Below are 57,671 nucleotides of genomic sequence, written 5' to 3'. Positions count from 1 at the left end.
CCGCCCATCCAACGTCCTAACGCGCTGCCGGCATCCATGGCCGGACCTTCGGGCCCAAGTGGCGAACCCGTGCCCATTGCTATGATAGAAGGAAAATGTTTCAACACCTGCAGAAAACGCTGGCTGTTACTTTGCTGCAGCGGACTACCCGTAACAGTATGTCTTGTTAAGGCTAGTGATAAACGTTCCATTGCAAGTATGATTAATGCACCTGCAACTGGTACACCTATTACCCAAACGCCCAGTTCATGTTTATCCGGCCTTACAGTATCAAATGAAAATTGTCCAGTAAACGCAACGCTGCTTATCAGGCGCAATAGCCACAACATTGCCCATGCTACCCCACTGGTACACATAGCCGCAATAAGCGCCAGCACAGCAACATACAGCACTCTGTCGAGGCGGTAGCCTGTTAACGCGCGTGGTGGCGCAGTGTTTTTACCCGCTGCACCTGTGGATAATGGAATGCCGCAGTTACGCGACTTTGAAAAAAAATACTTCAAGTTTTAGTTATGCTGTGTTGTTAACCTGGGCGATTATAGCGGGCAACAACTGTTTATCATTCAAGCTTTTGTAAATATAACAAACAACGGCAACAGTGGCAAATACAGGACGGCAGCAGATTACGGCGGGGTCGTATTTATTCCGGACTAATAATTGTAACCAAAAAGTTTTGTACTTTTAGCCGTTTTTCAGACTATCTTAGCCGGTAACGTTACCCGCACGCGGCATGTATGGCCCATAAAAATTACTATTAAACAGACATCGACAAAACAACGAAACCTACTTTACTATCATGGTAAAAGAATCCATCTTTAACCCGGATCACCAAGCTGGCAGTATGCCCAGTAAGGTAGTGGCGGCAATGGAACGACTGTCGCAGGCATTCAGGGTTTTGCTATGGAATGAGGCCAAGCATCATGGAATAAGCAGCACTATTCAAATTCAGCTGCTTACCTTTCTATTGTATTACCCGGAGTCGCAACGCACCGTGACTTACCTGGCCAGTTATTTCAACATGACGAAGGCCACGATAAGCGATGCATTGAAAGCGCTTGAAAGCAAAGGACTTATACAACGCAAAGCAAGTACTACGGACACTCGCAGCCATTACCTGAGCCTCACCCGCCAGGGAAAATCTGTAGCACGAAAAGCAGAGAAATTTGCGCATCCGATGCAACAGGCAGTAATGACTATCGCTGCCACTAAACAGGTTGCATTGCTCGACCAACTCTTAAAAGTTCTTGAGGACTTAAATGACCAGGGAATTATTACGCCACAAAGTATCAGCAACAATGGCGGCTACGATGCAGTAAAGGGAAAAAACGGCAACCACCGCAACCTGGGAAAACAATCTTTGAAACACAAAGATCTGAAACTGGATTACCCTGCACTTGAGGGAAAATCGTCCGGTAAAAAGCGTTAGGCCTGCTGGCTTTTACGCTCCTGCTGGTAACTACGGTACCAACGTAAACCCAGTACAGCGATAATGGCCAGCGGCATAAATGCCAGCATCAGAATACCATTATTTAAACCTTTTGCAGGACCTTCACCAAGCTGCTGCGCCGTTTTGGTGCAGAGGGAACATTGCGCTGCCAGTTCGTTGCCAGTGGCAAGCAAAACCGTTAACGCTATCACAGCTACTCTTTTCATGCTTACAAAGTTACGCTATTAATAGTAAGGAGAAATCATGATGTATACGATTACGCCGGTTACTGCCACGTAAAACCACATGGGCCAGGTAATGCGCGAAATTCTGCGGTGCCTTGCATCATCGCCCTGAAACGCGCGAAGCAGGGAGAATAATACGAAGGGGATAATGATAGCCGCCAGGAATATGTGCGTGAGCAGTACGAAGTAATAGAAGTAACGGGTGCCTCCGACTGCAGCCTTCTCTGCCGCATCTACCACACCATTGTGGTCCATATCACCAAACAGCGTGCTGGATGCCAGAAAGTGGTAGGTGACGTACGACAACAGGAATACTGCAGATAAACCTACCGCAGAAAGATTGGCTACTTTATGCGCCTTTTTATGCCCGTTTTTGATAAAGTACAGGCTGGCCGCCAGCAGCACCGCAGTAGCAGAGTTAAGGATGGCATGGAACAAGGGAAGTATTCTTACATCGAAGCCCGGCTGGTAATTCGGGTGCGGCATCAGGAACAGTATTGCCACCAATACGGGCACGGCAATAGAAACGATGGCAATAGGAACGTTCAGATTCTTGTTCTGCATAAAAATATCTTGTGTTGCGGGATGAAAGCCTGTGGGGTATTTTAATATCGCTTAATGGTCCTGGCCGGAAAAAAGACGTTTTAACAAGCCTGGTTTCTTATGGTCTTTGGCAATATTGATGGTGGCTATATCGCCCGCCAGTTTGCCAATAGCGGTTGTATCCAAACCATTGTAGTAACCGCGGATATGCCTGTCCTTATCAAGCAGCACTAATTTTTCGGTATGCACAAAATCGTCCGGACCGCCATCGCCCTGTGTTACACTAACATAAAACTCGTTACGCGCCAGGTCATAGATCTCCTTTTTGTCGCCGGTAAGTATAAACCAGTTGTCCGGATTAATCTGGAACTTGTCTGCATATTGTTTGATAGCTGCAACCGTGTCGCGGGTAGGATCTACAGTGAGGGAGAGTATCTGTATAAGCGTATCGTTTTTAAGGAACGCGTTCTGCAGCAATTTAAGATTGGTGGTAAGTTTTGGACAAATGGTAGGGCAACTGGTGAAGAAGAAATCCACCACCACGATCTTGCCTTCCAGGTCGCTCAATTTCACTTTCTGACCAAACTGGTTGGTAAGTTCGAAATCGCGCACCTTGTGAAATACCGTATCGTAAGTAGCCTTACCGCCCTTAAAAACAGTATCCACACGCTCTGGTATGTAATACCGAGGTATGGATACTATATTTTTACTGTAATGATCTACTATCAAGTACCCTGCTAGCGGAACGAGTATGGCTAGCGCAACTCCTAATAATGCCTTTCTGCTAATGACTGAGTAGTTTATAATTACAAGAATAATCGTTTCTTAGTGGTGGCCACCATGTTGTGCAGGAGCAGCCTTCTGTTCTACTCTTGGTTTACCTGGTGAAAGGTCCTTACGCATGTTTTTCCATGAATCACCATCAGCAAGGAATGCGATGATGAACCAAACGAAAAACACCAGAGGAACCAGTACGCTCAGGATGAGGTTTTTGATCTCATGACCAAGGTGCATAAACTCGGCAACAATGTAAAATGCTTTCACGAGGGTAAGACCGATGAAGATAGAGTTCAACAACAGTTTACCAGGGAAACCTGTGCTCAGGTGAATAAAGGCCAGAACGATTTCCACAACCGTGATACCCAGCAAGATCCAGAATGTTTTCCAGATGTGAGCAGTGCCGGTGTTTTTATGTTCTGCAGTGTTATCTACGTGTGCCATGATCGAATATTTCTAAAATCTCTTATCTAAATTAATTTATCAATTTCCAGTTAAGATGCCGGTTACAGCAGGTAGAAACAGGTGAATACGAATACCCAAACCAGGTCTACAAAGTGCCAGTAAAGGCCTACTTTTTCCACCATTTCGTAGTGGCCGCGTTTTTCGTAAGTACCGCCCAGTACGTTTAAGAGGATGATGATATTCAGCACCACGCCTGAAGTTACGTGCAAACCATGGAAGCCTGTGATGGTAAAGAAGAAATCTGTAAAGTTAGAGTTCATGGCCGCAGTACCGTCTGCATTGGCGAAAGGGTTGGAACCCCACCATGCGTTGTTATGGTAAAGATGCGTCCATTCCCATGCCTGGCAACCGAGGAAAGCAGCACCACCAATGATCGTCCAGATGAGCCATTTAACAACAGCTTTCTTGTCCCTGTTATGACCGGCATGTACAGCCAGTACCATGGTTACAGAACTCATGATCAGGATGAAGGTCATCAAGCTCACGAATACCAGCGGCAGGTTCATATCGCCCATGAAAGGGAATGAATGGAACACGTGGTTCGGGTCAGGCCATGAAGTGCTGCTGAAACGAACGGTACCGTATGATATCAGTAATGCGCCGAAGGTAAAGGCATCTGATAACAGGAAGTACCACATCATCAACTTGCCATAGCTCACATTGAAGGGAGAATATCCTCCAGCCCACCATTTTTTCTTCGCTGTAACTGTTGTATCCATCTGTATTTTTTGTAGAATTTTAAACGCTTTTAATTGAATAAGTTTTATCTCGCCAGGCTCAGGAATACCAACAGGTAAATCCATAACAGGTCCACAAAATGCCAGTAAGTTGCCGCTACTTCCACCGGTACGCTGCTATAGGTGCGTATACGGGTGCGGTAAGCGCGAACGAACATTACCATTAAGGTCACCACACCACCCAGTACGTGAAGGATGTGAACGCCTACGATTACGTAGATAAAGGATGCAGAAACCGGGCCATCGAGTGGCAGGTTATGCTTCATCATATCGGCGAAACCGAGTATCTGGCAAACTGTAAAAAGAACTCCTAAAATTGCTGTTAAGGTAATAAGCTGTTTGTAACGGCTCATGTTCCTCTGTTTAAACTGACGCACCGCCAAATGAATGGTAAGGCTGCTCGCCAGTATAACCGCGGTAGAGATCCAGAAGATAGAAGGCAATTCGAATGACTGCCAGTTCGCCTGCGACCTTTTTACCACGTAAGCACTTGTAAAACCGATGAACATCATCGTAATACTACCCATGGCTATCCATAGGGAGAATTTATGCGGATGAATTTTATTTTTTTGTGCGCTCATTGTAGCCATTGTCCTCACGTTTTAACTTTTGTCCGCCAACAGCGCCAGCATTACAATGGTCAGGTAAATATAAGAACTGAACATAAGTTGCCGTGCAGAAGGCACATCACATTTTCTATACAACACGATCGCTTTATAAAGGTAGAATATGCCTGCCCCTACTACGATAATGGCCGAAACCACACCGGTAAGCTGAAGAATGAACGGCGCCAGTCCCGCAGGGATCAGCAGCAGTGCATACATGGCAGCCTGTAAAGCGGTCATCTTACTTGGTCCTTTATCGGAAGGCAACAGTTTGAAACCGGCCCGGGCGTAATCCGTATGCGCTATCCAGGCGATGGCCCAGAAGTGCGGGAACTGCCACAGGAACTGTATCGCAAACAATGCCAAGCCGCCTTCACTCAGTTCGTTAGCACCAGCAGCCCAGCCAATTAACGGTGGTAATGCTCCGGGAATAGCGCCCACCAGCACTGCCAGTGAATTCCATTTTTTCCAGGGCGTATACACAAACCCGTATAACAGCAGGGAGGCAAAGCTTAACGATGCACTTAACCAGTTAAAATTGTAGGCCATAATAAACAGCCCGAGTCCACCGGAAATAACGGCCACCGCTATCGCTTCTCCCACCGTGATCCTGCCGGCTGGCAGGGGGCGGGTAGCCGTACGGGCCATCAGTTTATCTGTGTCTCTTTCCAATATCTGGTTAATGGTGCTTGCAGCACCCGAAACCAATACTCCACCTGTAAATAATAAAAGAACTTTAACCCAGCCTACTTCATTAAACGTTATGCCAGGCACTAACAGATAACCTACTACGCTGGAGAAAACTACCATAAACGTAAGGGTAAACTTCATTAGCTGGAAGTAATCCCTCACCCTGCTTGCTAATGCATATGAAGTCGACAACTTTATGGAATTTTCTTGAACCATTGATTTTGCTATCCTCGAACCGCAACTGTTTTAAACTGCGGCCCCACTTTCTGTACGTCACCCCGGAATGATCAATGGCTCCGGGAAACCAATATGTTTAGTGTGCAGACTCGTCGGCAGAAACAGGAACTGTTTGCGGGATGAAGTCTTTTCCGTCTTTGCTATAATCATATGGCCACCTGTGAACTTCAGGAATTTCGCCAGGCCAGTTACCGTGGCCAGGATTGATTGGTGTAGTCCATTCCAGGGTAGTTGCCTGCCAAGGGTTAGTTGTTGTAACTTTTCTGCCTTTGAATATGCTGTAGAAGAAGTTGAACACGAATAACAACTGAGTAGCAAATACGATGATTACCACGAAGCTGATGAACTGGTTCAATTCGGTGAACATCTTAAATGATTCCCAGCCTGAGTAGTCGAAGTACCTTCTAGGCATACCCGCCATACCTTCGTAGTGCATTGGCCAGAAGATCAGGTAAGCACCTGCCATGGTAATCCAGAAGTGGATGAAGCCGATAGTCTGGTTCAGGTAACGGCCATACATTTTAGGGAACCAGTGGTAGATAGCCGCGAACATACCGAAGAATGCAGACACACCCATTACAATGTGGAAGTGCGCAATTACGAAGTAAGTATCGTGCAGGTGAATGTCGATAGAAGAGTTACCCAGCCAGATACCTGTAAGACCACCGGAGATGAACGTGCTAACGAAACCGATAGAGAACAGTGAACCTGGAGTGAAACGGATATTACCTTTCCAGATAGTGGTGATCCAGTTGAACACCTTGATAGCAGATGGAACCGCGATCAGCAATGTTAACAGTACGAAGAACGCACCAAGGAACGGATTAAGACCTGTTACGAACATGTGGTGAGCCCATACCAGGAACGCCAGGATAGCGATCGCGAACATGGAACCAACCATCGCCAGGTAACCGAAAATCGGTTTGCGGCTGTTAATGGCCAGTACTTCAGACACCATACCCATCGCAGGCAGGATAATGATATATACTTCCGGGTGACCAAGGAACCAGAACAAGTGCTGGTACAGGATCGCGCTACCACCTTCGTTTGGCAATACTTTACCTTTTACGAACAGTTCGCTCAGGTAGAAGCTTGTACCACCGTGACGGTCGAACAGCAGCAGGATGAAACCGGATAATAATACAGGGAAAGAAAGTACACCCAGTACAGCAGTGAAGAAGAATGACCAGATAGTCAAAGGCATCTTCGTCATGCTCATACCTTTTGTACGTAAGTTCAGAATGGTAGAGATGTAGTTAAGACCACCCAGCAACTGCGACACTACGAACAGTGCCATGCTCACCAGCCAGAGGTCCATACCGATTTTAGAACCGATAGACGCGTCACCCAGTGCGCTCAGCGGAGGATAAGCCGTCCAGCCACCAGAAGCGGGGCCGGTTTGTACGAAGAAGGAAGCCATCATTACCATGCTCGCCATAAAGAAGAACCAATAGCTAAGCATGTTCATGAAAGGCGAAGCCATATCTCGGGCGCCTACCTGCAAAGGAATAAGGAAGTTAGAGAAAGTACCGCTCAAACCGGCTGTTAACACGAAGAATACCAGGATGGTACCGTGCATGGTAACCAGTGCATAATAGGCTTGCGGTGTAATACGGCCACCTTCTGCCCAATGTCCCAAAATGCTTTCCAGCCAGGGGAAAGTAGCATCGGGATAACCGAGTTGCAAACGGAACAGTACAGAGAATAAAGCACCAATGATCGCCCAGATAATACCTGTAATCAGGAACTGTTTCGCAATCATTTTATGGTCCATACTGAACACATACTTCGAAATGAAGCTCTGTTCATGATGGTGGTCATGATCGTGCCCATTCCCATGGTGATCATCCCCGTGATGAATTACCTCATGTTGACCGTGCAAAGTTGCTTCGTTACTCATAATCAGTTCTGTTTATTATTAGCCAGCAGCGCGGTAATATTCGTTGTTGGCAATTTGTCTTTTTAAATTTTTCTTTCCGTGATTTGTTTTTACAACAGATTAGTGTGCAGCAGCTACAGTTTTAGCGGCAGTGCTGTCTGCTTTTGCAGGCTCGGCAGCCGGCGCAGGTGTTTCTGAAGCGTGCGCCAGTGAATACTGAGTTACCTGTTTAGCTAACCATGCATCATACTCTTCCTGTGTTTCCACCACGATCACACCCCTCATGGAGTAGTGACCTTCGCCACACATCTGATCGCAGGAAATTTCATATACGAAATCAGGATTGTTTGTTTTCTTCTTCATTTCCGCAGTCGTGAACTTCGGTGTGAACCAAAGCGTGGTAGGGATACCAGGCACTGCGTCCATTTTCAGGCGGAAGTGAGACAGACCAACGTCATGTACCACATCTTTAGAACCGATGATCAGTTTTACAGGTTTACCAACAACCAGGTGCATTTCGCTGGCCATGAAGTCGTCTTTGTTAAGATCGTCTGTCCAGTCCTGACCAACAGGGTTGGTAGCGTTGTTGATGTTTTTGAAGTATTTGCTGCCGAGCTGACCGTCTTTACCTGGGTAACGAACGAGCCAGTTAAACTGCTGGCCGGTAATTTCTACCACCATAGATTCTTTCGGCGCTTCTGAAGTTAAACGGAACCAGTGTTTCAAACCAAAGGCCACCAGGATGGTAAGCGCAATGGCAGGAATAACTGTCCAGATCACTTCCAGCTTGTTATTGTGCGGGAAATAAAATGCCTTACGGCCGTCCTTCTCCTGGTATTTGAACGCGAACCAGAACAGTAAGATCTGGGTGATAACGAATACGATACCGGTCAGGATCAGGGTAATCTTGATCATCTGATCAATACCCTCACCATGGTCGGACGCCGATTCGCCAAGTATCCTGTCTTTCAGGATATCGTTGCAATACCATACACCAATCAGCCCCAGGATCAGGAAGGCAACCAACAGGAAACCATTGATCCGGTTAGTTTGCTGGCGCGATTTCTTTTCCCCCTTCAAGATGGACACATATTCGCTTGCCTTCGCAATCTGAAAAATGACCACGAATATGAGGACAACAACTAAAACTGCTAAAAATCCTGACATTGCTATTTGAAATAATTAAGTTATCTAATGCTATTCGTTGTTATTATCTGTTTTCACGCTACACGCATCAGGTGTGGTGTATAATACTTTCTTTCAAATATGGATGCGTTTTCGGCGTCAGCGGAGCTTTTGCAAGCTGTGTAGCTGTTATGAATATAATTATACCCACAAAACCGAGACCAATACCTGCTTCGAACCAGGGGAATACCGGGTGACCAACGGTGGCCACAGCAACCATCTGGTAAAAATCAACCCAGTGACCTGAGATAATAATTACTGCCAGGATCGCTACCCATGTATAGTTACGCTTAGCGTCGCGTTTCATGAGAAGCAGCAAAGGCAGAATAAAGTTTACAATAAGGTTCAGGAAGAATACGAACCTGAACGGACCCTGCATACGGGGAATGAAGTAGATCGTTTCTTCAGGAATATTGGCGTACCAGATCAGCATGAACTGGGAGAACCAGAGGTAAGTCCAGAAAATGCTGAACGCAAACATGAATTTGCCAAGATCGTGCAGATGCTCTTTAGTCACATACTCAAGGTAACCATGTTTCTTCAGGTAAATCACGAACAAAGCGATCAGCGACATACCAGATACAAATGAGCTAATGAAAGTATACCAGCTATACATGGTAGAGAACCAGTGTGCATCGATGCTCATCAACCACAACCATGGAGTGGTAGAACCTACGGTGAGGGAGTACACTACGATAAAACCAGCACACCAAACAGTATTTCTCCAGATCAGGCGACGACCGGCTTCCTGGGTCATTACCCAGCTATCCTGCTCAATCGACATTTTACGCAGTTTGATAGTCAGTGCTATCCAGGCGCCGATAGTGATAACGGCAGCCACTGTAAAGAATGTTGGGTTGAGGAACGGTGCTTTGAATGTCAGGATCGGGTCGTGCTTAACGTGTTCTGCGTTCGTCCAGTGATAGATATGTTCTTTCTGTCCAAACACTAATACCATCAGGATAATAAAGGCAATAACCCCCAGCACCGGCACTACCATTGAAATAGCTTCAGGTACACGACGGAATGTAAGCTGCCATCCCCCGTGAGCCAGGGTGGTGGCGCTGATAAAGAAAGTGCTCGCCAGAACAACCATTAAGAAAAAGGTACTATTCTGCAGCAAACCTGCCCAAAAGCGTGTGTCTCCATGCTCGCCATGGAGTGCAAACAATCCGATCAATAAAGTCAGCAAGCCAACTCCCATCAGCGCGAAGCTGGTCGTTTTCAATCTTGCCGGTACTACAAATTGGTCCTTCATTACCTGTATATTAAAATACTTTTCGAAATTCAGTTTTAACAAATTACTTGGTTACAGCCGGGGCTGCAGGTGCTGCTTCAGCAGCGGGTGTTGCGGCAGCAGTGCTATCAGCAGCAGGGGCTGCGGCAGCTGGCGCGGCGCCACCGTTTTGTACGCTCTTGATGTAAGCTGCCACTTTCCAGCGTTGCTCACGGTCGAGCTGGCTGGCGTAGCTGCCCATCACGTTGTAACCATAAGTGGCTACGTGAAAAATGCGGCCTTCGCTATAACCGGTAAGTTTACCGGCAATAAAGCTTGGAGGCGCGGCAGGGTAAGGGCCATTGCCATCTTTGTACAGCGGGCCGTTACCATCAAGTTTGGAACCGTGGCAAACTGCACAATAGATGTTGAACAGGCGTTTACCTTCTTCCAGATCGGTTGCGTTAAGCGTCAGCGGATTCTTAACCAGGTTAGCCTGGGCAGTATCTTCAGCTCTTAAAGTATAAGGCAGTATTTCTCCTCTCTTCACAGTTCCTTCCACCGGCTTCATGTTAGCTACGGTTTTATTATAGAACTCATATGCACGGGAATCCACCATGTCCGGCACATAGTGCTTTCCTGGTTTCCTGTGATCTTTACTGCAAGCCGCCAGGAAAGATCCGCCTGTTAGTGCTGCTGCAATCAATATGTTGGAAGTCCTTTTCATCAGTAATTTTTTGTCTTCTCGTTGGTCTGACGTTGCGGCTTTCACCGTATTATAATTCGTTGTTTATTCCTGGTGTTGATTATGCATTTACCGTAGCGGGAGCACCGTACAAACGGCTTTCCTGATCGTAACGGCCTAACCACCAGCCTGTTTCTGCAGTTTGCTCATTAATTTCCTGAGCCCCTACACTGGCGAGGAAATTCTTGATTTCCTCTTCACCGTTTTTACCGGTCACCTCTATCGCCATTACAAACAGATCGTCTGTTTGACGGGGATGGAAGATGTGTTTCTTCACGAAAGGAGCCAGCTGGCAAAGGTAACAGAAGGTAAGCACCATGCCTACTGCTGCAAACAGTACTGTTAACTCGAACGTGATGGGAATGAATGCCGGAAGCGGAAAATGTGGTTTACCACCGATGTTCATTGGCCAGTCTGTTGTAAATACCCAGCCCATTACAGATAAAGCCGTAGTAGTACCGGTAAGTCCGTATACAAAACCCGCAGTATGCAGGCTTGTTTCACGGAGGCCCATAGCATGGTCTAAACCGTGCACTGGAAAAGGCGTATACACATCGTGGAGCTTGTATCCGGCGGCCCTAACTTTTTTAACAGCCGGGAATAATACCGCCTCGTCATCAAAACTACCTACAACAAATTTTTTAACAGCCATATAGTGAAAAATTCAAAGTTCAATTCAATTAAATCAATCCAGTTATTCCTTAATTAGTGATGGGCCTGATCGTGAGCGAAAGCCTCAACTTCCTGCTCTTCATATTTACCCATCTGGTCTTTGTAATTCTTACCGGTTGTTTTCAGTACGCTCTTGATCTCTGCTACTGCAATTACCGGGAAGTATTTAGCGAACAGGAAGAAGCAGGTAAAGAACAGGCCGAAAGTTCCTACGTAGAAACCAACTTCTGGCCAGGACGGACGATAGTAACCCCAGCTGGACGGCAGGTAATCGCGGTACAGTGAAGTACAGATGATCACGAAACGCTCGAACCACATACCGATGTTCACGATGATAGACATAATGAACGTTACCATGATGTTCCTTCTCATTTTAGCGAACCAGAACACCTGCGGAGAAATTACGTTACAGCTCATCATGATCCAGTAAGACCAGCCCAGCGGACCTGCAGCGCGGTATTTGTAGAAAGTATCGAACTCGTAAGGAACAGCACCGTACCAGGCCATGAACAGCTCAGTAAGATAAGCCACACCTACTACCGAACCTGTGAGTACAATTACCTTGTTCATCGCTTCGATGTGACCAATAGTAATATAATCTTCCAGGCCAAGTATTTTACGGGTGATGATCAGCAGTGTGTTTACCATCGCGAATCCGGAGAAGATCGCACCCGCTACGAAGTAGGGAGGGAAGATGGTAGTATGCCAACCAGGAATAACGGAGGTAGCAAAGTCAAAAGATACGATGGTGTGTACAGACAGTACCAGTGGTGTAGACAAACCTGCCAGTACCAGTGATAATGACTCGTGACGCTGCCAGTGTTTAGTGGAACCAGTCCAGCCGAAAGAGGCAACACCGTATAATAACTTGCGTAATTTAGTTTTAGCTCTGTCACGAACGGTAGCAAAGTCAGGGATCAGACCAGAATACCAGAACAGCAGTGATACAGTGAAGTAAGTAGAGATCGCAAATACGTCCCACAGCAGTGGTGAGTTAAAGTTAACCCATACAGGACCGCGGGTGTTAGGGTAAGGGAGGATGAAGAAGCCCATCCAAACACGACCCATGTGGAATATTGGGAACTGGCCCGCACACATTACCGCGAAAATCGTCATCGCTTCCGCAGCACGGTTCACACCTGTACGCCAGCCCTGACGGAAGAGTAACAGGATCGCGGAGATCAGTGTACCCGCGTGACCGATACCTACCCACCATACGAAGTTGGTGATATCATAACCCCAACCAATTGTTTTGTTCAGGTTCCACACACCTGTACCATAGTATACTTCCCAGGTTACGGAGAACGCGCCGAACGCTAACAATACGAGAGAGAGGAAAAAACCAGCATACCACAGTTTGCCAGGCTTCGCTTCAATAGGACTGATAATATCCTCAGTCACCTGGTGATAATCCTTAACCCCGTCTACTAAAGGTTCTCTCAGTGTGGATTCGTACTTTAAATGCATAGTATTCTGAGCTTTGGTCAGTTTAGCTTCTCAGCTACCCCGACTATTTAATGCAAAACTTAAACTTGGTCTTCTTTTTAATAATTCAATCTGTTCAACCTTAATTCCTCTCATGTTTCCACGAGCCGGTACCGGTTTAGTGGTGCGCTGCCTCTTTAGGTTTATGCGCCTCGCCATGTTCAGAAACTTTAGGCGCTGCGTCCTTGTTCCTGATCTTAGCCAGGTAGTTGATGTTTGGCAGTGTATGGATTTCTTCCAATACATAGAACAAACGATCTTTCTGCTCCTGGTTACGGAGTTTGAAGATGGCGCTTTCTTTATCATTTACGTTACCGAAAATGATAGAGTCGGAAGCACAAGCCTGCTGACAAGCAGTTCTTGCTTCACCGTCCTTAATCGGACGACCCGCTTTCTTAGCAGTCAGTTTAGCATCCTGCAAACGCTGCACACAGAAAGAACATTTTTCCATAGTACCACGGGCACGAACCACAACATCCGGGTTCAACACCATACGGGTAAGGCTTTCGTTCATATCGGCCACATCGTACAGGTTGTTCTCAAAGCTATCTGCACCGTTCCAGTCTCTCCAGTTAAAGCGACGAACTTTGTAAGGACAGTTGTTTGCGCAATAACGGGTACCGATACAACGGTTATATGCCATCTGGTTAATACCTTCTGCACTGTGGTTGGTAGCAGCTACCGGACAAACGTTCTCACAAGGTGCGTTGTCACAGTGCTGGCAAAGCATTGGCTGGAACACTACTTCAGGGTTGTTTTCATCACCCGCAAAGTAACGGTCGATACGCAGCCAGTGCATTTCGTGTGCTTTAATTACCTGCTCTTTACCTACAACAGAAACGTTGTTTTCTGCCTGACAGGCGATCGTACAGGCGCCACAACCGAAACAGGTGTTAAGGTCGATAGACATACCCCATTTCACACCGTTGTTCGGGATCAGGGTGCCGTGTACATCTTTATACATGGTAGCGTCCAGTGCGAAATCCTCACCATAGTGATGAAGTTTCTCACGGTCGTGGTTTACATCTTTAGGGTTCGCAATGAACTCTTCGAGTGTAGTTTCTTTAATGATCGGACGGCCTTCGTAGCTGTTATGCGTTTGAGTAAGACCCACCGCATATTTTTCACCTGTTGCTTCTACTGTAGCATCGGTAGCGAAGTAATCGAAAGTCTGACCATTAAAGCTTACAAAAGGATAAGCATTTTTACCGATGTTACCGGCTGCTTTACCGATCAGTTTTGCATCGCCGCGGCCATAACCAACTGCAATGGCGATTGTTTCAGGATGGATACCCGGAACGATCAGCAAAGGCAATTCAATAGTTTTACCGTTAGCTTTTATTCTCAGTACTTTTCTTTCTGCATTGATCTCGTAATCGTCGCCCAGTTCCTCTTTGTAGTTTTTAGCGAAAGAGTTGGACACACAAGCGTAGTTATCCCAGGTAGAACGGGTAATTGGATCGGGCATTTCCTGCAACCATGGATTGTTTGCCTCTTTACCGCTACCGATAGCTACTTTCTGGTACAGAACCAGTTCGTATTTGCCACCTTTTTTAGTGCTGATCTTGCCTGCAGCTGCTGCAGCGTCGGCAGCAAAGGTTGCTCCACCCAGTGCTGGTGCGGTAGCGGGTTCAATGATACCGTCCTGGAGTGTTTTGTTCCATTGTTCCAGGCCACCCAGTTTGGCGATCCAGAGGTTCTTCAGGTAATCTACCCATGCAGTGGTGTTGCCACTCCAGGTAAGCAGGCTGTCCTGAATAGCGCGTGTTTTGAACAACGGCGCAATGGTAGGCTGTATGAAAGAGATATAACCGGTCCTGCCTTCAGCATCACCCCAGCTTTCGAGGTAGTGGTGGTCAGGAGCCATAAATTTACAAAGCTGGCTGGTTTCGTCGAGGCGCTCGTTGAATGAAACGCTCAGACCTACTTTAGCGATACCTGATTTGAATTTATCAGCATCGAAGTAATCGTAGGCAGGGTTAACACCAGCGATGAACAGGGCACCGATAGCACCGGCGTTCATATCGTCTACCAGCTGATGCATGTCTGCATCAATACCCTGACGGATAGGGGAAGTAGTAGCCCAGTCGATCGTAGTACCGTTTGCACCCGCCAGGCTGTTGATGGCGTTTACAATGATCTGTACGTTCACATCGTTTGAACCACTTACTACCAGTGTTTTACCGTTGTTAGCCTGAATAGCTTTAGCAGCTTTCAGTACACCGGCTTTTACATTCTCGTCCAGTGCAGGCATTGCAACACCGCCACCCAGTGCTGAGTACAGCGCCAGGGCTACAGCGCCGGCCTGAGACGGACGGTGTGTAAACCTTTCGTCGGCGTTTGCACCGGTAAGGCTCATCGTGCTTTCGAACTGGAAGTGTTTGCTCATTTCCGGTTTAGCAGCATTGATCTTACGGGTAGCGCCGTATTGCCTTGTAATTTCAGCAGTGTTCAACCAGGTACCGAGGAAGTCGGCGCCCAGGCTCACTATTACTTTGGCATTTTCGAAATGGTAAGCAGGTAAAGTTCTTTTTCCGTAAGATGCTTCGTTAGCGAGCAGCATACCGGAGTAAGAAATAGTATCGTAAGTAACATGACGGCCACCTGGATATTTAGCCAGGAACTCGCTGATCACTTGTTTAGTAGTAGGGCTGATAATGGTAGAAGTAAGCAGCACAACTGGTTTGCCACCTAAACCTGCCAGTGCGGACATCACTTGTTTGTCCAGCTCTGCGAAGGTCATATCTTTTACGATGAAACCTCTTTCATTATCCTTGGTTACAGCACCCGGTACACGTACACGGGCCACATCGTACAGGCTCAGTACCGAACCTTGTACCCTTGCTGTGGTAGAACCACCGGTGATAGTAGACATTTCGTTACCTTCTATCTTGATGGGGCGACCCTCTCGGGTTTTAACCACCAGGGGAACGAAGTCACCGTCGGTTACGTACGTGGAAGCATATAAGTTAGGTACGCCAGGCGTAATTTCTTCCGGCTTGTTTACATAAGGAATCGCCTTCTTGATCGGAGTTTCACAGCTTGCTGCAATAGTTGCCGCGGCTGTAGTGAAACCCAGGTATTTCAGGAAGTCCCGTCGAGGGGTAGCGGCATTCAGCAGGCTCTCGCTCTCTTCAAACGGAAGTTCTTCTCCGAATTCGTTCTTCACAATATCCTGATGCGCAGGTGTATTGTGCAACTCCTCCAAGCCTTTCCAATACTTTTTTTGCTCCATGTTATATTAACGAGTTACGATTTTATAAATGATCGGTTGCAATATTCGGCGGCGGGCGTCTTCAGTTGCTATACAAGTATACTGTTACCCGGCCGGGCCGTGTTGATTCTTATCTGATTAGTAGTGACATTTCTGACATTCAGTACCACCTACCATCTCAACAGTTACGCTGTCGATGTGGCCGGATTCGATGTCTTTGTGCAGTTTTTCGAAAATCTTGTAGTAATCGTTTTCTACGAACTGAACTTTAGTTGTACGGTGACAGTTTACGCACCAACCCATTGAAAGGTCTGCATGCTGGTGAACTTCGTCCATTTCCTGGATGTTACCATGACATGTCTGGCACTGAACTTTACCTGCTACTATGTGCTGTGAGTGGTTGAAGTATACGTGATCAGGCAGGTTGTGAATTTTGGTCCACTCGATAGGCTCGCCTGCTTTTACATATTTACCAGCTTTAGGGTCCCATCCAACTTTGTCGAACAGTTTCTGAATTTCCGCGGTACCATTCACTTTTTTGCCTTCTGCAGTGTAAAGGTCTTCACCAGTATACTCAGTAATAGCTTTGTGACAGTTCATACACACGTTTTCAGAAGGGATCATAGCGTGCTTGCTCTTTTCGGCGCCGGAGTGGCAGTAGAGACAGCTGATCTGGTTAGTACCTGCGTGTACTTTGTGAGAGTAGAAGATGGGTTGCTCTGGCATGTAGTCCTGTGTACGACCCAGGCCAATTGCACCCTGAATGGTGAAGTAACCGCCGATCATAAACAGTATCATGATACCGAGTGCGATGTAAGCTTTGTTTTTGTAGAAAGGAACTGGCTCCGGATGATCAACACCTTCTTTCTCAGCAGCGAGTTTGTTCAGGTTGCTGTTGATCTGCATCAGGATAACCGCTACAACTGCCAGGATCAGGGTGATAACACCGAAGATCAGGCTGCTGCTGCCAGAATCTTCTGACTTGGCCGCAGTAGTTGTACCACCGCCACCACCTGGTGCTGCCGGTACTTTATTGCTTTCAGCATCAACGAAGGCCAGAATGTTATCGATATCTGCTTCAGACAGGGTAGGGAAAGCAGGCATGGCTGTACCGTTGTACTCTTTGTACAGCGCATTCGCATAAGCATCACCGCTTGCGATAACGCCCGCTGAGTTCTTGATCCACTTATGGAGCAATTGCTTATCAGGCCACCTATCCTCAACACCCTTAAGGGCAGGACCTGTCAATTTTTTCTGAACATTATGGCACGAAGCACAATTTGCCTGAAATATGGCCTTACCAGCAGCAGGATCTGCAGCGCGAGCAGGTGTAAAAGAAAACACCAGACCAACGCATAGGATAAGAACACTCACAAATTGCTTGCGCAAAAGAATGGAAACACGACAATACACAGCCTATATAATTTAGATTTGACCTTAGGTTTCTTTAAAAGTGCCCACAAAAATAAGACAGAATATTGACAATTTATCAACAACCATAAAAAATTCTTGTTTGCATTTAAACAAACTTTTATATATAATCCTCAAGTTTAAAACCAGCTTACTTCCTTTGCAGATAAGGGTTTCATAGAATCATCAAACATACTGTTACAAGCTCCCGAGGTCTATTATGATAAAAATCATGTTTTGTAAATCAATTTGTACTGATGTTTATTTAAACATCTCCGATACAATTTTCACATCAAACACAGATTTGAATTTCTATCATGCGAACGCTACAAAGGGAATTGATTCTTAAGGTTTTCGATTTTTGCTCCTTATATTATACTGCTCCTTATAAAAATACATCTAATATATATAGTAACCTTCACCTCCTAACAAAACCTGCATAAAAATGTTTATTGCGGTCCATGTCTTTTTTGACCCCGGCTCCCCTCCAAAATGAAATAGTCTTTCACAAATCCTATTTTTGCACCGGCTAAGAACCGATTTAAATAAGTAACTGCTTTGAAAAATATTGCCATTTTCGCTTCCGGTGCCGGGAGCAATGCTAAGAAAATTATCGACCACCTCAGGAATTCCGATACCATAAAGGTAAAAGTGATCCTCTGTAACAAACCAGGCGCCGGGGTACTGGACATCGCCGCCGCCGAAAGCATTCCTACCTTACTCATTGATAAAGAGATGTTTTTCCGTTCAGACGATTATGTGTCCATTTTACAGGAAATGGAAATTGACCTCGTTGTACTGGCTGGCTTCCTCTGGAAAGTGCCTGCTAACCTGGTAGCCGCCTTTCCGGATAAAATTATCAACATCCACCCTGCCCTGCTCCCCAAATTTGGCGGTAAAGGCATGTACGGACACTTCGTTCACGAAGCGGTAATTGCCGCCGGCGAATCGGAAACTGGTATTACTATACACTATGTAAACGATAAATATGACGATGGACGGGTGATATTGCAGGAGCGCTGTAATGTAGACCCAACCGATACTCCGGCCATTGTGGCCAAAAAGGTGCATGCGCTGGAACACCGGTGGTACCCGGTAATTGTGGAACGATTATTGTCTTGAAAATCAACGGGCGGCGCAGCTTTTTCCGCCTGTTTAAAGTTCATTTATCCATATGAAAAGAGCATTACTCATCCTCATGTTGGCCACAATGCCCGGCCTGGTTGCCAGTGCACAGGAAACTTCACAGGATAGCAGGGGCAAACGTACTTTCATTAAATTCAATCCTTCCAGCCTAATCAGCGCACTGGATATTACAGTGGAACAAATGCTCACGGATAAACTGAGTGTTGAACTGGGTATAATGGGTATATACACCGACTACCCGGATTATGTACTCACCAAAAGGATCGACTACGGTCAAAAGAAACCCCGCATCAGCACAGGACAGTTCGTAGAGGCCACCGGTCTTGGCTTTCGCGCAGGACTCCGCTGGTACCTCGGCCAGTCGTCGGGGGTATTGCACGCAAAAGGCACCTACTTCCAACCCATCCTGTTCTATAAAAAGATATTCTACCCGAAAGAAAACTACATAATCAACGACGTTACCTACACCGGCGATGCCACCAAAAACGTATACGGCCTGCAACTGCTGCTCGGTCGCCAGTTTTCGCGTGGCAGGTTCGTGATGGACCCATACCTCGGGGTGGGCCTGCGTACGAAAGTATATAACTACCTGGCTTTCGATAATAAAAACGGCATCGCTACGCCCGACAATGGTCAGCTGGTACAGGTACTCCCAAGCCTTCATCTCGGTATTAAACTGGGATTAGGATTTTAATTTCTTAGGAACAAACTTCTCCTTTCTATTCGGCCGCCGTTGTGTCACTCCCTTCAGCTGTTTGAACATTATTGGGCAGAAACTAATCACCACTGCCCGCGTTAGCGGGCGTCACTAGATCGTCATGGCGAGGAACGAAGCCATCCTCCGCTCAAGTCTTCGCAACAGTAAAAGCTTCCCGGAAGGCAACGCTGCCGTTACGAATAAGGTGCATGTTGCTATTACCTAATAGTCATGTAGACCATGCGTATCTCGTGCGGAGACTGGAGCGGAGGATGGCTTCGTTCCTCGCCATGACGGGCAGGGTGATGCCCGCTAACGCGGGCACACAATATAGTTTAGCATCCGCAGCGTCTCGCACTACGCAATAACCTCTTGTACCGCGCAACAAACCTAAAGGTCACTCCCTTCAGCGGCATCAATTCTATTGGGCAAAACCTGTCGCAATTGCACCCGCGTGCCCGAAAAAACCCCTCACCGTCCGCTTACCCTCCGCTTCAACATACTTCCACCTTACTCTATGTAGACACCATCTACATTTCGAACAACTGTCGCAATCGCACCCGCATGCCTGAAAACAGGCCTCATCGTCCGCTCACCGTCCGCTCATCCTCCGCTTACGTGCCGCTCACGTTGTATCTTCCTCACATCCTGCTTGTATCCACGTACCTTCCGTGAAGACTCATACGGGCGAAGTAACCGCTTTTCCATAGGCCGGCGGTGTATACACCGCAACTGCACTTATTTAACCGGCAATATGTACCTCGCCCCAAGAAAGCCCCTGATGCCCTGGTTCGGGGCAAATACGTAACTGGGATCAAAGGTGAGGCGGTATGGATTTTCGGGGGTAGCTATTACCTGGCCATTGCCATCGAACTGCACCTGTTTATCGAAAGGGTCGTGCGAGCGTGCTATGGAATTGGAAGGTGGGGTAAAGTTCAGAATGTTTTTAAGGCCCCCATATATCTCCCAGTTTTTACCCAGTTTCTTCGTCAGTTGTACATTCTGTATGCTCCATACCGGCGACTCTGCCGCACGGGGATCTTCTTCGCTTAGCCTGGGTAGCAACATAGGTCCATAAAGATTACCGGTGTAGTCGAACGTGAGGCCTATTTTGCGAAAAGCATAAGAGGCGCTCCAGGTACCGGTAATCTTTTCCGTAAGCATAGGACGTGTTTTTTCACCCTGCTCTACCTGAAACACTTCCGTGTACGTGGCGCCGGCAATTAACTTCAGCGGAAACGAAAATGTGACATCGGTGTTCAGACTAATACCTTTCGATACGGCATGGCCATCGAGATTCCGGTAAATGATCTTCTGCGCATCGGTGGTGTAATCGGGCATAATACGGTTGGAGAAACGGGTGTAAAATACGGTACCGTCCAATCCAAGGAATGCATTATTAAGCGGTATCTTCTTTACATAGTTCAGGTTTACGTTCCAACTGCGCTCCGGGTCCAGGCTGCCATTGATCACTACTTCCCGCGCACCGGTAAGGGCAGCATGATCTTCGGTAAAGATGGATACGACGCGGTAGCCGGTACCAGCGTTCAGTCGCAGTACATTATTATGATCAGGCGCCCACTTGTAAGCGAAGCGCGGGGTAACAATACTGCCGTGAATAGAGTTATAATCGTAACGCATGCCCAGCAACAGCGTGTGCGCCTGCGCCAGCTTTATCTCATCCTGTACGAAAATGCCTGGCAGGTAAGTGCGGTCGGGGCGGTTGCGCGAACCAAGATCCGTTTTATCTTCAGTAGCCGTTGTGTTATCATCATAAAAAGTATAACGGAAGGGCAAACCAGCCACCAGTCCGTGGCGGCCTAGCTGCTTGTCCCAGGTAAGCTGTGCGAACGCAATGTTTTGTTTCGCATTAAACCAGGTGGTACCGTAAGCTGAGTTTTGATCGTGCTGGTTCACCGAAAACTGGAACATCATCTTTTCTTTCACCGGTAGCTGGTAATTACCAATCAACTCAACGCGGGAGGTGTATATACTTTCACCATACACGCTATCGGTACCCCTGAACTGTTTGTCCCAATTCATCTCCCCACCCCAACGGTCTTCATAAAAGTAGCGCGCCGCAATAGTGAACACCCGTCCCTCTTTCCGATCGAAACTCCATTTATTGAACACCGATATGCGGTGTTGTAAGGTAACATCTGTAAAACCATCCCCGTTTTTATCCTCCGGCTGCTGGTAATTATAATAGTTAATGCCCACCAGCGACTTCGCCTTTTTGCCTATGTTAAACCGCAGCCCCAGATCTACGTTATGCTCCTGCCAACTGGTGGTCATTACATCGGCCGTTAGCAAAGGGGCAGTAACCGGATCTTTAGTAATGATATTAATCAAACCCGCCACCGCTTCGGAACCATACAAGGCCGAAGCGGGTCCCTTCACGATTTCTACCCGTTCCACCAAACTATTTGGTATGCCCGACAATCCGTACACGGTCGACAGGGCGCTCACGATCGGCATCCCGTCTATCATTACCATGGTGTAAGGGCCTTCAAGACCATTAATATGAATGTCGCCGGTGTTACATACGTTACAGTTCAGTTGCGGCCGCACGCCATTAATGTTTTGCAGGGCGTCGAATATACTGGGCGTAGGGTTACGCCTGAAAAATACAGGCGAGTATACTTCCACCGGCACCGGGCTTTCCATTTTGCTGACCGCTTTTAAAGTGCCTGACACTACTACCTCGTTTAATGCGGATGAGGTAGCCTGTAGTTCTATATGGTAAGGAGCCCCCGTTGCTGCTATCCTTATCTGTTGAACATATTTCACATAACCTACAGCGGTTACCTGCAAAATATGTGTACCGGGTGCCACCCCATCTATCTTAAACTCACCCAGTTCATTGCTGGTAGTACCTGTTTTTATATCGGTTAACCCAACGCTGGCAAAAGGTACAGGCTTGCCATCCGATGTAATTTTACCCTCCAGTTTCCGGGTTTGAGCCTGTAAGGGAAGTGTGTACAATAAACAGAGCAGGGGTATGTTTTTTAAACTCATTTTAATATTCATGATGCTCAAATGTAAAACCAAATCAATTACTCATCTAACTTTATATTTAGACTAGTCTAAATATTGAGTGGCGTAATGCTGTCCTACACTTATGTCCCATCCCCCCAAACCCTTTTAAAAACCTAGTTAGTAAGGAGTTACCTGTATAATTGACTATTTGCCCGACCGGTGCATATTTCGTAATTTTGACACTGAGTTGCATCCAAAAGGTCTAATTTTTAGACCAGGGGTAAAAAATACGGGCAGAGGCGTATTCTATAGTACCTTTGCGTATTAATTCAAAAGCAAGTATCGGTATGTCGAAGCGGACGATTTTTATAACAGTGTTTTTTGTACTGCTTAGTGCGGTGTTCCTTGGGTATGCCTCTATGGTAATTAAAGGTGAAACGGGAACTTATTTCGGGAGGGAGCGGTTGCCCGTGCTGGGTACGCCCGGCCATAAGATAAAGGCATTTTCCTTTACTAACCAGGATGGCAGAACAATTACACAGGATGATGTGATGGGTAAATTTTACGTAGCGGAATATTTTTTTACTACCTGTACGGGTATTTGTCCTAAGATGAACGCTAACCTCGAAAAAGTATATAAAAAGTATAAAACTAACCCGAATTTCCTGATTTTATCTCATACTGTAGACCCGGAGATAGATAGCATTGCCGTTTTAAAGCAGTACGCCGCCAAACATGGCGCCAACTCCAAAAACTGGTGGTTCTTAACCGGCACTAAAAGAGAATTGTATAAAATGGCCCGCGAAAGCTATTTGGTAGATGATGGTACCTACACCGGTCCCGAAGACTTTGTGCATACACAATGGTTTGCACTGGTGGATAAAGAAGGACGTATCCGCGGGCTGTACGAAGGCACTAAAGCCAAAGATATCGAGAAGTTAAATACCGACATCGACCGTTTAATACACGAATAACCTACCGTTACCATGACTGCGAAACAACAGGAACGTATAGAACAGATGTTACGCCTAAACAAACTAAGCGTTACCGAAACACGAACGAAAATGCTCGAAATGTTTTTACAAAGCAAAAGCGCGCTGGAGCATGCAAGCTTTGAAAAGCTGAATGGCAAAGCATTTGACCGTGTTACTATTTATCGCACATTGCAAACCTTTCTCGACAAAGGTATTGTGCACAAAATTCCTACTACCGATACCTCCGTTCGCTATGCCCTTTGCAAATCGGATTGTAAAGAGCACGAGCACCACGATCATCACATCCACTTTCAGTGCGACAACTGTGGCTCTACAACCTGCCTTGATGGTACGGACGTGCCGCCCATACAACTGCCAAATGGCTTTGCGGCCAAGAATGTGGAAGTAGTGGTTAGCGGGGTTTGTAAAGAGTGTAAATAAAAAAAGGGAGCTGATCGCTCCCTTTTCTGTTATCCTAATGCGGCTATTTCTTTTTGTACAAAATCGGCCAGCTCCTTCACATAATCCGGAGAGAAGTCGAACCGTATACCTGCGGCGGTATATAAATCACGCAGCGTTTTTGTATAACCCAGGCTAAGAGCCTTTTCGTAATTATCCAGCGCCTGCTGTGGATTTTCCTTATACTGTTTCCACATAGCGATCGCACCCAGTTGTGCAATACCGTACTCGATATAATAGAACGGTACTTCAAAAAGATGCAGCTGCTTCTGCCAGCTAATGGCGCGATGTGCCTCCAAACCGCTCCAGTCAACCACATCGCCGGAAAACTCGTTCAGTATCTCTACCCACTTCGCCGTGCGTTCTTCCACGGTATGCTGCGGGTGTTCGTACACCCAGTGCTGGAACTTATCGATCGTTGCAATCCATGGGAAGATGGTGATGGAACGTTTGAGCTGTTGCTGTTTGGCGCGTATCAGTTCCTCCGGGTTGCTGAAGAAGATATCCCAATGGTCCATACTGATCAGCTCCATACTCATGCTGGCTACTTCCGCAATTTCCATGGGGTACTCTTTAAACGCGCTCAACGGCAGCTCGTGGCTCAGGAACGAATGAATAGCGTGGCCACCTTCGTGTACCATCGTAATCAGATCTTTCATTTGTCCGGCAGCGTTCATAAAGATGAACGGCACACCCGTTTCGGCCAGCGGGCAGTTGTATCCGCCCGGAGCTTTACCAATACGGCTTTCCAGGTCCAGGCGACCCATCTTTTTCATCACCCTTAGGCAATCGCCGAAGAAAGGACGCAACCTGTCGAAACATTCGATGGAGCGGTTAATTAAATCCTCGCCCGTAGCAAAAGGCTCCAGCGGCTTGATGCCCATTGGCTCCGCCTCTGTATCCCATGGACGCAGCGGGTCTACACCCAGTTTCTCCTTTTGTTTTTCCAGCACCTGCGTAACGATTGGCAGTATATGCTCTTTAATGGCCGTGTGAAAGCGGAAGCAATCTTCTTTCGTGTATTCGAACCGGCCCAACTCTTCAAATTTGTAGTCGCGGTAGTTTTCGAAGCCTGCGTTTTTAGCTACTTCGTCGCGCTTAACCACCAGGGAAGTGTATAGCTGGTCCAGCTTGTCCTTGTCCTGCAGGCGGCGTTCCGCCGTTTTACGGAATACATCTTCACGTTTACCCCTGTCGCTGCTTTCCAGGAACTTGGCGGCCTGCTGTAAGGTATATTCCTTTCCTTCCAGTTCGATGGTCATTTTACCATTGATCACCCCGTACTGTTGGGCCATCACGCTCAGTTCGGCCTGTATTGGAATGTTTTGTTCATTGAACAACTTCACCTGTTTATCTACATTGCGCAGGTAGGTGAAATACAGTTGCTGGTCCAACTGTTTGGTGAACTCGCAGGCGAGCAGTTTACGGTTCAGGGCATCTGCATAGGGTTGCAGCTTCGGCTGTATTTCCATGCAAAAGTAGGTGAACGCGTCTTCCAGTGTTTTATCAGTGGTGTCGCAGGTCATTTTGATCTGGCGCCAGCAGGCATCTTCACTTATTACCGCTTCAAGCTCACTCATATGGCGCAGCCATTGTTCCAGCGCTTTAACGTCCGTAAGCGGGCGTTCATTCAGTTCCTCGAAAAAAGGATGCAAAACGTCCCAGCTTGTTACCTCAAAATTCTCGGGCAGGAAGTGCCGCGGCAATTTCTCTATTTGTGCATTCGCCATTTCGTGCTTGTTTTAGGGTAAAAAAGAAAGTTCCGGCCTTTCCTTCAGCAATTGCAGAAGGGAAGCCCGGAACTTCAAATATGACTTAAAAAATCGGACTATTCTTCCGCTTTTTTCTTTGTTGCTTTTTTAGCTTTAGGAGCTTCTTCGCCTTCCGCACCTTCTGCAGCTACTTTCTTAGGAGCTTTTGCTTTCTTAGGTTTTTCTTCGGCGCCTTCTGCTACTTCACCTTCAACATCAGCGGCAGCTTTTTTAGCTTTCGCTTTGGCTTTAGGTTTCGCTTCTTCTGCTACTTCCGCTGCTGGTGCAGCTTCTTCCACAGCTACTTCTTCACCTTCTTCCGCCAGGATCTCGTCAAACTTCAGCAGTTCGTTCTGCTTCAGGATGCCGTACCATTTCAGCATTTTCTTCATATCGCTTACATATACGCGCTCCTCGTCAAATTCGGGGAAAACACTTTTAAAGTAAGCCTTGATGCTATTATTGTCAGATTTAGGTTCGATGGGCGCAGCCTGCGATTCGTTTTCCTGCATGGCTTTAAATACCAGGGCCAGGTTTACATTATCGCCTGTAGTAAATACCTCGATGCTTTCCAAGGGGGTAAAGTTGTGGACGCGGGAAGACACGAAGCGTGTGCTTTTATCTTCGAGCGACCTAACAATAGCGCCGTCCTGTTTGCTGGCTACCAACTGGAATAAACCACCTAAACCGGTCACTGCGACAATTTCTCTGTACTGCATGTTCATTTTTTTAAGAAGGGCAAATATAAAAAATTACCAATAGATAGCCCGCCCGCAAATTTTAATTCTGCCTGCCAGACCGGCGAACTCCTCTCAAACCCAATACAGTAAAGGATTATAAGACAAATCGCTACCTGACCGGCCCGGCCGGGGGGCGCAAAATAAACCTATTTATGTTCCCGGGAAGGGATTTTTAGGGTGATTTTTAAACAACTTCCTGGCGGTCGTACTGGCAAATGTCTCCCTTTTACCGTCTAAGCTGCCGGTTAATGTTCGCCTTCTTACGGTTTAGACATGCTTCAACTAGCCAGCCAATCCCGGCGAGCGCTTCCACCTTTTTACCATTTCCCACAAAGTCATACAGACTATCGGGGACTCGTTCCTGTTCTACCGGCCCATGTTGCCCGCCAGTACGAGAGGGAGTTTCCACTTATCTACCTTTCCCCCAAGGTCGAACACCTCAGCATAAACGATGTATATGCCTGGGCGCAATGGTTGCCTGGAGTCCGAAAGTCCGTCCCAGCTAAGTTTGCCTGTATTTCCGAGCAACTGGTTACGCGCCAGCGCCTTCACTGGTCTTCCCCCGGCATCGAAAATGGTGATATTGGCCACTTTGCCCGGCGACGTAAAATTATAACCGATAAACGCCAGATCATCGCGGCCATCGTTGTCGGGCGAAAAAACTTCAGGGTAGGCCGTAAGGGTGCCTTTAAGTGCGGGCGTATTTTCCAGTTGCGAGTTAACGTAACCCGGCGTGGCGTAGCCTGCGGACGAAGAGGCGGAGTGCCAGATGGCCATATCGGCAAAAGTGGTCCGTTCGAGCGATATACCTTTTGGATTTTTGATAAGGGCGAAGTGTTGCTTCTCCGAATAACGGACTTCGTCTATCACGTTGCCCTGTGCGTCCAGCAGTACTACCGAGCCTTCCGCATTGGGAAAAGATGGCAGAGGTGGCGTTTCGAGCAAACTGGCAAACGCTTTACAGGCGTAGTGGCGGCACAGGGCATCACGCTGTTCGGTGAAGGCACTGTAGTTGGCCGGTAACAGTTGCCTGCCGCTTAATGTGAGGCGGGTAATATTATCCAGCGCGCCATCGCTTTTACGATTGGCCAGGTATAAGCCCGAAAGGTCAATCACTTTGTTACTGCGGTTGTAAATCTCCACGAAATCGGATGCGGTGGCCGGAGGGTTAAACAGGGTCTCACTGATCAATAAATCTCCGAAGGCCGGTGTTCCCGGCAGGCCAAAGTTGATTTCCGGGGTTGATGCGGTTACTTCGTTACAGCTCATCACCTCTGCTGATCTGATACTGTAAAGCTGGCCGGCAACCATTGGAAACGGCAGTTGCAGTGTTACCTGCTGAAACATCGGAGGCTCGAGCATAACTGTTGTTGGCAGGTTACCAGGCGCAAGCAGGAAATTATTGCCATTAACACTGTTGAGCGGCATGGAAAAATGCAGGCGAACATGTGAGCTATCGATCGTAGTGAGATGCGTTAGCACAGGTCCCTCCTGCGTTGCCTGCCCCACCACAGAATTGGCTTTGCCGGGGCTACCCCCCATCGTTGCAACGGATGCCTTCCAGTTCGCAGCACCAATGCAGGCCGCGTCGAGATCGATCATCTCCAGGCTCCATCCTCCATTTTGTTTTAGCGAGTTGCCGTACCATGCCGACGAATACTCCACGGAATGGATAACCGCGCCATCAGCATTGAACAACACAACCCGGTCGGCTTCATTCGTCAGCGTAGGGAAATTTGCGGGCGACAACACCATGCCATGTGGCATGTAATATGGTTGCGCAGCAGCAGCACAAAGAATTACACAGCTATCCGGCTTCAACCAAAAGGAAGGCAGTTTTGCATTTCCGCTGCCCGTTTGAACCGTCCATCCTCCAACATTCACCGGGAACGCGGAGCGGTTGTGTAACTCCAGGAATTCGTAGGCGGGTAATCCTATTACGGGCGAGGGGTCGGCGAATATTTCGTGGATGACTACATCGTATCGTTGCGGCAGGTAATACACCAGGCTCGAATCAACATCCGTCATCTGGTTGCCGGCTTCATCCATCACCCCCTTTATATGAAAATTAAAAGGCTGGCCCGACATAAAAGGTATTTCATAATATAAGTGGTACGCCGCCGGCACCTCTTTGTCGCGTTCCACCCTCGGGGGATTACCTGCGCCATTTGAAGCGAAGAAATTATTAATTCCCACACTGTCGATGCTTTCAGAAAATAACACGAAAATATGTTGTGCATCTCTAACCTCAAGCTGAACGAGCGTTGGCGCGGTAATATCGCGCTGAAAGACGCCGCAGATAACATTATCGAAATAATGCTTTGACCAAAACGTTGTAGTAGATTGGCGTACGAGTAGTCCAAAATAGCTATCAGCAAGCGTAACGGTATCCGCAGCCTTACCTTCTCTTGTATAACCACCGTCGCCCAGCTTTGTAAACAGTTGCCATTCGCCGTTGGCGTATGTAACACGTATATTCAGCGTGGAGGAAGATAGATTGGTGGTACCGTCGCGGCCATCTATAAGCTTGACAGGAGCAGCATTGGGCGATTTTCGGTAGAGCGATACTTCGTCGGCGGTGTTACCTATACGCACGAAAATCCCTGAAGCCGCGGTAAGGTCCGCTGCATCGCCTGCCAGGTAAACATCTGTATAGTTGGTGGACGATGTATTAAAGTCCAGTTTCATCCACCATTCCCATTGTGCGGCGGCTGGTAAAGTTACTGGCCGGCTCAAGTAAAACGCAGTATTAGCACGGGTACTGGCCGATTGCAGCACACCATTGCTTAAGTTCCAGGCGCTGTCGGTCCCCTTCCAGGCAGGAAGCTCTTTTACAGAGGGCGCATCAAAATACTCAGAAAACTGGCCATTGGCCAATAGGGGTGCGCAAAGCAGCGCACAAACAATACGGGTTAACATAACTTGTTGGTTTTAAATGAAGTTAAAACAATCCTTACAATCAGCCTGAAAAAAACTTCGTAAAAATGAAGCGTCGAAGTGTTAATTTTGGACTCCTTATTAAAAAACAATAAAAAAACAATGAAAGTAGCCGTAGTAGGAGCAACCGGTCTGGTAGGCTCCAAAATGTTGCAAGTGCTCGAGGAAAGAAATTTCCCGGTAACCGAACTTATTCCTGTAGCGTCCGAGAAATCGGTAGGTAAGGAAGTAACATTTAAGGGCAAGCCATACAAGGTGGTGAATGCCGATACCGCTATTTCCATGAAGCCGGCCATTGCGCTGTTTTCTGCCGGTGGTAGCACCTCCCTGGAGTGGGCGCCTAAATTTGCCGAAGCGGGTATAACTGTAATCGACAACTCATCCGCCTGGCGTATGGACCCTACCAAGAAACTGGTAGTGCCCGAAATCAATGGTAATGCACTTACACCTGAAGATAAAATTATCGCGAACCCTAACTGTTCTACTATTCAGATGGTGCTGGTATTGAGCCCGCTGCATAAATTGTACAACATCAGCCGCGTGGTAGTATCTACTTACCAATCTGTTACAGGTACTGGAGTTAAAGCAGTAGAACAATTGATGAACGAACGTAATGGTGTTAGTGGCGCTATGGCGTACGCACACACCATTGATCTTAACGTTATACCGCAAATCGATGTATTCCTCGACAATGGTTATACGAAAGAGGAAATGAAGATGGTGCTGGAGACAAAGAAAATTATGCGCGACGATAACATTAAGGTGACTGCTACAACAGTGCGTATACCTGTAATGGGCGGTCATAGTGAATCAGTTAACATAGAATTTGATAAAGAATATGAGTTGGCAGATGTGCGTAAAAGCCTTGAAACCGCTCCCGGAATTATCGTGGTAGATGAACCTTCGGCTGGCAGGTACCCCATGCCTAAAGATGCGCATGAAAAGGACGAAGTTTTCGTAGGTCGCATACGCCGCGATGAGTCGCAGCCTAAAACATTGAACCTGTGGATAGTAGCCGATAACCTGCGTAAAGGTGCGGCCACTAATGCGGTGCAAATCGCCGAGTATTTGCATGCGCAAAAGTGGGTAAGCTAAAGTAAATATCCACATGTGAATAACTTCAAATCCCATAGTCATATGACTATGGGATTATTTTTTTAAAGAATATTGTATTTTCTAAATATTTAGTGTAAATTCACTTCCCTAACCGTTACTGAAAGGGTTATACGAAAAACCGAGAGCAACGAGAGCGCCTATGAGAGCTTGCCTATTTGGAGAACTATGAAGAGAGAACTGTGTAAAATTGTCGTAGCATAAAAAATTACACGGAAGTAGTATTGAATTGTGCCAGATTAGAATGAATTTTGAAATGAAATCCTATGCATTCTGTTTCTAAAGAGTTATTAAGTTCTATCAAAACTATTACTAAACTAAATACCCTTTCCTATGAAAACCAACACCAATCGTGAACTGCTTCTTATGCACAAGTTCACCGAAGAGTGGAGTTCTAATTTTTCTTCGCAGGTTTCGCGCATCATGAGTATTGTAGACCAGAAAGATACGCTCGACGGTATCATACCGATCGTTGAGGTAGCAAATGTTTACAACCAACGTTTTGCACAAACCAGAACTGACAAAGAAAATCTATTAAAGAACCGTAAAGCGCGTCCATTTGAGTTCTTGATACACAAAAATTAATTTACCATTTCGTTTTGTTGTTGTGATACTTAGCGTCCATGGTCCATCCGAATGGTCCATGGACGAACAACAAATTTGGCTGGCATATTCGAATTAATACAAAAAGCCCCGGCACGATCATTTACCCTATTTTCTTCTATCGTACCAGGGCGATTCTATCTTTTTCTTTCTATTTATTTTATCCTAATCAAATGACCTGTTAAGGAATTTGAGGAAGGGCTGCATCACTGCGAACGTTTTCAGGATTTCTCTTGTAAGCGCCGGTTGTGTACAGGTTTCATCGGTAAAGCTGCGGCCAACCGTAAGGCTTTTTAGCTTCAGGTAGGCGAGGGCCGGATTATCGGGGTGATAACCCTGGGGCACTGTTTTTAATGCGTCCCCCTCAACCTTTCCAAAGGTGCGGATAAAATCCTTCTGGGAGATAATATCCTGGAACTCTGCAAAATTGTAATCAATTTCCTGTCTTGTTTTTTTGAGTACAGGCGCGTCTGGCATCCAGAGGCCTCCACCGGCAAAGCTCTTACCGCCCGGTTCAAAATGAAAGTAATAACCTGCATAAGGCGACTTCTTGCCTCCTTTAACGAAAGCCGCTCCCATATTAACTTTATAGGGCGATTTATCTTTAGAGAACCTTACATCTTTATAAATACGGAATACGCAATCCTTCACCTGTAATCCCTCTATCTGCTCATCCTGCCGCGAAAGGCCGTCTATTATCTGCTGTACAAGGCTCTCATAATCTGCTTTAGCATCCTGGTATTGTGCTTTGTGCTCATCAAACCAGGGTTTGTTGTTGTTTTTCTGTAGCTCCTTAAGGAACTTCAGAGTAGATGGGCTCAACATAATGTGTATCAGTTTACGCTTAATTGTCTGACAAAATATACAAAATAAAGAAAAGAAGCGCCATAATTATGGCGCTCCTCGAAGCAGGATAGATCAGGTTGTTGCCTTCAGCAGGTTACTGCGCGGCAAAAGTGTGCGATAAAAATCGCACACTTTTAAGCGTAACGCGGTTTAGTTAAACCGATATTATATGAGCCAAATCCTAGAACTTGTAAATAGCCGCCAGCAGGAAGTTAGCTGAAGCTTTTTTGGCCACATCACCTTTAGAGAATAAATCCTCTGAAGCCTGGTCCAGGCGGAACTCCGGCACCAGTGTGAAACCGCCGATTTTGTAGTTAGCAGAAAGCGTAAACGCTACAACGCTTCCACCCTCATCAAACTTAGCGGGATCAGTGAATATTTTCAGGCCATCTTTATCGGAGAAGTACTCACTACGAAGGGTTAACCCGAAACTTTCGGTTGGGTCCAGGTTCAGGTAAAGGGCAGATCCCCACCAGTCTGCAGACTCACCATTTTTGTAATGGCTCACGGTACCATTATAACCAATTCCGAATTTAGAAGAGGCCTGGTAAGTGATCACCGCATCAACCTGGTCGTTACGTACCTGGAAGGTATCACGGCCGCCGATGTAGTTCAGGTAAAATTTGAAAGGCACGCTGCCCGGCGCATAGCCGTATTGGGCACCAACGTATTTATGGTTGGTGAACGAAGCCGATTTCAGATCGGTTGGATTAAACACGCCTACCATAAAGCTGTGAGAACCAAAGCTCATATCGGCTTTCACACCCGTGTGGAAGAAGGGGCCGTAAGAGAACATGTAAGACATGCTGTAGTTACGGTTCAGATATGCATCTACAAGTTCGTAACCTACGTGCGTACCATAAGCACCCAGCGTAAATTTCAACCAGGAAGCCGGAGAATAATATACATTCAGTTGCTTGATCGCAAACCTTGTATTGTCGTCGTTGTAAGAAAATTCCTCAGCGCGTTTTCCAAAGCCGAGGTCTGCCACGAAACCAACGTTCTTAAAGGAATGCTCCAATTTCAACGAGGCCATACCTAACTCGAAGCTATTGTGCGAGTTAGTGAAACTGGTCTTATTATCCGTGATATTTTCATTAAAGTTAAACTTGTAGTAAACATCTGCGGATGCAGAGATCTTTAATCCTTCCGGTAAAAGGCGAGTTGAGTCCTGTGCCTGGGCATAAAACGCCCATGAAGCAGCCATTAAAGTCAAAAAAACTTTCTTCATGCTTTGATTTTTAGATTGATAAAATGGAGGGTAGCCGCTAATAGTATTGCGTCGTGTTTGAGGTTGCTTTTACTTCATCTGTTGATTCGTAATTGTTTGTTCTTTTACCATAACCGTGCTTAGTGATCCATAACTTCGTTTGTTAACAAACTTTCTTCATGCGCGCATTCCTGTATTTTTAAAAGAAGACCACCGCAGCGCAGGCAATACGAGCCCATACCAACCGCACCGCGGTGATCTATTACAGGAGATATAATTTAATGTCAGATCTTAACCGTGAATCAGCTCTTCTTCTTTGAGCTCACCGTTACCAGCAATTTTCATATTGTTGGGATGGTATTGCTCGTTGTGCTGAGTAGCATCCAGACCTTGCAGCTCTTCTTCGTCAGTTACACGCAGTGGGTGAATGAGGTTGATGAGTTTGAAGATCAGGAAAGACATTACCAGGCTGTATGACACTACGATTGCCAGACCGATAACATGATTTTTGAACAGTTCGAAGTTGCCGTAGAACCAGCCATCGCTTGCAGCGCTGTTAACAGCTTTGGTTGCGAACAAACCGGTAAGCAGCATACCAACTATACCACCAACACCATGGCAGGGGAATACGTCCAGGGTATCGTCGATAGTTGATTTTGATTTCCAATGTACTACCATGTTAGAAACGATAGCTGCAATGAAACCTATAAAGATACTTTGAGGAATACCTACAAAACCAGCTGCAGGAGTGATAGCCACCAGGCCAACTACCGCACCGATACAGAAACCGAGCGCCGAAGGTTTACGACCGCGGATCACATCGAAGAATAACCAGGAAAGACCAGCTGCAGCAGTAGCAGTATTAGTAGTAGCAAAAGCAGAAACTGCAAGGCTGTTAGCACCCAGGGCAGAACCGGCATTGAAACCGAACCAGCCGAACCAGAGCAAGCCAGTACCCAATACTACGAAAGGAATGTTAGCAGGCGTAAGTTCTTTCTTAGCTACGTGGTCCTTACGGCGTTTCAGTACCAGGGCACCTACGAGGGCAGCACAACCGGCAGAAATGTGTACTACAGTACCACCAGCAAAGTCAAGTACACCCAGCTTGAACAGGAAACCATCAGGATGCCATGTCCAGTGTGCAATTGGCGCATATACGATAAGGCTGAACAGCACCATGAACAATACATAGGAAGTGAAACGGATCCTCTCGGCAACCGCACCTACTACGAGGGCTGGGGTGATGATCGCAAACTTCATCTGGAATAATGCGAACAACAGTAAGGGAATGGTAGGAGCCAACGACCACGGGGCACCCGAGCTTACATCTTTAAAGAAGAAGAATGTGCTGGGTGATCCGATGAAACCACCTTGTGATTCACCGAATGCCAGGGAGAAACCAACCGCAACCCAAACGATGCTGATAACACCGGCTGCGATAAAGCTTTGCATTAATGTAGAGATCACATTTTTACGATTTACCATGCCTCCGTAGAAGAATGACAAACCTGGGGTCATCAGGAATACAAGTGAAGAGGCCACCAAAATCCAGGCGATATCCGCATAGTTATATTTACCCTCCGGATCAGAAAAACTGGCTGGTACCTTGAAAAAAATACCCGCAACCGCAATTATTGCCAGGAAAATAAATGGTAGATAGTCCTGTAGTGATTTTTTCTTCATAGCGTTTGATTTTAAAATTCGTAATAAAAGTATGTTTACGATTTAAAAAATCAAATAGAAGGCTATAAAATTGGAAATATTTGAAAATTGAGGGGCAAATGTACGGGAAACGTCAGTTATATAGCAAATAATAATAATATAAATATTGTTTTCGAACTGCTTAAGATTAGCACAACAAGCCAAAAACCCTATACAACTCACTCAAATACAAGTAGTTAACTTTTCCTTAACATTGAAATTGAAATTTTGCAAAAACCCGAAGCCACTCGCTACTGTTATTTCGATATACTGCTTTCTAATAATTGATATACAATAGTTTAAATATTATATTCAATTCGATTCATAGCACAATTACACAACAAATATTCAATCACATTGCATTAAATTCTATATGTGTTTTACTTTTTTTAACCTGAAATAAACGTCCATTAACCCTATTTCCGTTTCATATTCTCTAATTCCTGCTGCATACTGAACATTTGGTCTCGTAAACGGGCAGCTTCCATGAAATCCAGGTCTTTTGCAGCCTTCTCCATATCCTTACGCACCTTCCCAATTGCCTTCTCCATTTGGGGAATCGTTTTCACCATATCTTTATTGTAAGCAGCACCGTCTTCGGCCACCACGGATGTTGTTGCGGCGTCGTTTACCGCGTAAGGCGAACTTTCATCGTAATTCTTGATGGCTAGTACGGCCGTTTGCCCCATAATCTGCTCTATCGACTTCTTCACCGTACGTGGTACTATATTGTTTGCCAGGTTATTGGCATGTTGTTTTTCCCGACGCCGGTCGGTTTCGTTGATCGTACGCTGCATACTGTCGGTCATCTTATCCGCATAAAAAATTACCAGGCCATCCACGTTACGGGCGGCGCGGCCAGCAGTTTGGGTAAGGGAGCGCTCGTCACGCAGGAAACCTTCTTTGTCGGCATCCAAGATAGCCACCAGCGACACCTCGGGCAAATCGAGTCCCTCCCTCAACAGGTTCACACCCACCAGTACGTCTATATTACCGAGGCGCAGGTCGCGTAGTATTTCCACACGCTCCAGCGTATCTACCTCGGAGTGTATGTAGCGTGATTTGATATTGATACGGTGCAGGTACTTATCCATCTCCTCGGCCATCCGCTTCGTAAGGGTGGTTACGAGCACACGGTCGCCTTTTAGTATCCTTTTATCTATCTCCTCCAGCAAGTCGTCTACCTGGTTCTTGCTCGGACGTATCTCAATGGGAGGATCAAGCAGGCCGGTAGGGCGTACGATTTGCTCTACCACCACACCTTCAGTCTGTTTCAATTCGTAGTCGCCGGGGGTGGCGCTTACAAAGATGGTTTGGTTCAGCAGGTTCTCGAATTCGTAGAAGTTAAGCGGGCGGTTATCCATTGCAGAGGGCAGCCGGAACCCGAAATCTACCAAGGTGAGTTTGCGGGAACGGTCGCCGCCATACATGCCACTTACTTGTGGAATGGTTACGTGGCTTTCATCTATCACCAGCAGGAAATCGTCTGGGAAGTAATCGAGCAGGCAGAATGGGCGTGTGCCGGGCAGGCGTCTGTCGAGAAAACGCGAGTAGTTTTCGATACCGCTGCAATACCCCAGCTCCCTTATCATCTCTAAATCATAATTAACCCTTTCGGACAAACGTTGCGCTTCTATCAGTTTACCATTGGCCTTAAAGTATTCCACCTGGGCCAGGAGTTCATCCTGGATTTCGTGCAGCACCTCTACCATCATATCTTTAGAGGCTACATAAAGGTTGGCCGGGAAGATGGCCGCATTCTCCATGGTGCCTATGCGTTTGCCGTTGGTAATGTCTATGCTTTCGATCTCTTCTATCTCATCCCCAAAAAAAGTAATCCGGTAGCCATAGTCTACATACGGCAGGTTCACATCCACCGTATCGCCTTTAACCCGGAAGTTACCACGATTAAAATCGCCGGTGGTACGGGAGTACAGGGAATTTACCAGGCCATGCAACAGGGCGTTGCGGGCAATGGTTTGACCCTTGTGGATGCGGATGATACTGTTCGCATATTCAGTAGGGTTACCCATACCATATATACACGATACGCTGGCCACTACTATAATGTCGCGGCGGCCCGACAGCAGACTGGTGGTTGCACGAAGGCGCAGTTTGTCCAGCTCCTCGTTGATGGCCAGGTCCTTTTCTATATAGGTGTCGCTTACGGGCATATAAGCCTCCGGCTGATAGTAATCGTAGTAGGAAACGAAGTATTCCACGGCGTTATCCGGGAAAAACTGTTTGAGTTCACCGTACAGCTGGGCAACCAGGGTTTTATTATGTGTAAGCACCAGCGTAGGCTTCTGCACATTCTGCACCACGTTGGCCACAGTAAATGTTTTACCGGAACCCGTTACTCCCAGCAGCGTCTGGAACGGCTCTCCTTCATTCACACCTTCTGTAAGTTTTCTGATGGCTTCCGGCTGATCGCCGGCGGGTTCGTAAGGGGCGCTTAACTTAAATTTCATATCCGTTTAGTTTTCATGGTGGCCAAGGCCTGATGGTCCTGTAAATAACTATCGAACTCAAAAAAAGGACGGCCTTCACACACAATTCATATTTTTGTTCGACTTTAGATCAAAATTACCGATTCATGAACAAATACTTCCAATATTGTGTAAAGCTGGGCAGTGTGCTGATGATGGCATTGTTATTTACCGTAAGAGCGTCTGCATTTGGACCAATCGGGCACCGCGTGGTAGCCGAAATTGCTACGAACCACCTGAGCCCTAAGGCTAAAAAGGCCATTGCCGGACTTATTGGCCGCGAAACCCTCGCCATGATATCCAACTGGCCCGACTTCATTAAATCCGACACCACCAATAAATATAACCACACCTCCAAATGGCATTATGTCGACTTTGCAGGCAACATCTCGCGCCAGCAACTGGAAAGTGAACTGAAGGCCATGAAGGGGGAGAATTTGTATACCCAAATCCTTTCCTCCTCCCAGCAACTTAAAAACCCATCTGTTTCGAAGGAGAAAAAGATCGAAGCCCTTAAGTGGCTGGTACACCTTGTAGGCGACCTTCACCAACCCTTACACGTAGGCCGCGACGAAGACCAGGGAGGCAATAAAATAAGCATCTTCTGGTTCGACCGTCCTTCCAACCTGCACCGCCTTTGGGACGAACACCTGATCGAATTCCAGCAGTACAGCTACACTGAGTATACTAAAATACTCGACATTGCCAGCCCGGCGCAGGTAAAAAGCTACCAGGGTGGCTCACTGATCGACTGGCTGTACGAATCGCACGTAGTGTCCGACAAAATTTATGCCCGCACCAAGGACCAGGAGAAACTGAGCTACCGTTACAATTACATCTTTGTAAACGACCTTAACAACCAGTTGCTGAAGGGTGGCCTGAGACTGGCTGCGGTGCTGAACGGTATTTACGGGGAATAAAAGAGATGATTCATATAAAAAGGAAGGGCGTACGATTGTCGTACGCCCTTCCTTTTTATGTAGAAATCCGATTTAACTAAACGAGATCGATATCGAAGTTCACCAGTTCCACGAACTGCTCGAGGCGGCCGGCAATGTCTTCCTGGGTGATTTCGCGGAGGCGCTGTACACCAAATTTCTCTACACAGAACGATGCCATGGCCGAACCTACGATGATGGCCGTCTTCATATTCTCGAAGGAGATATCTTTGGTTTTAGCGAGGTGGCCGATGAAGCCGCCTGCAAAAGTATCGCCGGCACCGGTTGGATCAAACACATCTTCCAAAGGAAGAGCCGGAGCAAAGAATACATGGTTTTCATGGAAGAGCAGTGCGCCGTGTTCACCTTTTTTGATGATGAGGTAACGGGGGCCCATGCTGATTACCTTCTTGGCTGCTTTTACGAGTGAGAACTCACCACTAAGCTGGCGGGCCTCGCTATCGTTGATCATCAGCACGTCTACTTCTTTAAGTACCTTTTTCAGATCGTCCAGGGCAACTTCCATCCAGAAGTTCATGGTATCCATTACGATCAGTTTGGGGCGTTGTTTCATTTGTTTAATCACATCCAGCTGCACCTGCGGCGTAAGGTTACCCAGTATCAGGAACTCACTGCTCTGGTAACTTTCAGGAATTACAGGCTGGAAGTCGGCCAGTACATTCAGTTCAGTCGCCAGGGTATCGCGGGTATTCATGTCCATATGATACCTACCGGCCCAGTAAAAAGACTTTTCATCTTTTTTAACCTGCACGCCTTCCAGCGCAACGCCACGGGCCTTCAGCGCATCCAGTTCCGCCTCGGGAAAGTCGCCACCGATTACAGACACCTGGTTAATGGGCGTAACGAAGTTAGAGGCCGCCCAGGCAATAAATGTGGCCGAACCACCAATGATCTTATCTGACTTTCCAAAGGGCGTTTCGATATCATCAAACGCCATAGTACCTACAACCGTAAGGGACATGCAATAATTTTTAGTGATTAAAATCCTTGTAAACGCTGGCAAAGGTAAGTGATATACATTAAAATACAGAGGGCGCAGCTATCTACACCCCCTGCTGTATAAAGCATCTAAACCTTTACCTGTTTCCATCTTCCTTTTTTGAAGATGAGAATGCCTGCCAGCGCAATGGCCGATTCGGCTATGGATATGGCCACAAACACGCCTGCCGGCCCCATACCGGCAACAACCGCCAGCAGATAGGCCAGCGGTATCTGGAAACCCCAGAAACCGGCGAGGTTGATAATTGTGGGTGTACGCGTATCGCCGGCACCGTTAAAGGACTGGGAAATCACCATGCCATAGGCGTAGAAGATGTAACCCAGGGTAACCAGGCGCAGGCATTGCGCGCCGTACCGCAATACTTCCGGATCTGTAGAGAAGAAGCTCATTAGGAAAGGAGCAAACAGAAAATACACTACAGACACCACGCCCAGAAAGACCATGTTGAAAAACGCAGCCCTCCAGACAGATTTCTCCGCCCGTTCGGGCAACTGTGCCCCCAGGTTTTGGCCCACCAGCGTAGCCGCAGCGTTGGCCATACCCCAGGCGGGCAATATGGTGAATATTATCATTCGTATGGCAATGGTATAACCCGCCAGCGCCTCTTCGCCAAATATGGAGATGATGCGCACCAGGAAAATCCAGCTGGCAGAACCTATCAGGAACTGCGCGGCCCCGCCTGCGGCGATCTTCAGTATCTTCTTCACAACAGCAGGATCGAAACCCAGGTGCCTGGCCGCAATAGAAATACCATCTTTCTTAATAAACAAGTGGTAAAGCTGGTATAACACGCCAACCCCGCGACCAATAGTGGTGCCTACCGCCGCGCCTTCAAGACCCATGGCGGGCAGCGGACCAAAACCGTAAATAAGCGCCGGGCAAAGCAGGATGTTAAGCACATTGGCAATAATCAGCGACCGCATGGCAATGGCAGCATTACCTGCCCCACGGAATATCCCGTTTATAAGGAACAGGAGCATGATCACAATATTGCCGGTGAGCATGATCTTTATATAACCATGGCCCACGCTCACTACGTCGGCACTGGCCCCCATGAGCAGTAACAACTTGTCGGAGAAAAACAGGCCCACTAAACTTACCAACACCGAAATGCCGGTCATCAGGTAGATAGCCTGCATCGCAGAATGGGCAGCACCCTCAGCGTCTTTTTCACCTGTACGGCGAGCTATTACGGCGGTAGAGGCCATACTAAGCCCCATAGCCACAGAGTAAACGATGGTGAGTACCGACTCTGTGAGTCCTACGCTGGCCACGGCGGCCTTGCCAAGCTTGCCCACAAAGAAAATATCGACCAGGGCGAATGTCGATTCCATTACCATTTCCAGTATCATGGGAACGGCGAGTAAAAAAATGGCTTTGTCTATACTACCAGAGGTATACTCCTTTTCCCCTCCGGTTATAGCTTCCCAAAGCAGTTTGAAAAACTGTCCCCTGCGGGACTTTGATTCCGTAACCTGTTGCATTAGCTGCAAATATTTATCATGAAGAATTTGTTTAAAACCGATGCGCGAACAGCGCAAATAATAACAGATAATTACCTGATCAGAACAGGTACAGATAAGATGTACATAAAAATAAAGTTATAAAAACAGTGATAAGGGCGAAGTTAATTCTTCGTCTGTTACGTAACGGGGCGAGCTTTTTAAGCAGTAACCTGGAAGTACCGGGTTGAAATTAGCAGTTCATGGACCTTTGCATTGAGATATGTAAATGTAAAAATAAATCGCGGACGAAAAAGATAACTAGTAAGAAAAAATGAGCGGTTGACATTGATGTTACACCGCATAAATTATGCACCCACTTAATCCGGCATCATTTCCGGACTAAAAGATAAAAAAAAATTATAGCCACAAAACCCTTTACCACAAAGGATATTAGAAATACTGCCAGATAATCTTTTAGTTTTTTTTAACACGTACTGTAACATTCTTTTCTTAGCCTCCGTTTAACACATGGATCAAAAAAATCCAGTAAACGGAAAACAAACTTATTAAAACGGAAATCATGCTTATGTTTAAAAACCGCGCCCTGTTGGGATTGCTGGCTACTGCCGTATTTGGAGTTTCACTTGCTGCCTGCAGTGACGATGACGGACCTTCTGTAAGAAGCAAAACTTACAACCTCGTAGCGACTAATGGCGCTAAAGCGCAGGTTGTTGCTACTGCAAATGCTGATTCTTCTTTCAACCTGAAGATCACTTTGAGCAGCTCTACTAAAGACACCACTTACGCATTCAACGTATTCAAAGGTTCTATTGCCAGCACTACCACCGACACGCTCCTGAAAGTTGGTAACTTCAAGAGCACTGCTAACGGTTCTGCTATTTCTGCGCAGATCAGCAACATCAAAACTGTTGTACTGCCAGGTAACACCACCGCTACTAAATTCACTTACGATTCACTGGTGAAGTATCCTTCTTACGCGAAGATCACTTTCAAGAAAGGAGCAGGAACTGACAGCGTTGTAGCTAAAGGTAACCTGTACCAGGCTCAGTAATCGAACGGCACAAAAGAGATTTAGTTGAACGGAAACTCAACTCCTGTTTTCATCCTCAGTTCCCCCCAAAAAAGATAATAGCCGGAGAATTCTCCGGCTATTATTCTTAGCTATTAAACCCAATAAATTTCGTTTGGGATAGACATCCACATCGAAAGTGTTCTACAACGATCTGTTTACATATAACATCAATTACGTAGTACTTTAAATTCTGTTCTCCTGTTCAACTGCCGGCCGTCCGGATTGTCTTTACCGTTCGGTTGGGTATTAGGAGCGATAGGCTTAGATTCTCCGTAACCCTTACTTTCCAGCCGGGCACGTGCAATACCTTTACTGATAAGGTAATTCACGCAGGCTTGCGCTCTCGCCTCGGAGAGTTTCAGGTTATAAGCATCGGTACCCTTACTGTCGGTATGAGCGCTTAGCTCAATGGTGATAGCCGGGTTATCGACCATGATGCTGTACAATGTATCCAACACCACGAGCGACTGTTCGCGGAGATCTGCTTTATTGTAATCGTAGAAAATATCCCTCAGGATAATGGCTTTTCCTATTTCATAACGGTTCAGACAAAAAGACGGGCTCATCATCGTATCTACATTCGCCAGCGGACTGGTGCTTACCTGTATCGCTTTGGTGAAGTAGTTGTCTTTTTCGGCCACCACTTTGTAACGCTTCTTCATTTCTACTTCGAACATATACATACCCGATTCGTTAATCACCACCTGGTCGATTACTTTGTTGTTTACAGTATCGAGTAAGGTTATTTTTGCACCGGTGAGGGCTTGTTTCGTATCACAATCCAGCACCAGGCCGCCGAGCATTTTAGATTTACGTGTTACCGTATAGATTTCCAGGCAGCAAACCGATTCACGGTCAGAGCTGATATAACCTTTACGCATACCCATGTCGTTATCAACGGAAGCGTAGTACAAGTCATCCTTTTGTGAGTTGATAGGATGCCCCATATTTTCGGGTACCGACCAGGCACCGAAATTGCCCTTACTCTGGAAGAAATCGAGTCCGCCAAAACCAATACGTCCATTAGAGCTGAACACCAGCAGGTTGGCCTTGTTGTCATAGTACGGGGCCTGCTCCTCTTCTTTTGTATTAATGGTGGTACCCATATTCTGAGCGGCACCAACCCGGCCGTCAGTAATTGAACTGTACCAAAGATCGAACTTGCCCATTCCCCCCGGCCTGTTGGAAGCAAATACCAGGTATTTACCATCAGGAGTAATGAAAGGCTCCTTCGCACTGTAGCCTTCTACATTTACCGCTGCATCAAGTGGCTTGGGTTCCGCCCAGGCATCACCTTGTTTGATGCTGCTGTAGATGGACGATTGCTTCACGCCATTTTTTACACTCCAGCGCGTAATGTACAGCGTGTTGCCATCAGGACTCAACGCAGGTGTACCCTGATCCAAACCTTTGGCTACAGGAAGCTGTAACTTTTTTTCGTTGCTGTACGACTTATCATCATTCGCGGTAGCTTCGTAAATATTATTTACATAAGGCGTATTTTTCTTATCGGGCTCTCCCTGTTCGGGGCGCGAGGTAGTAAAGTAAAGCGTGCTGCTATTGGGCTGAGCCGTGGCGTAGTTTGCACCACCCTGGTTAATGTTGCCAGTCATTTTAGCCACTTCGTACCGCGATGTTTTCTTCATCTCGTTCGACGCAAATTCGCAGGAAGCTATTTCCAGATCCACCTTATTGGTATATTCATCCAGGCCCTTGTATTCCTGCTTAAACTGCCGGAACTGGCTTAAGGCTTCGTCGTATTTATTGTTGGCGCGTAGCGACACGCCATACCAGAAACGGGCAAGCGGAAAACTGGCAGATGCACCATTGAAGGCTACTACCTGCTCGTACCATTTTTCGGCATTGCCGTAATCGTAATACATCCGGTACGATTCCGCCAGGCGGTAAACGATCAGCTCGTGGTCCTTAAACTGTTTCCCTTTCTTCGAAGTAGTTTTCTCAACCAGGTAAGGCCGCACCTCATCCGGTTTGCCTTTCGATGTTCCCAACGCACGATTATAATATTGAGCGGCCGAATAATAATCCCTCGTCTGGAAATAGTTATCGGCGGTGCGTTTATAATCCATTACGTATTGCGCCTGTACATAATTTCCCGAAAGCATTATTATCACCAGCCAGATGCGTGTAGTTTTTTTCATAGTTTGAGGTCTTATATTAATACTATACCCTTTCTTTTAGCTTAAACACCGCCTTATAATCTGGGACAAATGAAATATTCTGGTTCCAGCATTCTTCTCTTGCGGCCTATAAACGATAATGATATCTCAAAAGCGTTGTTGGTGTTCTGAAAACGGCGATAGTTAGATGCATTGGCGTCGTAACTAAGACCAAGAGTAAACGATTTGTAATGAAAACCGGCGAATGGTACTGCAGCATCTTTCAAACGATAATTAACACCGCCCAGCAGATCAAATTCTGGGTTTACTTTCACCTGTGCATATACACCTACTACTGTTTCTTCAGAGTTACCCTGGCGCATATACAATGCATGCGGAGTAAGTCCCACCATATCATTCAGTTTGATGCGCGTACCGCCATGTACGAGATAACGTATAGGCATATTGCGTGTATCCTGATCTTCGGCCACGAATGGATCTTCAGGTTGCGTAAGGTGTGCGGCGGCTACTCCTGCAAATGGATTGAACATATGATTAGGATTGCCATCGAAATACATGGCACCAACCGATGCATCAAATACTGTAGAAGACGTAGATTTCAGTGTTTCTCCCGAAGGAATATTCGGATCGAAGCCAGACACCGGGTTGTATTGACTGCCCAGCTGGAATTTAGTCTGGTCCACCCTCCTGTTTATTAAACCTGCCTGCACGCCAAAAACTATCTGCTGCGTTTTCTCACTGCCGAATTTCACGCCGCTATAAGATACAGAAGCCATCGCATTGAAGTAGTTGAAGCCTGCTTCACCGGCCGACATGTTAAGGGCGTTAATACCTACACCTATATTTTTTTGGGTAGCGGCATCGAACGAAACGCCAGTGGTAGAATAAGGGTGGCCGATATTCGTGCCCTGCGAGCGATAATTACCGGTAATACGGTAATCCCCGTCTATTACACCCGTTAATGCCGGGTTCAACCACAAGGGATACGCATAATACTGCGAAAAATGTGGGTCTACCTGCGCATTCGCATATTTGGGCAGGCAGGCTACAACGGTCAACATTACGAAGATGATAATCCTTCTCATAGGAATCTTTTTTGGTTGTTCGGAATAAGCCGGAATGAAACACAGGCTGTGCGCCTCATTCCGGCTGTATGAATAACTATCCGCTTTATGCGGGATTAACGTATAAGTGTGATGGTGCCTCGTTTTATTACCTGCGAACCATCCTGCAATGCTGCTCTCAGTTCGTAGGTGTAAACACCCACCGGTTGTTTTTTACCACTCATGGTACCGTCCCATCCGCGTGTTCTTTCCTTCGATTCGAACACGAGCTGACCCCATTGGTTGAAGATCCTGAGCTGCATCGTGGCAATAGTATTACCATAAGCGTACAGGATATCATTGATGCCATCGCCATTCGGTGTAAAGGCATTTGGTACGAATACCGTATTTCCATCAGGATTATCGGAGGTACCGGAAGCTCCCAGGAACCAACCGCTGTTTGCGCAGGCACTGGCACCAATGGCCCTCACAGTGAGTGTTACCGTTTGGTTTGGATTAAGGTTAGGCACGGTATGCGTGGTGCCGGTAAGACCTGAACTTGGTACTTGTACCGTTACACCGCCATCAACAGATACCTGGTAAGCAATGGCACCTTGTACAGCATTCCACTGGAAAGTGATATAAGTAGGCTCTGTATCCAGCACCGTAACTGTAGGCATTGGCAGAACTTCCAGTACAGTAACAGTTACTGCTGTGCGGGTAGTACTTGCACATCCGCTCGTAAAGGCTGCATCTACATAATAAGTAGTGGTAGCAGAAAGAACAGGCGTGATGAAGGTGTTGCCGGTAAATACAGGTGTTGCTTCGGTAGCACTCGTGTACCAGCGGAACACGACACCTGCTGTAGCCGAAGTGGCCGTAAGGGTATCCCTGCTGTTCGGACAGATAGAGAAATCGTTACCAGCAATAACAGGTGCAGTTGGCGTTGTACCAATGTTAGCCTGCGCCGTAGCCCTTCCGCTGCTGGTGCAATTACCGCCTATCACTGCTTCTACATAGTAGGTGGCGTTGGCTGTAAGTACGCCTGTTGTGAAGTCGGGGCCGGTGAATATCAGGTTGCCATTAACCGCTGCATCGTACCAGCGGTAAGTAACGTTAGGCAGCGGATTCTGCACACTGAATGTAGCTGTTGTACCCGCGCAACTTGTAACGACACCGCCGTTAGTCAGTACCGGTACTGCAGGCGCATCCGCAACTGTTACATTAACTGTGGTGCGGGCGGCGCTTACACAGGAGCCACTCGTTGTGGCAGCTTCTACGTAGTAAGCAGCGTTTACGCTCAGGGCCGAAGTTGTAAACTGGGTACCCGTGTACAGCAGGTTACCCGCTGTTGCCGCATCGTACCACCTGTAAATCAGGTTAACATCTGGTGTTGCGATGCTTAACACAGCTGTTGAACCACGGCAGATCAGCACATCGGCAGATGTTACGGATGGAGCCACAGGGCCGGGTACTATGGTCACAGTTGCTGTAGTACGTGCCGGACTGCTACAGTTGCCTGCGCTCATCGCTTCTACGTAGTAAGTAGCTGATGCAGTAAGGGCCGGTGTTGTAAAGTCGGCTCCGGTGCCTGCAAGGTTACCACCAGTAGCAGCATCGTACCAGCGATAAGTGAAGCCCGGTTGTGGGGTCTGTACACTGAGCGTTACGGTATTACCTGAGCAGGCCGATACATTAGCGGCTACCAGGCTCACCGTACCAGGAGCAGGCGTTACCGTTACGGTAGCAGGGGCTCTTGTTACACTGCTGCACGAACCTTCGGAGGCCTGTACATAATAAGTAGTTGTTGCATTAAGCACCGGTGTGGTAAAGAACACACTGTCTGCCGCCAGTTGCGTACCGCCAGCAGCAGCATCGTACCAACTGTAAGTTACACCTGTAAGTGGGTTCAATACCTGCAGTCGTGCCGTATTGCCAGCACAAATGATAGTACCCACACTTACCACTGGTGTTACCGGAACATCCGTTACACTGATGGTAGCTACGGCCCTGGCATTGCTGGTGCAACCGCCCGGCTGGCTGGCTTCTACGTAATAAGTAGTATTCACAAGAACAGAAGGCACATTAAATGATTCGCCGATGAAGGCCACACTGCCGCCTACTGCTGCTGTGTACCAGGTGTAAGTAACACCTGCTTCCGGACTGGCAATGCTGAGTGTTGCGCCGGAACCACGACACACAGTAACATTGGCTGCTGTAAGAGTAGGTGTATTCGGTGTAGCGTTAGCAGTTACTGTTACTGATGTGCGGCCCGCGCTTCCACAGTTATTGTTGTTTACTGCGGATACGTAATATGTTGTGGTGCCGGTAAGGGCTGGTGTTGTAAAGCTGGTGCCTATTGCGAGCGGAGTACCGCCTGTTGCAACGTCATACCAACTGTAAGTAACCCCTGCGGCCGGATTTTGAATAGAGAACGTAGCGGATTTGCCGATACAGGTTACCGGTGTTGCGTTGATCACCACTGGTAAGTCAGGTGCCGCACTTACATTGATCACTACCTGTGAGCGTGCGCTACCGCCTGTGCAGGCACCGGCTGTACTTGCTGCTTCCACATAGTAGATAATACTGGACGTAAGCGCTGGTGTTACAAAGGTAGTGCCCGTAGCCACTGGCGTACCGCCGGTTACAGAGGTGTACCAATTATAAGTTACACCTGCCACTGGTGATACTACATTTACGGTGGCCGTGCTGCCAGCGCAGATGGTCTGGTTTGCATTATCCAGTACAGGAGGCTGCACGTTTGTTCCCACTGTTACTGTTACAGCAATACGGCCACCACTGTTGGCGCAGGTACCGTTATTGGCCTCTGCGTAGTAAGTGGTGGTTGCTGTGAGTGCCGGTGTGGTAAACACGCTGTCTGCAGAAACCAGTGTACCACCTACTGCGGCTGAATACCAGCGTACCTGGCTGCCATCGGTTGTTACGGCTCTGAGTACGGCTGTTTGTCCGGCGCAGATGGTTTGGTTACCGCTGTTGATAACTGGTGGCTGCGGTACTGGTAATACGTTTACTGTTACCTGTGTTCTTATCGGGTTGGCGCAACCATTAACGGTACGCACACTTTCTACATAGTAAGTAGTAACCCCCGACAGGGCCGGAGTGGTAAAGGTGGTGCCGGTGGTCAGTAATGTGCCGCCGGTTGGCGCATCGTACCAGTTAATAGTAGCTCCTGCTGGTGCAGTGGCGGTAAGTGTTACGGTACTGCCTGCGCAAACAATGGCGTTTGGCGGTGTAACCACTGGCGCTGCTATTACACGGTTAGCGTAGTAAATGCGCAGGTTAGAGAGGCCTGTAACCACGCCTGCGTTAAACCTTACCTGTACCTTGTCGAAGGCAACACCCGGTGCGAAGCTTACGATTACCTGGCCGGTAGCACCACCAACTATATCAACCTTTAACAGGCCGCTATTCAGCGCTACCTCATCGTTATTGTAGGTGGCGCCGTTGTAGGAGCCTAACGTGATGGCACCGAGTACGGCTGCATTAATTAAACTACCTGGAATTTCCAGTTTAAGTCGAACGGAATCACCAGGACCCGTTACAAACGGGAAGCCGAGCGTTTGTTCTACATACCCGCCTAACAAGCCTACAGGCAGTGTGAGGGTAGAGTAGTTATTAAGATTATTATCTACCGCATCGTCAGGAGCGCTTACAGTACAGAGTACACATAAACCGCTGGTGGAATTGGTTTGCGAATTTGCAACGTCACAACCCGGATCGAAGTTACGGTCTACATTGATGGTTACGGCCGTACGTACAGCGCTTGCACAACCTGTTGTATTAGATACCGCTTCTACAAAGTACTTAGTAGTATTCGACAATGCTGGTGTAGTGAAGGTGTTGCCGGTGGCCAGCGGAGCAACCGCTGTAGAATCGGCATACCACCTGAAGGTAACATCAGCAGTGGAAGATGTAGCGGTGAATGTAGCGGTTGAGCCATAAGGAACAACGCCACTCACCGGATTGATGGTCACCATTGGCGCCACAGGTCGCGCGTTCACTGTTACAGTAACTGCTGAGCGCGAAATGCTGGAACACTGACCGGCATCGGCACCTGCATAGAAGATGGTGGTAGTGTTGAGGGCCGGAGTGGTAAAGGACGATCCTGTACCAAGTGGCGCTCCACCAGTTGCGGCAGCGTACCAGCTAATGGTAGCGCCTGCAACACTGGACGAAGCAGAAAGGTTAACGGTACCGCCTTCGCACACTACCGGTGCTGTAGTATTAATTACAGGGGCAGGAGGTGTAGTGGTTACGTTCACCTGTACGGATGTACGTGTACCACTTACGCAACCGCCTGCATTCACTGCCTCTACGTAATAAATTACGGAGCTGTCGAGCGCTGGCGTGGTATAGGCTGCACCAGTAAACAGTATTGTACCGCCGCTTTGTTGTGCGTACCAGTTAAAGGTAGCACCAACAGGAGCAGTAGCGGTTAAAGTGGTACTGGTACCTGCACATATTGTTACATTAGGATTGGCTACCGTAGGGGCCTGTGATGCAGACGCTGCAATTACCCTAACGGCAGAGCGTAATGGATTAGCGCAACCACTTACGGTACGTACAGATTCTACATAGAATACAGTATCCCTGGTAAGTACGGCTGTTTGATAGCTGGCACCGGTATAGAACGGTGTGCCACCGGTTGGAGTGGTATACCAGTTAAAGGTAGCGCCTGCCGGAGCCGTTACTGTTAATGCAGCGGTATTACCGCTACAAATAGTTACCGTATCTGCCTGGAAGGTTGGACTGGCTATTTTCCTGGATGCATAATTAAGGAATACTGAGGTGAGCACACCGGCAGCTCCTGAATTCAGACGGATCTCTACACGGTCGTAGGCTGCCGTTGCAGGGAAGGTGAGAATAGCGGTACGGTCACCATTGAGTAAACTCAGTTGCAGCAGGCTGCTGTTCAGAGCCCGACGGTCATTATTATAAGTGGCGCCGTTATAGGTAGCCACCTGCACAGTACTCAACAAACCAACATCTGTAAGTGATGATGGTAAGGTAATAGAGAAGCTGATGCTATCGCCGGCGTTACCGGTAGTTGGGAAAATAAGTGTTTGCTGGGCATAACCACCAAGTAAACCTACGCCAACACGAAGGTCGGCACCGGTTTGCGAATCGGTATCTACCGCCAGTTGAGGATTGGTAACTCCACATAACAGGCATATGCCGTTAACGCTGTTCTCCTGGCTGGTAGCAGCATCGCAGGGCACATCATTATTAGTACCGCCGGTTACTACTACAGACGCAGCGCTGCGAACGAGCGTATTACAACTGTTGCTGTTGGATATAGCCTCTACATAATAAGTGGTGTTAGCTATCAACGGCGGCGTAACATAGTTGACCCCGGTGAATATGCTTGTACCACCAGCCATTTGTGCAAACCAGTTAAAGGTTACATCCGGTGTGGAAGTAGAAGCGGTGAAGCTGGCTGTTTGGCCAAGATTAATATTAGCGACCGGAGGCGTAACTACCACGGTGGCAGGTGCGTCGTTCACGGTAGCTGTTAAGGCCAGGCGACTTGCGCTGGCGCAACCGCTGTTCCTGGCTTCCACATAGTAGGTAGTGGTGGAAGTAAGGCCTGGTGTAGTGAAAGTGCTTCCGGAATCTATTGGTGTACCTCCAGTGGCTACGGTGTACCAAAGGAAGGTAACACCTGCAGGACCGTTAGTAACGAAAGTTACGCTATCGCCCGCGCAGGTAGTAAGGTTAGCAGCAGTAACAGCAGGTGTAGCCGGAGGTGTATTAACGGTAACGGTTACCGGCACCCGTACGCCATTTTCGCAACCGTATTTACCGGTTACTACGTAATAGGTTTGAGATGCGGTAAGCACAGGAGTAGTGAAGTTGCTGGTGTTACCTGCAACCAGGTTACCACCCACAGCAGCATCGTACCAGTTAACGGTAACACCTGCGGGAGCGGCAACAGAGAGGTTGGCGCTTGAACCTGTACAGGTTTCAACTTCCGCATTTGCCGGAACGGGATACGGAATAGTAACCGCAGCATAATATACTTTCAATTGAGGCAGGACGCTCAGTAAACCATTTATGGATACAAGCACACCATCGAAATTGCTTGGTGCGGCAAATGAAACCCTGTATTTATTAGTACCGGCGATCAGGCGCAAATTCACAAGTCCGGAATTAAACAACACCGCATCGTTATTAGAGGTGGTACCTGTATAAGTTGTGGCCTGTATGGACGAAAGAGCTACCAGCGAGAGCTGGTTGCCCGGTGTTTCAAGTATCAGTACGATACTATCACCGGCTGAATATGAATTAGAGAAGCGCAGCAACTGGCCAACATTTCCTAATGCACCAACGGCAGCATAAATAGTAGAGGCTGAACTGGTATCTGTATCTATAGCCAGCGCCGGATCATTTACACCGCAAAGCAGGCATACACCGTTTATGATAGGGCTTGCCTGTTGTGTGGCGAAACTACAAGGTACATTATTCTGCACGTTCACATTGGCAGTTACCTGTGTACGGGTAAGGCTCGCACAACCCTGGTTAGAACGTGCTTCTACGTAATAACGGGTGGTAGCGAAAAGCGAAGGTGTAGTGAACGAGCTGCCCGTAGCCAATGCTGTACCACCTGTAGCGAGATTATACCAGGTGTAGGTAGCGGTTGGATCAGGGTTCTGTACACTGAACGTGGCCGTTTGGCCGCCATTTATGGTTACAGCCGGTGTAACAATAACCGGTGCGGCCGGCGATGGATTCACGGTAGCTGTTACCGGCACTCTGGCCGTACTGGCACATCCTGTAGATATAAGCGAGGCTTCTGCGTAGTAAACAGTGGTAGTGGTAAGCTGAGGTGTGGTAAATGAAACACCTGTACTTACCTCGGTCCCGCCAGATGGAACGGTGTACCATTTATAAGTAACGCCCGCTACCGGTGTGGATACAGAGAAGGTAGCCGTTTGTCCGCCGCATATCACCTGGTTAGTAACTGCTATTACCGGGGTGGCCGGCAGTGGGTTTACATTCACCGTGATAGCAGAGCGGGTAGTATTGGTACAGTTGTCAAGCGACACCTGTGCATAATAAGTTGCAGTGGTAGTGGGAGATACGGTAATGGAGGTACCCAGCGGATTACCCGGCGTTGGCAGTTGATTACCGCCGGTTGCGGCATCGTACCAACTGATAACAGCGCCTGGGGTAGTAGTGGATGCCTGTAAGGTAACAGGATTACCGCTACAGGTAGATATACTCGTGCCCGTTGTAATGGTAGGCGGCACCAGTGTTACCTGGTTATGGAAAGCATAATACAACCTGAAGTTAGTAAGCGCACCGAGCAATCCACCATTCAGGGTTACACGAACACGGTCGAAACGTTGTGTAGGCCTCAACACTACTTCGCTTCTTTGGCCATCGGCCAGCAGTCGCAGCAGCGCCGAAGAACCTGGGAATGATTCGACCGGGGTGGTGTTATTTCCATTATAGGTAATAAAGGTAACACCTCCCAGCAGGTTAGCAGATAACAGGTCGTTGGAACTGCCTATGCCAATAACCAGCGAGTCGCACCCTACATTTGGATTGGCCGCAGGGAAATTAAGTACCTGAAATACGGATGCCGCAAGTCCAACTGTTACATTGAACTGTGCATAATCGTCGAGGCTGGAATTATTTACCGGGTTACCGGGATCAGTAACACCGCAGCCCAGACAAAGAAGACCGGTGAGGCCATTAGTTTGGCTGTTGGCAAATGTGCGTTGGGAATAAGCGTCGGATGCCGGCAATATAGCCAGCAAACAGCAAATCATAACGACAATAAATACACGCCAAAGGCTTTTAGGAGTAGCTTTTGAACTCATAGCGAACAATGGTTAAAAGATGCATGAACGAATTTTTCGGCTACCAGTCGCGGCAGCCTTAAACAGACCGGGTATTAGGGAAGAAAGAACCGGATAAACCTTAGACCTTTATATAGATATAGCCAGATTTTATCCGCACCTTCTCTACAAATCAACTTTGGTTTCGGATGATTCTAACAACACGTCTCCACGAAAGTAGGCTGCATATCGTGTTCGATAATCGTTCGGCCTGTTCATTCGCTATTCATCTTCTGAACAGCTGTTCATCTTTGTTCATTCTGTTCATTCTTGTTCATTTTTTTTATATTTCTATTCATTTTTTAGAGTTTGGGATCACCCTAAGTGGTGTTTTTTGCGTCTTTATTATATAGTGAACCATTATTAACTAGAATTAAACCGAAAACAGATGTCCCTGAAGCAGATCTACTATTGTCCGATTTACATTCATAAACTCATGATTATCAGAAACTAAAATTCTTTTAGCGATGATTTAACCTCCTACCGAAGTATTGTTTCCGTACCGATTGCGAGAAATGTTGGTATGTTTTACTGAAACCTAAAATAAGCGCGACCGAATATCGTGTAGATAAGTTATGATGAGAAGAGAATCCAATCCTGAAAAAACCGTAAATCCACGGTGCATGATTTGCCGTACATATCACCAGAACGCCCTAATTGTTGTATCCAATTGTGTAATCCATTAATTGTCCCCTATGATAGATTTGTCGTATGACTTTATCGTAACGCTACAAAACGAAGTATTGCGCCGGTTTGGGGTAACGCAGTTATTACCGGGAAATTGTAAAGCGTTATCGCAGGTTGTTTTAGACCACACGGGAAAACTGATTAGCGAAACTACCCTCAAGCGCTTCTTTGGCTTTGCATTGGCCCAGCATAGCTTTTCCCGCTACACCCTCAACACACTCGCCCAATATTGTGAGTACAAAGACTGGGACGAGTATCAATCTCATTATTACAGGCGTAATGCATCACATGAACTGGGCGAAAACTGCACTAACCAGGAAAAGTGGACGGAGATAAGGGCAAAAGCAAATGCCGTATCCCACTACACCATTCTTACGCTTAAAAATCGCTCTGGCATTCCCTTTTCACACACAGTACCCAGGCAATACTGCCTGTCGCACACGGAACGCTTCCTGGAGAGCGATTGCGTGGCTACAGTGTTTATCGCTCCTTCGGGATGGGGTAAATCATTGTCGCTGGTACATACAGCAGAACATTTTTGGCTGGGTAAAGATGCGGCTCACCGGAAAGATATATGCTGGTTCATTCATGCACATGCCGCCGGTAACCTGCTGCTCAAAGGCATCTCCTTAGCCTCCTGGCTCGATAACCAGCTACACCTTGCGCAGGGAGAAACCTTCAGGGATTACTTTTCACAATACTTTGAAGAAAAGGGCGGACGCCTTATTCTTATTATAGACGGGTTTGATGAAATAGCACTGGGGCCCGATAAACTGAAGCTGCTTTATACCAAACTGGAAGACTTCGTATACTCCAACGGATTACATCCATGGATCAAAGTAATACTCAGCATTCGCTCCAGCACCTGGGGAGAGGTGTTTCAACAGGCGCAGCAATACCCCGCCTTCCGCAGGTACTGGTACCTGGGGCAGGAAATGGATGAAGAAACAAATATTAACATCCCACAATTCACCGAACAGGATGTAAGAACTGTACTCTATAACTGTAAATTTCAACCCGCTACCGTACGTACTTTCAGTGATGGGTTCCTGCAGAAATTAAAGCACCCTTACTACCTGCAACTCTTCTGCCAACTGAACGAATCGCCGGAGCAAACGTTTGTAGATGAAAACCTTAGTTTGTTTGAGATTACTTCGCGGTTTATACAAAACCGGGTATTCAACTCTGCCAGCAACAGCTTTAAGGTGCAGATCATTTATAAACTGCTCGAACTGCTGGATATGGGACGCAGCGGCCAGTATGCAGATAAAGGTATACTGCTCAACAAAAATGCCGAACTGTTTCCCTCGTACAAGGAACTCATTGCAGATAATATCTTAGTGGAAGAGAACCTGAGCCAGGAAATTATGTTCCATGTGAAGGTGCGGTTTGCACATTCCTTCCTGCTGGAATACTTTACGGCCATGCACTTCATCCTTGAGAACAATATGCAGATCTCGGAGGACATGCTGACCAAAGTACTCCACTACTTCCCCCAATCTCCCTTCCGTATTTCCGTATTTAAATGGCTACTGCGTTATGCGATCACACAGCAAAGCGTACAGGCCATTCAACAGATATTTGTACTGCCGCTGACTGTGGTAGAAAAAGCGAACATGCTCGAATACCTGGTGTTGCATTATCAGCATGAAGACAGCAACCAGACGATGTTAAAGAATATCTTTCCACCGGAGTATTTCCGCAAACACCCCATCAGTTCATTTATCAGCGACGACTTTGTACACTTTAAGAAACGTAAGGTACTGAACTCGCTGATGGGACTGGCAGAGGCTATAGAAGATAAACTGAAGATCAAAAGCAACCTGTTCGTAATGGCTTTAATACAGCTGGATGCAGAGCAGTGTGAAATAGAGCTGGCCAATATCAAAAAATTATGCGCGTCCGACGAGGCGATGAACGGCTTATGGGTTACGCCTTACGAAGCCTTCCTGTTTATTTATGAGTACCTTAAATTCGGCATCTGCAATGAACAGATAAAAGAGAAAGTGTATAATTATGCGCGATACTTCTCCGCCCATAAACCCTTCACCGTACCCGAAGAGATCGTATACCGCGCCATGTGTTACATCTTCCTGTTAATGGGCGACGATGCGCAAATGCTGCACTTTACACAACGCCTGTTCCAGTATTATCCATCTATCCTCTTCTCTAAAACTGATCCTTTCCGGCTGATGATGCTTTGCTGGAAGGCACAGGCGCATCTCAATACAGACAACCTGAACGAAGGCAAACGCATCGCATCTCATATAGAAAAGATACTTAAACAGTATTATGCGGCCGACTTCTTTAATGCAAAACTGGTAGACATCTTACACAAAATCACCTGCGCAGAGCTGGCATTCCGGGAGAAGGATTACAGCAAAGCCATCCGCATGTCGGAAATGGCCATGGAGAATGCACAACGGCTCGACTTTAAACTTTTCCAACTTAAAAACTTCGGTATACTGCACAAAATCTACCAGCAACTGGAAATGGACAAACAGCAGCGTGATGCGATGCAGAAAGTAGAAGTGATCCGCGAAAGCACCACTTTTAAGCAGGCGGTCAGTTACCTGGTAGGTATTTCCTAACTTTTTGTTGTATCCCTCATAAGCACCTCCCCGTTCCGCTAACTGCGGACGGGGACTTTTTTAATACGTACCCGTCGTTAATGCACTCATTACTAACATGCAGCAACCTTTACTATTAGTTTACGGAGTATTACAAATGATTTACTTTTGATTTGTACGGATTTTCTGGCATAATTTTAAGGTTTTATCAGGCCATGGCAATAGACGAGAGGAAATATACCACCATACAGAACTTTTTGCTCAACTTCGTGAGTTTGCTCACCCTGTTGCCTATGGCGCCTTACATTAACCGCTTCATGCCGTCTATCAAGCTGGGCACTGTACATATCGACCTTTTCCTCTCCATCCTCATTGCCTTTTTATTTACCCGGCTGCTATTATGGATATTTAAGCCGTTGATTATTCCGGCCTTTGTACTCGTAGTGGGCGTGTTAGTGGTAAACCTGTTCCTCGACAATTACACCTTTAGCAATGTACTGAACGATTATAAGGGCATGGTACAGGGCAACTGGGGCTCGCGCGATAATAAACAGCTCGACATCCTGAGCCTATACCCACGTAAGGTGGAAACCTACCGGGATAAAACCGTACGGGGCATCCGCGAAAAGATGACCTATAAAGACTCCGTAGTACGCAACTTCTCCGTACAGCGATCTACCCAGTACTTTGATGAATATTTCCCCAAATACGGGAAGATTGTGCGCTACCTCTCGTTATACAAATATATACGCCTGAATTTCAAGTATGTAAATGATGTGCGCAGGGACGAATACTTTGCCACGCCGCAGGAAACCATACAAAATGGTTTGGGTGGCGACTGCGACGACCACTCGATACTCATGGCCTCGTGCCTGGAGTCGATCGGCGCGCGCTGCAGGGTGGTGCTTATCCAGGGGCATGCTTACCCGGAGTTGTACTGTGGCACCAAAGAAGACTTTGAACTGATCAAGCAGGCCATTGTACACCTGTTCAACAATCCTCCCGTACGTGAAATATCCTATCACGAAAGTAAAGGCGAGTACTGGATTAACCTGGATTACAGTGCCATGAACCCCGGCGGGCCTTACCTCAACGATAAAGTTTACGCCCTTATCGAAACCGATTAATTCAATCCTTTATAGATAATGATCTCTACCCGGCGGTTCTGCTGCCGGCCTTCTGGCGTGGCATTGCCGGCCACGGGCCTGCGTTCGCCCTCGCCCGACACAAAACGTACTTTATCCTGGTAACCTTTGCGGCTGAGGAATGCTGCCACGGTAACAGCGCGGCGGCGTGAGAGGTCGTTGTTATAGGCATCAGTGCCGTTACTATCGGTATGACCAATAATTTGCAGCTGTATGTTTTCCTTCGGAATTTTAGCGGTTAGTTTGTCAAGCTCCGTTACGAACTGCGGCTCCAGCTCGGCGCTATTGTGTTTAAACAGTACGTCGGGCACAATGAGTGTATCGTTTTTAGGCGGTGTTGGTGGTGCGATCGTGATGGGCTGCGGCGGCACGCAAAAGATCATTTCCACGCGGTTGTTCTCGCGGCGCCCTTCGGCGGTGGTACTGTCGTAGCGTGGCGACTGGCGGCCCAGGCCTTTCATCTCCAGGTCGTCGTAGGAAAAACCGGCGCGGTACACCAGGTATCTGGCCACAGAGTTAGCCCTGTCCAGCGAAAGCACTTCATTGTACT

41 protein-coding genes (1 of these 41 running past the window's edge) are annotated in these 57,671 nt (G+C 47.2%); 11 read left to right on the top strand and 30 right to left on the bottom strand.

Going from position 1 to position 57,671, the window contains the following annotated elements:
- On the bottom strand, positions 1-503 hold the start of the coding sequence (locus tag QZT80_RS21475) for a chloride channel protein (protein WP_295127036.1). It extends 847 nt beyond the left edge of the window; only the first 503 of its 1,350 coding nucleotides appear in the window; its start codon is at positions 501-503; its stop codon lies off the left edge, out of view.
- A 338-nt stretch (positions 504-841) separates the two neighbouring features.
- Here QZT80_RS21475 and QZT80_RS21470 point away from each other — a divergent pair, with 338 nt between their 5' ends.
- The gene (locus QZT80_RS21470) at positions 842-1,426 is read left to right on the top strand and encodes a MarR family winged helix-turn-helix transcriptional regulator (RefSeq protein ID WP_295127033.1); all 585 of its coding nucleotides are present in this window, start codon (positions 842-844) and stop codon (positions 1,424-1,426) included.
- Here the strand turns inward: QZT80_RS21470 and QZT80_RS21465 are convergent.
- From QZT80_RS21465 to QZT80_RS21395, 15 genes are all read right to left on the bottom strand, one after another.
- Positions 1,423-1,653: a hypothetical protein gene (locus tag QZT80_RS21465; protein ID WP_295127031.1), complete on the bottom strand. Its 231-nt coding sequence runs from the start codon at positions 1,651-1,653 to the stop codon at positions 1,423-1,425. The two genes, QZT80_RS21470 and QZT80_RS21465, sit on opposite strands and share 4 nt — an antisense overlap.
- A gap of 18 nt (positions 1,654-1,671) precedes the next feature.
- Complete coding sequence (locus QZT80_RS21460) at positions 1,672-2,235, bottom strand: DUF420 domain-containing protein (protein WP_295127028.1); 564 nt, start codon at positions 2,233-2,235, stop codon at positions 1,672-1,674.
- 51 nt (positions 2,236-2,286) lie between these two features.
- On the bottom strand, positions 2,287-2,880 hold the full coding sequence (locus QZT80_RS21455; RefSeq protein WP_295127025.1) for an SCO family protein: 594 nt from the start codon (positions 2,878-2,880) through the stop codon (positions 2,287-2,289).
- 159 nt (positions 2,881-3,039) lie between these two features.
- The gene (locus QZT80_RS21450; RefSeq protein WP_295127022.1) at positions 3,040-3,435 is read right to left on the bottom strand and encodes a cytochrome C oxidase subunit IV family protein; all 396 of its coding nucleotides are present in this window, start codon (positions 3,433-3,435) and stop codon (positions 3,040-3,042) included.
- Between the two features lie 62 nt (positions 3,436-3,497).
- A complete protein-coding gene (locus QZT80_RS21445; RefSeq protein ID WP_295127019.1) occupies positions 3,498-4,175 on the bottom strand; it encodes a cytochrome c oxidase subunit 3 in 678 nt (225 codons plus the stop codon).
- Between the two features lie 44 nt (positions 4,176-4,219).
- A complete protein-coding gene (locus tag QZT80_RS21440; RefSeq protein ID WP_295127016.1) occupies positions 4,220-4,783 on the bottom strand; it encodes a cytochrome c oxidase subunit 3 in 564 nt (187 codons plus the stop codon).
- A 12-nt stretch (positions 4,784-4,795) separates the two neighbouring features.
- A complete protein-coding gene (gene cyoE, locus QZT80_RS21435; protein ID WP_295127013.1) occupies positions 4,796-5,680 on the bottom strand; it encodes a heme o synthase in 885 nt (294 codons plus the stop codon).
- A gap of 121 nt (positions 5,681-5,801) precedes the next feature.
- The gene (locus QZT80_RS21430; protein WP_295127010.1) at positions 5,802-7,625 is read right to left on the bottom strand and encodes a cbb3-type cytochrome c oxidase subunit I; all 1,824 of its coding nucleotides are present in this window, start codon (positions 7,623-7,625) and stop codon (positions 5,802-5,804) included.
- Positions 7,626-7,724: 99 nt separating this feature from the next.
- Entirely contained in the window at positions 7,725-8,693 is a 969-nt protein-coding gene (locus QZT80_RS21425; RefSeq protein WP_295127007.1) for a cytochrome c oxidase subunit II, read from the bottom strand.
- A gap of 145 nt (positions 8,694-8,838) precedes the next feature.
- Positions 8,839-10,047: a quinol:cytochrome C oxidoreductase gene (locus QZT80_RS21420; protein ID WP_295127004.1), complete on the bottom strand. Its 1,209-nt coding sequence runs from the start codon at positions 10,045-10,047 to the stop codon at positions 8,839-8,841.
- A 43-nt stretch (positions 10,048-10,090) separates the two neighbouring features.
- Positions 10,091-10,732, bottom strand: a complete 642-nt coding sequence (locus QZT80_RS21415; RefSeq protein ID WP_295127001.1) for a cytochrome c — start codon at positions 10,730-10,732, stop codon at positions 10,091-10,093.
- Positions 10,733-10,811: 79 nt separating this feature from the next.
- Positions 10,812-11,402 carry a DUF3341 domain-containing protein gene (locus QZT80_RS21410; protein ID WP_295126999.1) on the bottom strand — a complete coding sequence of 197 codons (591 nt, stop codon included), beginning with the start codon at positions 11,400-11,402 and terminating at the stop codon, positions 10,812-10,814.
- Positions 11,403-11,455: 53 nt separating this feature from the next.
- Positions 11,456-12,889: an NrfD/PsrC family molybdoenzyme membrane anchor subunit gene (nrfD, locus tag QZT80_RS21405; protein ID WP_295126996.1), complete on the bottom strand. Its 1,434-nt coding sequence runs from the start codon at positions 12,887-12,889 to the stop codon at positions 11,456-11,458.
- A gap of 136 nt (positions 12,890-13,025) precedes the next feature.
- Positions 13,026-16,142 (bottom strand): TAT-variant-translocated molybdopterin oxidoreductase, encoded by a 3,117-nt coding sequence (locus QZT80_RS21400; protein WP_295126993.1) that lies wholly within the window; start codon positions 16,140-16,142, stop codon positions 13,026-13,028.
- Between the two features lie 117 nt (positions 16,143-16,259).
- Positions 16,260-17,465, bottom strand: coding sequence for a c-type cytochrome (locus QZT80_RS21395; RefSeq protein ID WP_295128102.1), 1,206 nt, complete (start codon positions 17,463-17,465; stop codon positions 16,260-16,262).
- 624 nt (positions 17,466-18,089) lie between these two features.
- On the opposite strand from QZT80_RS21395, the gene QZT80_RS21390 reads away from it, so the two are divergent.
- Entirely contained in the window at positions 18,090-18,653 is a 564-nt protein-coding gene (locus tag QZT80_RS21390) for a phosphoribosylglycinamide formyltransferase (protein ID WP_295126990.1), read from the top strand.
- A gap of 52 nt (positions 18,654-18,705) precedes the next feature.
- Positions 18,706-19,371, top strand: coding sequence for a hypothetical protein (locus QZT80_RS21385; protein ID WP_295126987.1), 666 nt, complete (start codon positions 18,706-18,708; stop codon positions 19,369-19,371).
- A 741-nt stretch (positions 19,372-20,112) separates the two neighbouring features.
- Here the strand turns inward: QZT80_RS21385 and QZT80_RS21380 are convergent.
- Entirely contained in the window at positions 20,113-22,404 is a 2,292-nt protein-coding gene (locus QZT80_RS21380) for a TonB-dependent receptor (RefSeq protein WP_295126984.1), read from the bottom strand.
- Between the two features lie 296 nt (positions 22,405-22,700).
- Between QZT80_RS21380 and QZT80_RS21375 the strand changes: the two genes are divergently transcribed.
- The gene (locus QZT80_RS21375) at positions 22,701-23,327 is read left to right on the top strand and encodes an SCO family protein (protein ID WP_295126981.1); all 627 of its coding nucleotides are present in this window, start codon (positions 22,701-22,703) and stop codon (positions 23,325-23,327) included.
- Between the two features lie 12 nt (positions 23,328-23,339).
- Positions 23,340-23,768, top strand: coding sequence for a Fur family transcriptional regulator (locus QZT80_RS21370; RefSeq protein ID WP_295126978.1), 429 nt, complete (start codon positions 23,340-23,342; stop codon positions 23,766-23,768).
- Positions 23,769-23,797: 29 nt separating this feature from the next.
- Here the strand turns inward: QZT80_RS21370 and QZT80_RS21365 are convergent, their stop codons facing one another.
- From QZT80_RS21365 to QZT80_RS21355, 3 genes are all read right to left on the bottom strand, one after another.
- Positions 23,798-25,516: a M3 family oligoendopeptidase gene (locus QZT80_RS21365; RefSeq protein WP_295126975.1), complete on the bottom strand. Its 1,719-nt coding sequence runs from the start codon at positions 25,514-25,516 to the stop codon at positions 23,798-23,800.
- A 98-nt stretch (positions 25,517-25,614) separates the two neighbouring features.
- A complete protein-coding gene (locus QZT80_RS21360; protein WP_295126972.1) occupies positions 25,615-26,256 on the bottom strand; it encodes a DUF5606 domain-containing protein in 642 nt (213 codons plus the stop codon).
- A 387-nt stretch (positions 26,257-26,643) separates the two neighbouring features.
- Positions 26,644-29,196: a lamin tail domain-containing protein gene (locus QZT80_RS21355; RefSeq protein WP_295126969.1), complete on the bottom strand. Its 2,553-nt coding sequence runs from the start codon at positions 29,194-29,196 to the stop codon at positions 26,644-26,646.
- A gap of 120 nt (positions 29,197-29,316) precedes the next feature.
- Here QZT80_RS21355 and QZT80_RS21350 point away from each other — a divergent pair, with 120 nt between their 5' ends.
- Positions 29,317-30,309, top strand: coding sequence for an aspartate-semialdehyde dehydrogenase (locus tag QZT80_RS21350; protein ID WP_295126966.1), 993 nt, complete (start codon positions 29,317-29,319; stop codon positions 30,307-30,309).
- Between the two features lie 351 nt (positions 30,310-30,660).
- Positions 30,661-30,912 (top strand): hypothetical protein, encoded by a 252-nt coding sequence (locus tag QZT80_RS21345; RefSeq protein ID WP_295126963.1) that lies wholly within the window; start codon positions 30,661-30,663, stop codon positions 30,910-30,912.
- A gap of 183 nt (positions 30,913-31,095) precedes the next feature.
- On the opposite strand, the gene QZT80_RS21340 is transcribed toward QZT80_RS21345, so the two are convergent.
- The 4 genes from QZT80_RS21340 to uvrB all read right to left on the bottom strand — a co-directional run bounded on the left by QZT80_RS21340 (position 31,096) and on the right by uvrB (position 37,158).
- Positions 31,096-31,755, bottom strand: a complete 660-nt coding sequence (locus tag QZT80_RS21340) for a DUF2461 domain-containing protein (protein WP_295126962.1) — start codon at positions 31,753-31,755, stop codon at positions 31,096-31,098.
- Between the two features lie 202 nt (positions 31,756-31,957).
- A complete protein-coding gene (locus QZT80_RS21335; RefSeq protein ID WP_295126960.1) occupies positions 31,958-33,007 on the bottom strand; it encodes a porin in 1,050 nt (349 codons plus the stop codon).
- Positions 33,008-33,277: 270 nt separating this feature from the next.
- On the bottom strand, positions 33,278-34,669 hold the full coding sequence (locus QZT80_RS21330; protein WP_295126957.1) for an ammonium transporter: 1,392 nt from the start codon (positions 34,667-34,669) through the stop codon (positions 33,278-33,280).
- A gap of 434 nt (positions 34,670-35,103) precedes the next feature.
- A complete protein-coding gene (gene uvrB / locus QZT80_RS21325) occupies positions 35,104-37,158 on the bottom strand; it encodes an excinuclease ABC subunit UvrB (protein ID WP_295126954.1) in 2,055 nt (684 codons plus the stop codon).
- Positions 37,159-37,283: 125 nt separating this feature from the next.
- Between uvrB and QZT80_RS21320 the strand changes: the two genes are divergently transcribed.
- Positions 37,284-38,096, top strand: coding sequence for a S1/P1 nuclease (locus QZT80_RS21320; protein ID WP_295126951.1), 813 nt, complete (start codon positions 37,284-37,286; stop codon positions 38,094-38,096).
- A gap of 76 nt (positions 38,097-38,172) precedes the next feature.
- Here the strand turns inward: QZT80_RS21320 and QZT80_RS21315 are convergent, their stop codons facing one another.
- Together QZT80_RS21315 and QZT80_RS21310 are read right to left on the bottom strand one after the other, a co-directional pair.
- Positions 38,173-39,096, bottom strand: a complete 924-nt coding sequence (locus tag QZT80_RS21315; protein WP_295126948.1) for a PfkB family carbohydrate kinase — start codon at positions 39,094-39,096, stop codon at positions 38,173-38,175.
- A 107-nt stretch (positions 39,097-39,203) separates the two neighbouring features.
- Positions 39,204-40,619 (bottom strand): MATE family efflux transporter, encoded by a 1,416-nt coding sequence (locus QZT80_RS21310; protein ID WP_295126945.1) that lies wholly within the window; start codon positions 40,617-40,619, stop codon positions 39,204-39,206.
- Between the two features lie 541 nt (positions 40,620-41,160).
- Here QZT80_RS21310 and QZT80_RS21305 point away from each other — a divergent pair.
- Positions 41,161-41,652, top strand: coding sequence for a hypothetical protein (locus tag QZT80_RS21305; RefSeq protein ID WP_295126942.1), 492 nt, complete (start codon positions 41,161-41,163; stop codon positions 41,650-41,652).
- 188 nt (positions 41,653-41,840) lie between these two features.
- Here QZT80_RS21305 and QZT80_RS21300 read toward each other — a convergent pair whose 3' ends face one another.
- From QZT80_RS21300 to QZT80_RS21290, 3 genes are all read right to left on the bottom strand, one after another.
- Entirely contained in the window at positions 41,841-43,832 is a 1,992-nt protein-coding gene (locus tag QZT80_RS21300; RefSeq protein ID WP_295126939.1) for an OmpA family protein, read from the bottom strand.
- A 53-nt stretch (positions 43,833-43,885) separates the two neighbouring features.
- Complete coding sequence (locus tag QZT80_RS21295; protein ID WP_295126936.1) at positions 43,886-44,896, bottom strand: PorP/SprF family type IX secretion system membrane protein; 1,011 nt, start codon at positions 44,894-44,896, stop codon at positions 43,886-43,888.
- 95 nt (positions 44,897-44,991) lie between these two features.
- Positions 44,992-52,701 (bottom strand): gliding motility-associated C-terminal domain-containing protein, encoded by a 7,710-nt coding sequence (locus tag QZT80_RS21290; protein ID WP_295126934.1) that lies wholly within the window; start codon positions 52,699-52,701, stop codon positions 44,992-44,994.
- Positions 52,702-53,414: 713 nt separating this feature from the next.
- Here QZT80_RS21290 and QZT80_RS21285 point away from each other — a divergent pair.
- Positions 53,415-55,997 carry a hypothetical protein gene (locus QZT80_RS21285; protein WP_295126931.1) on the top strand — a complete coding sequence of 861 codons (2,583 nt, stop codon included), beginning with the start codon at positions 53,415-53,417 and terminating at the stop codon, positions 55,995-55,997.
- Between the two features lie 194 nt (positions 55,998-56,191).
- A complete protein-coding gene (locus tag QZT80_RS21280) occupies positions 56,192-57,103 on the top strand; it encodes a transglutaminase-like domain-containing protein (RefSeq protein ID WP_295126928.1) in 912 nt (303 codons plus the stop codon).
- On the opposite strand, the gene QZT80_RS21275 is transcribed toward QZT80_RS21280, so the two are convergent.
- On the bottom strand, positions 57,100-57,671 hold a 572-nt coding region (locus QZT80_RS21275), incomplete at its 5' end, for an OmpA family protein (RefSeq protein ID WP_295126925.1). The two genes, QZT80_RS21280 and QZT80_RS21275, sit on opposite strands and share 4 nt — an antisense overlap.

This window comes from uncultured Chitinophaga sp. (genome assembly GCF_902168175.1).
In the GTDB taxonomy this organism is placed as follows: Bacteria; Bacteroidota; Bacteroidia; order Chitinophagales; family Chitinophagaceae; genus Chitinophaga.
Note: the sequence above shows the minus strand (reverse complement) of the source record. Positions and strands in the feature narration are given on the sequence as shown.

What these genes read in the sequence shown, in the direction of transcription:
- QZT80_RS21460 (WP_295127028.1), bottom strand. Translation starts at nt 2,235, where the DNA reads ATGCAGAACAAGAATCTGAACGTTCCTATTGCCATCGTTTCTATTGCC.
- QZT80_RS21430 (WP_295127010.1), bottom strand. Translation starts at nt 7,625, where the DNA reads ATGAGTAACGAAGCAACTTTGCACGGTCAACATGAGGTAATTCATCAC.
- QZT80_RS21370 (WP_295126978.1), top strand. Translation starts at nt 23,340, where the DNA reads ATGACTGCGAAACAACAGGAACGTATAGAACAGATGTTACGCCTAAAC.
- QZT80_RS21295 (WP_295126936.1), bottom strand. Translation starts at nt 44,896, where the DNA reads ATGAGAAGGATTATCATCTTCGTAATGTTGACCGTTGTAGCCTGCCTG.
- QZT80_RS21440 (WP_295127016.1), bottom strand. Translation starts at nt 4,783, where the DNA reads ATGGCTACAATGAGCGCACAAAAAAATAAAATTCATCCGCATAAATTC.
- QZT80_RS21450 (WP_295127022.1), bottom strand. Translation starts at nt 3,435, where the DNA reads ATGGCACACGTAGATAACACTGCAGAACATAAAAACACCGGCACTGCT.
- QZT80_RS21375 (WP_295126981.1), top strand. Translation starts at nt 22,701, where the DNA reads ATGTCGAAGCGGACGATTTTTATAACAGTGTTTTTTGTACTGCTTAGT.
- QZT80_RS21410 (WP_295126999.1), bottom strand. Translation starts at nt 11,402, where the DNA reads ATGGCTGTTAAAAAATTTGTTGTAGGTAGTTTTGATGACGAGGCGGTA.
- QZT80_RS21350 (WP_295126966.1), top strand. Translation starts at nt 29,317, where the DNA reads ATGAAAGTAGCCGTAGTAGGAGCAACCGGTCTGGTAGGCTCCAAAATG.
- QZT80_RS21360 (WP_295126972.1), bottom strand. Translation starts at nt 26,256, where the DNA reads ATGCAGTACAGAGAAATTGTCGCAGTGACCGGTTTAGGTGGTTTATTC.
- uvrB (WP_295126954.1), bottom strand. Translation starts at nt 37,158, where the DNA reads ATGAAATTTAAGTTAAGCGCCCCTTACGAACCCGCCGGCGATCAGCCG.
- QZT80_RS21380 (WP_295126984.1), bottom strand. Translation starts at nt 22,404, where the DNA reads ATGAATATTAAAATGAGTTTAAAAAACATACCCCTGCTCTGTTTATTG.
- QZT80_RS21305 (WP_295126942.1), top strand. Translation starts at nt 41,161, where the DNA reads ATGCTTATGTTTAAAAACCGCGCCCTGTTGGGATTGCTGGCTACTGCC.
- nrfD (WP_295126996.1), bottom strand. Translation starts at nt 12,889, where the DNA reads ATGCATTTAAAGTACGAATCCACACTGAGAGAACCTTTAGTAGACGGG.
- QZT80_RS21280 (WP_295126928.1), top strand. Translation starts at nt 56,192, where the DNA reads ATGGCAATAGACGAGAGGAAATATACCACCATACAGAACTTTTTGCTC.
- QZT80_RS21300 (WP_295126939.1), bottom strand. Translation starts at nt 43,832, where the DNA reads ATGAAAAAAACTACACGCATCTGGCTGGTGATAATAATGCTTTCGGGA.
- QZT80_RS21470 (WP_295127033.1), top strand. Translation starts at nt 842, where the DNA reads ATGCCCAGTAAGGTAGTGGCGGCAATGGAACGACTGTCGCAGGCATTC.
- QZT80_RS21415 (WP_295127001.1), bottom strand. Translation starts at nt 10,732, where the DNA reads ATGAAAAGGACTTCCAACATATTGATTGCAGCAGCACTAACAGGCGGA.
- QZT80_RS21310 (WP_295126945.1), bottom strand. Translation starts at nt 40,619, where the DNA reads ATGCAACAGGTTACGGAATCAAAGTCCCGCAGGGGACAGTTTTTCAAA.
- QZT80_RS21355 (WP_295126969.1), bottom strand. Translation starts at nt 29,196, where the DNA reads ATGTTAACCCGTATTGTTTGTGCGCTGCTTTGCGCACCCCTATTGGCC.
- QZT80_RS21385 (WP_295126987.1), top strand. Translation starts at nt 18,706, where the DNA reads ATGAAAAGAGCATTACTCATCCTCATGTTGGCCACAATGCCCGGCCTG.
- QZT80_RS21320 (WP_295126951.1), top strand. Translation starts at nt 37,284, where the DNA reads ATGAACAAATACTTCCAATATTGTGTAAAGCTGGGCAGTGTGCTGATG.
- QZT80_RS21345 (WP_295126963.1), top strand. Translation starts at nt 30,661, where the DNA reads ATGAAAACCAACACCAATCGTGAACTGCTTCTTATGCACAAGTTCACC.
- QZT80_RS21290 (WP_295126934.1), bottom strand. Translation starts at nt 52,701, where the DNA reads ATGAGTTCAAAAGCTACTCCTAAAAGCCTTTGGCGTGTATTTATTGTC.
- QZT80_RS21400 (WP_295126993.1), bottom strand. Translation starts at nt 16,142, where the DNA reads ATGGAGCAAAAAAAGTATTGGAAAGGCTTGGAGGAGTTGCACAATACA.
- QZT80_RS21365 (WP_295126975.1), bottom strand. Translation starts at nt 25,516, where the DNA reads ATGGCGAATGCACAAATAGAGAAATTGCCGCGGCACTTCCTGCCCGAG.
- QZT80_RS21315 (WP_295126948.1), bottom strand. Translation starts at nt 39,096, where the DNA reads ATGTCCCTTACGGTTGTAGGTACTATGGCGTTTGATGATATCGAAACG.
- QZT80_RS21285 (WP_295126931.1), top strand. Translation starts at nt 53,415, where the DNA reads ATGATAGATTTGTCGTATGACTTTATCGTAACGCTACAAAACGAAGTA.
- QZT80_RS21445 (WP_295127019.1), bottom strand. Translation starts at nt 4,175, where the DNA reads ATGGATACAACAGTTACAGCGAAGAAAAAATGGTGGGCTGGAGGATAT.
- QZT80_RS21465 (WP_295127031.1), bottom strand. Translation starts at nt 1,653, where the DNA reads ATGAAAAGAGTAGCTGTGATAGCGTTAACGGTTTTGCTTGCCACTGGC.
- QZT80_RS21335 (WP_295126960.1), bottom strand. Translation starts at nt 33,007, where the DNA reads ATGAAGAAAGTTTTTTTGACTTTAATGGCTGCTTCATGGGCGTTTTAT.
- QZT80_RS21330 (WP_295126957.1), bottom strand. Translation starts at nt 34,669, where the DNA reads ATGAAGAAAAAATCACTACAGGACTATCTACCATTTATTTTCCTGGCA.
- QZT80_RS21420 (WP_295127004.1), bottom strand. Translation starts at nt 10,047, where the DNA reads ATGAAGGACCAATTTGTAGTACCGGCAAGATTGAAAACGACCAGCTTC.
- QZT80_RS21340 (WP_295126962.1), bottom strand. Translation starts at nt 31,755, where the DNA reads ATGTTGAGCCCATCTACTCTGAAGTTCCTTAAGGAGCTACAGAAAAAC.